The 57,671-nt window shown below is 37.8% G+C and carries 59 protein-coding genes (2 of these 59 cut by a window edge); 24 read left to right on the top strand and 35 right to left on the bottom strand.

Annotated elements, in window-relative coordinates; genetic code table 11:
• The 4 genes in view from ND855_RS03830 to ND855_RS03815 are tightly spaced (at most 39 nt apart) and all read left to right on the top strand, a layout consistent with a single transcriptional unit that may run on beyond the window.
• Positions 1-462, top strand: partial view of an LIC_11366 family protein gene (locus ND855_RS03830; protein ID WP_265357257.1) — the 3' portion only. It extends 363 nt beyond the left edge of the window; the window shows 462 of its 825 coding nt (coding positions 364-825); its start codon lies off the left edge, out of view; the stop codon is at positions 460-462.
• A 39-nt stretch (positions 463-501) separates the two neighbouring features.
• Positions 502-741 carry a hypothetical protein gene (locus ND855_RS03825; protein ID WP_108959296.1) on the top strand — a complete coding sequence of 80 codons (240 nt, stop codon included), beginning with the start codon at positions 502-504 and terminating at the stop codon, positions 739-741.
• Positions 738-1,085 carry an arsenate reductase family protein gene (locus ND855_RS03820; RefSeq protein ID WP_265357256.1) on the top strand — a complete coding sequence of 116 codons (348 nt, stop codon included), beginning with the start codon at positions 738-740 and terminating at the stop codon, positions 1,083-1,085. The genes ND855_RS03825 and ND855_RS03820 overlap by 4 nt, the downstream gene beginning before the upstream one ends.
• Positions 1,086-1,505, top strand: coding sequence for an SRPBCC family protein (locus tag ND855_RS03815; RefSeq protein WP_265357255.1), 420 nt, complete (start codon positions 1,086-1,088; stop codon positions 1,503-1,505). It abuts the gene before it with no gap.
• 7 nt (positions 1,506-1,512) lie between these two features.
• Here ND855_RS03815 and lpxD read toward each other — a convergent pair whose 3' ends face one another.
• Entirely contained in the window at positions 1,513-2,532 is a 1,020-nt protein-coding gene (lpxD, locus tag ND855_RS03810; RefSeq protein ID WP_265357254.1) for a UDP-3-O-(3-hydroxymyristoyl)glucosamine N-acyltransferase, read from the bottom strand.
• Positions 2,533-2,634: 102 nt separating this feature from the next.
• On the opposite strand from lpxD, the gene ND855_RS03805 reads away from it, so the two are divergent.
• Positions 2,635-3,114, top strand: coding sequence for an OmpA family protein (locus ND855_RS03805; RefSeq protein ID WP_265357253.1), 480 nt, complete (start codon positions 2,635-2,637; stop codon positions 3,112-3,114).
• Here the strand turns inward: ND855_RS03805 and ND855_RS03800 are convergent.
• The 5 genes from ND855_RS03800 to ND855_RS03780 are packed head-to-tail and all read right to left on the bottom strand — an operon-like array spanning position 3,104 to position 7,887.
• The gene (locus ND855_RS03800) at positions 3,104-3,655 is read right to left on the bottom strand and encodes a TIGR04282 family arsenosugar biosynthesis glycosyltransferase (RefSeq protein ID WP_322113519.1); all 552 of its coding nucleotides are present in this window, start codon (positions 3,653-3,655) and stop codon (positions 3,104-3,106) included. The two genes, ND855_RS03805 and ND855_RS03800, sit on opposite strands and share 11 nt — an antisense overlap.
• A complete protein-coding gene (locus tag ND855_RS03795; RefSeq protein ID WP_265357251.1) occupies positions 3,621-4,922 on the bottom strand; it encodes a hypothetical protein in 1,302 nt (433 codons plus the stop codon). Before ND855_RS03795 ends, ND855_RS03800 begins: the two co-directional genes overlap by 35 nt.
• 16 nt (positions 4,923-4,938) lie before the next feature.
• The gene (locus ND855_RS03790; RefSeq protein ID WP_265357250.1) at positions 4,939-5,664 is read right to left on the bottom strand and encodes a glycosyltransferase family 2 protein; all 726 of its coding nucleotides are present in this window, start codon (positions 5,662-5,664) and stop codon (positions 4,939-4,941) included.
• The gene (locus ND855_RS03785; RefSeq protein ID WP_265357249.1) at positions 5,642-6,964 is read right to left on the bottom strand and encodes a multiheme c-type cytochrome; all 1,323 of its coding nucleotides are present in this window, start codon (positions 6,962-6,964) and stop codon (positions 5,642-5,644) included. The genes ND855_RS03790 and ND855_RS03785 overlap by 23 nt, the downstream gene beginning before the upstream one ends.
• Before the next feature lie 2 nt (positions 6,965-6,966).
• Positions 6,967-7,887, bottom strand: coding sequence for a sulfurtransferase (locus ND855_RS03780; RefSeq protein ID WP_265357248.1), 921 nt, complete (start codon positions 7,885-7,887; stop codon positions 6,967-6,969).
• Between the two features lie 137 nt (positions 7,888-8,024).
• Between ND855_RS03780 and ND855_RS03775 the strand changes: the two genes are divergently transcribed.
• The 8 genes from ND855_RS03775 (at position 8,025) to ND855_RS03740 (ending at position 16,114) form a co-directional block, all read left to right on the top strand.
• On the top strand, positions 8,025-8,501 hold the full coding sequence (locus ND855_RS03775) for a DUF4395 domain-containing protein (protein ID WP_265357247.1): 477 nt from the start codon (positions 8,025-8,027) through the stop codon (positions 8,499-8,501).
• A 10-nt stretch (positions 8,502-8,511) separates the two neighbouring features.
• Positions 8,512-9,804: a hypothetical protein gene (locus tag ND855_RS03770; protein ID WP_265357246.1), complete on the top strand. Its 1,293-nt coding sequence runs from the start codon at positions 8,512-8,514 to the stop codon at positions 9,802-9,804.
• Between the two features lie 4 nt (positions 9,805-9,808).
• Positions 9,809-10,420 (top strand): XRE family transcriptional regulator, encoded by a 612-nt coding sequence (locus ND855_RS03765; protein ID WP_265357245.1) that lies wholly within the window; start codon positions 9,809-9,811, stop codon positions 10,418-10,420.
• Between the two features lie 222 nt (positions 10,421-10,642).
• Positions 10,643-11,998, top strand: coding sequence for a rhodanese-like domain-containing protein (locus ND855_RS03760; RefSeq protein WP_265357244.1), 1,356 nt, complete (start codon positions 10,643-10,645; stop codon positions 11,996-11,998).
• An 81-nt stretch (positions 11,999-12,079) separates the two neighbouring features.
• Entirely contained in the window at positions 12,080-12,445 is a 366-nt protein-coding gene (locus ND855_RS03755; RefSeq protein WP_265357243.1) for a hypothetical protein, read from the top strand.
• A complete protein-coding gene (locus ND855_RS03750; RefSeq protein ID WP_265357242.1) occupies positions 12,442-13,404 on the top strand; it encodes a hypothetical protein in 963 nt (320 codons plus the stop codon). The genes ND855_RS03755 and ND855_RS03750 overlap by 4 nt, the downstream gene beginning before the upstream one ends.
• A 9-nt stretch (positions 13,405-13,413) precedes the next feature.
• A complete protein-coding gene (locus ND855_RS03745; protein WP_265357241.1) occupies positions 13,414-14,862 on the top strand; it encodes a rhodanese in 1,449 nt (482 codons plus the stop codon).
• A 25-nt stretch (positions 14,863-14,887) separates the two neighbouring features.
• Positions 14,888-16,114 carry a multiheme c-type cytochrome gene (locus tag ND855_RS03740; protein ID WP_265357240.1) on the top strand — a complete coding sequence of 409 codons (1,227 nt, stop codon included), beginning with the start codon at positions 14,888-14,890 and terminating at the stop codon, positions 16,112-16,114.
• On the opposite strand, the gene ND855_RS03735 is transcribed toward ND855_RS03740, so the two are convergent.
• The 11 genes from ND855_RS03735 to ND855_RS03685 form a co-directional block, all read right to left on the bottom strand.
• Positions 16,074-17,246 (bottom strand): trans-sulfuration enzyme family protein, encoded by a 1,173-nt coding sequence (locus ND855_RS03735; protein WP_265357239.1) that lies wholly within the window; start codon positions 17,244-17,246, stop codon positions 16,074-16,076. The two genes, ND855_RS03740 and ND855_RS03735, sit on opposite strands and share 41 nt — an antisense overlap.
• A 96-nt stretch (positions 17,247-17,342) precedes the next feature.
• The gene (locus ND855_RS03730) at positions 17,343-18,014 is read right to left on the bottom strand and encodes an ABC transporter ATP-binding protein (protein ID WP_100718973.1); all 672 of its coding nucleotides are present in this window, start codon (positions 18,012-18,014) and stop codon (positions 17,343-17,345) included.
• Positions 18,011-19,264, bottom strand: coding sequence for an ABC transporter permease (locus ND855_RS03725; RefSeq protein WP_265357238.1), 1,254 nt, complete (start codon positions 19,262-19,264; stop codon positions 18,011-18,013). Before ND855_RS03725 ends, ND855_RS03730 begins: the two co-directional genes overlap by 4 nt.
• Positions 19,265-20,035 carry an efflux RND transporter periplasmic adaptor subunit gene (locus ND855_RS03720; protein WP_265357237.1) on the bottom strand — a complete coding sequence of 257 codons (771 nt, stop codon included), beginning with the start codon at positions 20,033-20,035 and terminating at the stop codon, positions 19,265-19,267. It lies immediately after the preceding gene.
• A 53-nt stretch (positions 20,036-20,088) separates the two neighbouring features.
• Entirely contained in the window at positions 20,089-21,378 is a 1,290-nt protein-coding gene (gene mtaB, locus ND855_RS03715; protein ID WP_265357236.1) for a tRNA (N(6)-L-threonylcarbamoyladenosine(37)-C(2))-methylthiotransferase MtaB, read from the bottom strand.
• Positions 21,375-22,154: a tetratricopeptide repeat protein gene (locus ND855_RS03710; protein ID WP_265357235.1), complete on the bottom strand. Its 780-nt coding sequence runs from the start codon at positions 22,152-22,154 to the stop codon at positions 21,375-21,377. The genes mtaB and ND855_RS03710 overlap by 4 nt, the downstream gene beginning before the upstream one ends.
• Positions 22,151-22,585, bottom strand: coding sequence for a hypothetical protein (locus tag ND855_RS03705; RefSeq protein WP_265357234.1), 435 nt, complete (start codon positions 22,583-22,585; stop codon positions 22,151-22,153). The genes ND855_RS03710 and ND855_RS03705 overlap by 4 nt, the downstream gene beginning before the upstream one ends.
• A gap of 25 nt (positions 22,586-22,610) precedes the next feature.
• Entirely contained in the window at positions 22,611-25,163 is a 2,553-nt protein-coding gene (locus ND855_RS03700) for an ATP-dependent Clp protease ATP-binding subunit (RefSeq protein WP_265357233.1), read from the bottom strand.
• A gap of 60 nt (positions 25,164-25,223) precedes the next feature.
• Positions 25,224-25,808: an ATP--guanido phosphotransferase gene (locus ND855_RS03695; RefSeq protein ID WP_265357232.1), complete on the bottom strand. Its 585-nt coding sequence runs from the start codon at positions 25,806-25,808 to the stop codon at positions 25,224-25,226.
• 209 nt (positions 25,809-26,017) lie between these two features.
• The gene (locus ND855_RS03690; protein ID WP_100718965.1) at positions 26,018-26,716 is read right to left on the bottom strand and encodes an ABC transporter ATP-binding protein; all 699 of its coding nucleotides are present in this window, start codon (positions 26,714-26,716) and stop codon (positions 26,018-26,020) included.
• A complete protein-coding gene (locus ND855_RS03685) occupies positions 26,709-28,061 on the bottom strand; it encodes an ABC transporter permease (protein WP_207762685.1) in 1,353 nt (450 codons plus the stop codon). The genes ND855_RS03690 and ND855_RS03685 overlap by 8 nt, the downstream gene beginning before the upstream one ends.
• Before the next feature lie 60 nt (positions 28,062-28,121).
• Between ND855_RS03685 and ND855_RS03680 the strand changes: the two genes are divergently transcribed.
• The gene (locus tag ND855_RS03680) at positions 28,122-29,108 is read left to right on the top strand and encodes a hypothetical protein (RefSeq protein WP_265357231.1); all 987 of its coding nucleotides are present in this window, start codon (positions 28,122-28,124) and stop codon (positions 29,106-29,108) included.
• Between the two features lie 6 nt (positions 29,109-29,114).
• Positions 29,115-30,134, top strand: coding sequence for an LIC_10230 family protein (locus ND855_RS03675; protein WP_265357230.1), 1,020 nt, complete (start codon positions 29,115-29,117; stop codon positions 30,132-30,134).
• A 2-nt stretch (positions 30,135-30,136) separates the two neighbouring features.
• Here the strand turns inward: ND855_RS03675 and ND855_RS03670 are convergent, their stop codons facing one another.
• The 6 genes from ND855_RS03670 to acpP are packed head-to-tail and all read right to left on the bottom strand — an operon-like array spanning position 30,137 to position 34,314.
• Positions 30,137-30,877 carry a toxin-antitoxin system YwqK family antitoxin gene (locus ND855_RS03670; RefSeq protein WP_265357229.1) on the bottom strand — a complete coding sequence of 247 codons (741 nt, stop codon included), beginning with the start codon at positions 30,875-30,877 and terminating at the stop codon, positions 30,137-30,139.
• On the bottom strand, positions 30,852-31,748 hold the full coding sequence (locus ND855_RS03665) for a mechanosensitive ion channel family protein (RefSeq protein ID WP_100718961.1): 897 nt from the start codon (positions 31,746-31,748) through the stop codon (positions 30,852-30,854). Before ND855_RS03665 ends, ND855_RS03670 begins: the two co-directional genes overlap by 26 nt.
• Positions 31,741-32,841 carry a 3-dehydroquinate synthase gene (aroB, locus tag ND855_RS03660; RefSeq protein ID WP_265357228.1) on the bottom strand — a complete coding sequence of 367 codons (1,101 nt, stop codon included), beginning with the start codon at positions 32,839-32,841 and terminating at the stop codon, positions 31,741-31,743. Before aroB ends, ND855_RS03665 begins: the two co-directional genes overlap by 8 nt.
• The gene (locus ND855_RS03655; RefSeq protein ID WP_407658733.1) at positions 32,838-33,299 is read right to left on the bottom strand and encodes an NUDIX hydrolase; all 462 of its coding nucleotides are present in this window, start codon (positions 33,297-33,299) and stop codon (positions 32,838-32,840) included. The genes aroB and ND855_RS03655 overlap by 4 nt, the downstream gene beginning before the upstream one ends.
• Entirely contained in the window at positions 33,299-34,027 is a 729-nt protein-coding gene (gene rnc, locus ND855_RS03650) for a ribonuclease III (protein WP_100718958.1), read from the bottom strand. The genes ND855_RS03655 and rnc overlap by 1 nt, the downstream gene beginning before the upstream one ends.
• 53 nt (positions 34,028-34,080) lie before the next feature.
• A complete protein-coding gene (acpP, locus tag ND855_RS03645; RefSeq protein WP_002974954.1) occupies positions 34,081-34,314 on the bottom strand; it encodes an acyl carrier protein in 234 nt (77 codons plus the stop codon).
• Between the two features lie 377 nt (positions 34,315-34,691).
• On the opposite strand from acpP, the gene ND855_RS03640 reads away from it, so the two are divergent.
• The 3 genes from ND855_RS03640 (at position 34,692) to ND855_RS03630 (ending at position 39,405) form a co-directional block, all read left to right on the top strand.
• Positions 34,692-36,272, top strand: a complete 1,581-nt coding sequence (locus tag ND855_RS03640; RefSeq protein WP_265357226.1) for a rhodanese-like domain-containing protein — start codon at positions 34,692-34,694, stop codon at positions 36,270-36,272.
• Positions 36,273-36,377: 105 nt separating this feature from the next.
• Entirely contained in the window at positions 36,378-38,282 is a 1,905-nt protein-coding gene (locus ND855_RS03635) for a DUF1538 domain-containing protein (protein ID WP_265357225.1), read from the top strand.
• A gap of 4 nt (positions 38,283-38,286) precedes the next feature.
• Positions 38,287-39,405 (top strand): hypothetical protein, encoded by a 1,119-nt coding sequence (locus tag ND855_RS03630; protein ID WP_265357224.1) that lies wholly within the window; start codon positions 38,287-38,289, stop codon positions 39,403-39,405.
• A gap of 96 nt (positions 39,406-39,501) precedes the next feature.
• Here the strand turns inward: ND855_RS03630 and fabG are convergent, their stop codons facing one another.
• The 7 genes from fabG to cmk all read right to left on the bottom strand — a co-directional run bounded on the left by fabG (position 39,502) and on the right by cmk (position 45,568).
• Positions 39,502-40,263, bottom strand: a complete 762-nt coding sequence (gene fabG / locus ND855_RS03625; protein ID WP_100727124.1) for a 3-oxoacyl-ACP reductase FabG — start codon at positions 40,261-40,263, stop codon at positions 39,502-39,504.
• 166 nt (positions 40,264-40,429) lie between these two features.
• Complete coding sequence (plsX, locus tag ND855_RS03620; protein ID WP_100718955.1) at positions 40,430-41,452, bottom strand: phosphate acyltransferase PlsX; 1,023 nt, start codon at positions 41,450-41,452, stop codon at positions 40,430-40,432.
• A gap of 5 nt (positions 41,453-41,457) precedes the next feature.
• Entirely contained in the window at positions 41,458-41,658 is a 201-nt protein-coding gene (gene rpmF / locus ND855_RS03615; protein ID WP_015679024.1) for a 50S ribosomal protein L32, read from the bottom strand.
• Between the two features lie 67 nt (positions 41,659-41,725).
• Positions 41,726-42,340, bottom strand: a complete 615-nt coding sequence (gene hisG, locus ND855_RS03610; RefSeq protein WP_100721702.1) for an ATP phosphoribosyltransferase — start codon at positions 42,338-42,340, stop codon at positions 41,726-41,728.
• A 3-nt stretch (positions 42,341-42,343) separates the two neighbouring features.
• Positions 42,344-43,090, bottom strand: a complete 747-nt coding sequence (locus tag ND855_RS03605) for a tetratricopeptide repeat protein (RefSeq protein ID WP_100726977.1) — start codon at positions 43,088-43,090, stop codon at positions 42,344-42,346.
• Between the two features lie 4 nt (positions 43,091-43,094).
• Entirely contained in the window at positions 43,095-44,795 is a 1,701-nt protein-coding gene (locus ND855_RS03600; protein WP_100726978.1) for a 30S ribosomal protein S1, read from the bottom strand.
• Between the two features lie 20 nt (positions 44,796-44,815).
• Positions 44,816-45,568 (bottom strand): (d)CMP kinase, encoded by a 753-nt coding sequence (gene cmk, locus ND855_RS03595; RefSeq protein WP_135640129.1) that lies wholly within the window; start codon positions 45,566-45,568, stop codon positions 44,816-44,818.
• Positions 45,569-45,712: 144 nt separating this feature from the next.
• On the opposite strand from cmk, the gene ND855_RS03590 reads away from it, so the two are divergent.
• A complete protein-coding gene (locus tag ND855_RS03590; RefSeq protein WP_265357223.1) occupies positions 45,713-47,248 on the top strand; it encodes a histidine kinase dimerization/phosphoacceptor domain -containing protein in 1,536 nt (511 codons plus the stop codon).
• On the opposite strand, the gene ND855_RS03585 is transcribed toward ND855_RS03590, so the two are convergent.
• The 3 genes from ND855_RS03585 to ND855_RS03575 form a co-directional block, all read right to left on the bottom strand.
• Complete coding sequence (locus ND855_RS03585) at positions 47,240-48,808, bottom strand: hypothetical protein (protein WP_265357222.1); 1,569 nt, start codon at positions 48,806-48,808, stop codon at positions 47,240-47,242. The two genes, ND855_RS03590 and ND855_RS03585, sit on opposite strands and share 9 nt — an antisense overlap.
• 109 nt (positions 48,809-48,917) lie before the next feature.
• On the bottom strand, positions 48,918-49,343 hold the full coding sequence (locus ND855_RS03580; RefSeq protein WP_265356235.1) for a hypothetical protein: 426 nt from the start codon (positions 49,341-49,343) through the stop codon (positions 48,918-48,920).
• A 122-nt stretch (positions 49,344-49,465) separates the two neighbouring features.
• Positions 49,466-50,599 carry a helix-turn-helix domain-containing protein gene (locus ND855_RS03575; RefSeq protein WP_265356234.1) on the bottom strand — a complete coding sequence of 378 codons (1,134 nt, stop codon included), beginning with the start codon at positions 50,597-50,599 and terminating at the stop codon, positions 49,466-49,468.
• A 258-nt stretch (positions 50,600-50,857) separates the two neighbouring features.
• On the opposite strand from ND855_RS03575, the gene ND855_RS03570 reads away from it, so the two are divergent.
• Positions 50,858-51,502, top strand: a complete 645-nt coding sequence (locus ND855_RS03570; RefSeq protein WP_265357221.1) for a slr1658 superfamily regulator — start codon at positions 50,858-50,860, stop codon at positions 51,500-51,502.
• Positions 51,503-51,561: 59 nt separating this feature from the next.
• On the opposite strand, the gene aroA is transcribed toward ND855_RS03570, so the two are convergent.
• Positions 51,562-52,848 carry a 3-phosphoshikimate 1-carboxyvinyltransferase gene (gene aroA, locus ND855_RS03565; RefSeq protein ID WP_265357220.1) on the bottom strand — a complete coding sequence of 429 codons (1,287 nt, stop codon included), beginning with the start codon at positions 52,846-52,848 and terminating at the stop codon, positions 51,562-51,564.
• An 87-nt stretch (positions 52,849-52,935) separates the two neighbouring features.
• Here aroA and ND855_RS03560 point away from each other — a divergent pair, with 87 nt between their 5' ends.
• Positions 52,936-55,473 carry a cyclic nucleotide-binding domain-containing protein gene (locus ND855_RS03560; RefSeq protein WP_265357219.1) on the top strand — a complete coding sequence of 846 codons (2,538 nt, stop codon included), beginning with the start codon at positions 52,936-52,938 and terminating at the stop codon, positions 55,471-55,473.
• Positions 55,474-55,511: 38 nt separating this feature from the next.
• Positions 55,512-56,414, top strand: coding sequence for an NAD(P)/FAD-dependent oxidoreductase (locus ND855_RS03555; RefSeq protein ID WP_265357218.1), 903 nt, complete (start codon positions 55,512-55,514; stop codon positions 56,412-56,414).
• On the opposite strand, the gene ND855_RS03550 is transcribed toward ND855_RS03555, so the two are convergent.
• Positions 56,415-57,101: a hypothetical protein gene (locus ND855_RS03550; RefSeq protein ID WP_100717704.1), complete on the bottom strand. Its 687-nt coding sequence runs from the start codon at positions 57,099-57,101 to the stop codon at positions 56,415-56,417. It abuts the gene before it with no gap.
• Between the two features lie 83 nt (positions 57,102-57,184).
• Here ND855_RS03550 and ND855_RS03545 point away from each other — a divergent pair, with 83 nt between their 5' ends.
• Together ND855_RS03545 and ND855_RS03540 are read left to right on the top strand one after the other, a co-directional pair.
• Positions 57,185-57,589: a hypothetical protein gene (locus tag ND855_RS03545; RefSeq protein ID WP_108959338.1), complete on the top strand. Its 405-nt coding sequence runs from the start codon at positions 57,185-57,187 to the stop codon at positions 57,587-57,589.
• A protein-coding gene (locus tag ND855_RS03540) for a hypothetical protein (RefSeq protein ID WP_265357217.1) crosses the window boundary here: on the top strand, positions 57,570-57,671 show its beginning. 414 nt of this gene lie beyond the right edge of the window; 102 of the gene's 516 nt are visible here — the first part of the coding sequence; the start codon lies at positions 57,570-57,572; its stop codon lies off the right edge, out of view. The genes ND855_RS03545 and ND855_RS03540 overlap by 20 nt, the downstream gene beginning before the upstream one ends.

The raw sequence follows: 57,671 nt of genomic DNA, 5'->3' as shown, positions 1-57,671 counted from the left end.
TCCTATCATGTCCTTGGGATGTATCATTTTTCTATGCCGATCATGCGAAATTGGGAGTGGGAAAATGGAGTGGGAATGGGCTTTACTTCTGCTGATTGGAATATTCGTGGGTATTCCATTGGAGAACCACTTCCCAATACACAATATTTTAACCAAAGAGGTAGGCTCAGAGGGAGTGGACTTGTTTATCGCGTTGAAACTGCCATCAATCGCAGGTTATACGAAAATACTTTTTTCCAGATTGGAATTGGATACCATCACATCGCAATTGATAAATTTAGTGGGAATTATAACGGAGAAACTTCAAGTTTTTACATTCGGGCAGATGGTCGAGTGGGAGTCATTGATGATACAAGAATTATTGATGCGACTGTGAGCACTGCACAAACATTTCGGCGGTTAGATATGAACACAGGTGCATGGACATTGTATTTTTCAGCCTTCCAAAGGTTTTTGGATTGACGATCCCAAAGAAAGGATGAAATTCTTTAAGAAAATTACATGAAATCCCCAAAAATCATTACCATCGGTATCAAAGAATTGGCCCACCAAAAGGTCATATTGGCTGCTTGGTATAACTTTCTAAAGGAAAACTTCGATGCAAAAAAAGTTTCCGCTGAAGAGTTTACATTGTTTTTACAAGCACATGTTATGTATGATTTGGATAAAGATCAAATTGAATTGATGTTATCTGGATCAGAACCATTACTAGAAGAATTCAAAAAGTCAATCTTTGGATGAACCTCCAGATCTTCGGCACAAAAAAATGCAAAGATTCTAAAAAGGCACAACTCTTCTTTCAGGAGAGACGTATTCCTTTTCAATTTATCAACTTACAAGAAAAAGAAATGAGCAAAGGGGAACTCAGATCCATTCTTGGAAGTGTCAGCTTGGATGATTTGATCGATACCGAATCTAAAGTTTACGAAGATAAAAACTTAAAATACATGTTATACGATAAGGAAGAGGCATTATTAACAAATCCCCTTCTGTTTAAAACCCCCATTGTTAGAGATGGTAAAAAAGCTACAATTGGATTTGTTCCTGATATTTGGAAACAGTGGATTATTGATTCCAAAAAATAAATGATAGAAACAAAAGTAGACACAATCATTCAGAAACCGGTTGCAGAAGTATTTGCATATGTTCGCAACATGGAAAATCAAATTTTTTATAACAAAAGCATACACGAAGCCAAAGCAACGAACCAAGACGCCACAGAATACAAAATCCAAATCGATTTGGGAATTTTTAAATTAAACGAAACTTATAAAATCAACGAAATAGTGGAAAACAAATTGATTGTTGCAAGTTGCACAGCAAATGGAATGAATTTCACTGATCGATATGAATTTTCTGAGAATGGTTCATTTTGTTCCATCAGCGTTTCTGACAAAATGGAACTGAAAGGCCTCTTCCAATTGAGTGAAGGCCTTGTGAAAATGAATCTTAAATCACAAATGATTGAGAATCTACAGTCTTTAAAAAAGATTTTAGAATCTTAATCCCTTTTTACTTTTCAGAGTTTTTTCGTTTAGCATAGTCTTTTACTAGTTCTGGTAATAAAGGCAATGAAGTATGGATTCTATGCATTTCAAGCGCAGGCCTTGCAGGGATTCCGAAATACGCAGTTTTTTCCTTTGAGTCTTCCGTTAGTCCAGATAAACCCAAAAGAATAGATCCTTTTTTCATCGTTAGGTGTTCTGCGACAGCAGATTGTCCTGCTAAAAAACATCCATCTTCGATCGTAACCGATCCTGCTAGAACTGTTGCACCCGCAATATAAACATAATTACCAACACGGCAATTATGACCAACGTGAACATGGTCATCAAATTTTGTAAAATTACCTATGGTTGTTGATTCTAAGGCAGCCCTATCTACCGTACAGTGTGCACCCATCTCCACATCATCACCAATAATCACATTTCCTATTTGAGGTACTTTGTAACGAACACCTGCATAATCATAAAACCCAAATCCATCGGCACCTATCACAGTATTCGAATGGATCAAATTTCTTTTTCCTATTTTACAATTATAATAAATGACAACACCAGATTTGATTACTGATTCATCTCCAACTTCTACATTTGGTTCTAATACAACATTCGGAAATAATACCACGTTATCTCCAACAACTACATTCTCTTGGATGACAACAAAATCCATGATAGTTACATTTTTACCGATCTTAGCAGTGGGATGGATACTTGCTTTACTAGAAACAGAAGATTGAATCATCGGCTTCTTTTCAAATAAAGAAATCACTTGAATGAATTTTACTTTGCTACCTTCTTCGGGAACAATGATAGCGTTGGGAAAGGATGATGCTAATGAATCAATTGTCAGAGCAATTTGAACATCACTTGCTTTTTGATGTTTATTTAAATACTTTTTTGAGGCCACATAATAGATGCTATTCGGATCAACTGCTGTATGATGCTCTAAGTCTTTTATGCCATTCACTTCCAAATCACCATTACCAGTGAATTTTGCATTTAAACGTTCTGCTAACTCTTTCAGTTTCATATTCAACCCTTAGATGAGAAAAATTACGAGAAGGGACATATTTCAATCATAATTTTTAATCCCTATCTTCTGAAAAATTAGAAACTTACCGAAATTAATTATATGCATCTTCTTAAAACCAACAAAGTACTAGTCTGCATTTTGTTAACTTACACTGTTCAATATTTATCTTTGCCATTCCCAGATTTGATAGCAGAAGAAGGTGTCATTTTCGAAAACCCATATAAAAAAACCGAAAAACAAACAGACGTTACTCAATTCACAATTTATTTTTCAAAAAAATCCAATTTAATTCCTAAACAAGACCAAGTTCGACTACAATCAGTCGCAGATTTTTTATTCAAAAATCGAAACTATGAGATTTTGATCAGTGCCCATGCAGTGGAAGGAAAAACAAACAAAGAGAATGTATTGATCAGTGAAAAACGATCATTAGAAGTGGAACGTTTTTTACTCATCCACTCTGTTGAACCTAACCAAATTAGGCGACTTTTCTATGGAAACTCCAAATCTCCAAACCAAACAAAAGAACATGAAGCTCTGAATCGAAGAGTTGAAATTTTACTACAACCTATTGGTTAATTTTCTCTTCCCATTCTAACCAATCTTTCTCAGTATCGATATCATTTAATTCGGGTAAAATTGAGACACTTAGGTTAAGTTCCTTACTTTTTTTAATGGTTAAAGCGAATACAAGTTCCGTACTCCATGGAATCTCCTCAAACAGAGAAGGATATAATTCATTCATACCTAATAAATAGTATCCTCCGTCTTTTGCTGGACCAATGACAATATCCGAATTTTCTAATGCAAGAAATGCATCCTGAAAAATTGCTTCCGTTAAATAGGGACAATCTGTTCCAATAATCAAAATTTTTTTAAAAGACTCACCAAATTCTTCCCGAAAAGCATCCTGCATTTTTTTACCCAGGTCACCTTGGGATTGTACTTTAAAAGAATACCCATTCTTAAAATAGGAATTTGTTTGATTTGGTATTTGGTCCCAATAAACAGTCTTCGAAATGTTTAGTTTCGTAGTGATGTCCTCTGTGATGTGTAATAATTTCTTATAGATATCTAAAGTAGTTTTATCGCCGAGTGTCTTTGCTAAACGAGTTTTCACTTGTCCCTGGATTGGTTGTTTTGCGAAAATAATCAATTTCTTTGATTCCATATAAACCTATAACTACAAAAGATAGAGCCCAATATAAGTAAAAATAATTCTCAGAAACGTAAATCAGATATGATAAGAAAGTAAGGAATACGAGTAATGACTGCCACAGTAGATGTATCCGATTTACCACTCCTAGTAGAATGAATAAAATCCAATACCAAGGGTGAATGACGGGCGACATTAACATAAAGCAAAAGTATAAAACAAACAATCGTTTTTCCACAGGGAAGTTACGAAAATTTTGATTAAAGATGAAACAGAAAAAAAGGAGACCACACAAAGACAACGAAATAAATCCTGATAAGTATGCATGCCCTATCTGCTTCAATATAAAATAAAGAAAAGGCTCCAAAAGGCCAGCAAAACGGAAGGAATGAAAAAACAACCCAATCCCCTTACTGCCTTGTGATTCTAAATTTGCAAATACAGTCAGTTTCCAGATGATAAAGGAAAATAGAATTCCAACTAATATATATATTTTTTTTCGTTTCTCTTTTAGATAACCAAATACAAATAATAACGTGTTAAACTTCAGCTGTGTTAGCAGTGTTAAAAAAATTCCTTGTTTCCAATTACTTTTGGTTTGAAGTAAGATTAATACCCAAGGAACAAGTAAAATCTCAGGATGCATCTGAGAGATTCCTTCAATGAGAATGATCGGATTTGCAAAATAAGCCCAATAAAACTCCATCGATTCTTTTGGAAAAAAACGCCTGATCAGTGACAAATTCACCAAATCAACCAAAACAAAAACGATCTGAACGCCTAAAAACATCGAATGTAAAAATGAATTAAGAACTGAACCAATCATAAAAAACAAAAGTAAAAACAAAGGATACACCGAGTAATAATGAGAACTATTCATATTCGAATATAATCTGTTTAAATCATCGTTGGTATTGGGATGAAGGTTCATCCACTCACTTGGAGTGAATTCATATGGAAATTGGCCATTTAAAAGTATTTTTGCATCAAATAAATACCGGTAAACATCGTCACTAAAATGAGGAGTGGATCCCATAACAATACAACGGAGTAAAACATTGTATAAAAATAATAAAATAAACTGATTTTTAAAAACGTGTAGTTTTTTCCCTAAAAAGAAAAAATACAAACTTAAGATAACTGCTGAAATGATAACAATTAAAAATGAATTTCGATCAAATCCATTTACCACAAAAAACAAAAGAAAAGGATAAATGTAAAAGAGTAACATTTTCCTCCCAAGTTTTTCATTTACCAAAAAAAAGTAATTTAAAAAATGTATAAAGAATTTTACTCCCAACTCGAAGTGACATAGAGAGAGTACCTGAAATTTTGGAAACTCCAGCAATCCTCTTTCGGTATTGAACAGGGATTTCAATCACATTCATATTTTTTTGTAATGCCTTAATATGCATCTCAATGTTCCATCCCCAGGTTGTATCTTTCATTCCAAGAATCAATAAAGATTGGTATCTGATGATCCTAAGAGGTCCCATATCTGTATAATGCCTCCAAAAAAAAATTCGGATAAGGAAACACGTTAAAGCATTACCAAAGATTTGAATGGGAGAAAGTGATCCCATTTCTGCATTTCCTAGTGTCCTAGAACCGATTACTAAATCAGAATTTGATTCGCGAATTGTCTTAATGAGTGTTTGGATGTCATTTGGATCATCTGATCCATCTGCATCACAAAAAAGGATATATTCAGGTTGGCATTTATTTTTGTGAATCCAATCTAATGCGAGAAGGCATGCATTTCCGTAACCTATTTGAGGACAGTCCAAAACTTTGATACCCATTCGATTGACAATGGAGAACGTCCCATCCTTTGAGGCATTGTTCACAACAAGAAAATTTTTCGATGATAAACCTGAATTTTGAAGTAGGCCACTTAATGCCTGTTCGATGCTTTCTTCTTCATCCCTTGCTGGAATGATACAAAGTATATTATTCTCCTCTTCGTTCTGCATTTCTTTTGAATAAAATTTCCAAAGGAGTATCTTTCCTCGATTTGCTTTTTACATCATAAATACTTTCGATCACGATGGAACTATGAGGGTAAATATCCTTAATTTGTTTTACTTTATTTCTATAAGTTTCAGGGACATCATTTGAAGACTGAACCATATAATCTGAAGTGATATCTTTCAGACGAACGTGGATTGCTTGGAAACGTAATTTGGTGATTAAAGTTGATTTTGGAATCGATGACAATTCCCATTTAAACGTCTCTCCGAAAGGGATACGTGAATCGCCGATTTTTTTTGCTTTTGGTGACCACTCCCATTCTTGACCAATTTTTGATTCATTCCTATAAATTACGGTTCCAAACTGATCGATACCCTCGATCACAAAACGATAAAAACGTTCTGGATCTCCGGAGGTAACATGATGGTTTGCATTTTGATTTTGCAATTGTAACTGAATGTTGCCATTTTCCCATTTAAAATGAGAAAGGACAAGCCCTGGTTTGTATCCCAGACGAATTTGTTCTTTGTACAAATCAAATCGTTTGGGAACTCCCCCGCCTATAAAACCATGTCTGTGAGCAACTCGCACAGGACGATGGAGGGAAGATTTTACGAATGATCGTTTCACCTCTGGTAAGTGACAAGAAACACATGATTTGTCCGTACTTGTTTTTTTTAATTCAGTCCCTGTTTGAAAAGAACAAACCAAACTTTGATTAAGCGTATAAGTTTCATTATGGCAATCATTACATCTATTTTTTAAAAACTCACGATTGATTTGAACTGGATGGGGAGGAGATGTCCCACCTGATCCTCCAATCACATAACTTTGATTTGATTCTTTATCAACTCGAACATGGCATGTTGCACAAGTAATGGCCTCCTCCTTCATCTCAGGATTAAAATTTGGATTACTGACTTCAATTGGATCAAAATAATTTCCTCCACGTAAGGCGATCGTAATCATTTCTCTTTGGTTTTGGACTGGAATATGGCAATTAAGACAAATCCATTTGGGTGAACTTGATTTAGCTAATTCAGATTGAAATTGGACATCACTCAGAGCATTTGCATGTGTGGAAAGTTTCCACTCTTCATAAATTTCTGTATGGCAATTCCCACAGTTTTTTGCAGTCGGTGCACCAACTCCTTTTAGATCGGGAAGTGAAGGAATTGGTTTTGCCCAATTTTTACCAGGAAACACTTCTTCTATTGGAACTTCCCTTTGATTTTCATAAAGATAATAACCCGTAACAATGGTAACAGAAATGAATAAGAATATGATAAAAAACTGTTTCAAAATTATTTTTCCAATGGTAAGTCTTTGTAGGAAGACCATTCCCACATTGAACCTGAATAATTAAAGGCGTTATATCCATAAGATCGTAAGATACCTACAACAAATGCAGATCTTACTCCTCCTGTACAATAGGCAATGATTGGTTTTGACTTCGTTATTCCTAACTGTGTGAGTGAGTTTTCCACTTCCTCTTTCGTTTTGATTTTGCCTTGGTCATCAAATAAATTTTGATAAAAAAATGATTTTGCACCTGGTATATGGCCTCCTCTGAATTCTCCATAAGGTGTGGAACCAGAAAATTCTCTTGGTTCTCTTGTGTCTAAAATTTGGTAAGACCCTTGGTTTAATTGTTTGGCGATTTCATCCTTTGTGATATCTGTATGCAGCTGAAATTCTTTTTGTGCTAATAATAAAGAGTGATTCGATTCCCCCTGGGAAACAATTTTACTTTTTCTTTGATTTAATATATCTTTGAAAGAGGACACATCTCCGTTAAACCAAAACGTCTTCGGATATCCAACTTCTCGCAAACTCCAAACAATACGACCTTCTTCTCCCCATCCATTTTTTCCATCACCTAACACGATTATCAGATCAGATGTTACAATTCCTAAACTCGAAAGTTTTTTTTGAAGGGATTTTGTTTCGAGTAATTTCCCGCGATTGGGAGTTTCTTTCTGTGATAAGTCTTCCCAACTAAGGACCAGTGAATTTGGAAGTTTTTCTTTGACTCGAGAAGGAAAAGACCTAGTGTCGATTGTTTTGAATTCGGGGAGTGTTAAGGTCTCATTCGCCGTTAAGAACCAAGTTTCCGTTTTGGTTTTGGGATGAGGTTTTGATGGACCTGCCGTCAATTGTAACCAAAGGGCCCAAAATAAAGAAATGGCAAACAGGTAAACTCCATAGGTTTTCTGGATTTTCATACATTTCCCCTCCCAATTCAAGAATAAGACTCTTCTAAGACGAATTTCCGTCAATAAAATAAACATTTCCTCCAAGAAAGCGAATTTTTCTTGCCATTTTGAGTCCAATCTGTAGAACCTTATGTAGGAGGATTCATATGAAACTCGGGTTTTATCCAGATGTCGTCAATGAAAATGTAACAAGGATTGTTGCGTCAACAGTTGTTGTTTTAGGGGTCATCGCCATCTTATTTCCGAATCTCGTTGTGTTAGGTTTACTTCTTTTGGGGTTTTTACTCCGGTTGAGTTACGGACCTAAATGGGAACCATTTGCTTTTTTTACTTCTAGGTATTTAGTTCCTTGGCTTGGGATCTCATTTGTTCCAAGTGCTGGACCACCAAAACGTTTTGCCCAACTCATTGGATTTTCGTTTAGCCTAACAGCGATTGTATTATTTTTAAATGGTTTCTTTTTATCGTACCAAATTGTCCTCGCAACACTTGTGTTTTTTGCATCCCTCGAATCATTTTTAGGATGGTGTGCAGGTTGTTTTATGTTTGGTTTACTAATGAAAGCAGGAATCATCCCAGAAGAAGTTTGTGAACGTTGTAACAATTTAAATTTCAATAAATAGTGACTGTCATTTGATTGATTGGTTTTTATTTTCCGCTACAATTTTGGTTACTGCTTTTTTTTTAAAAGTAGTAACCTTACCAAACCAATTTTTTAGAGTTCATTTTAAAACATTATTCTTCATTGGACTAGGATTCAGAATCCTTTGTCTTATTTTAGATCCAATTTGGGAAGATGATTGGGCACGTTACCTTTGGGAAGGACAACTCATCCGAAACTTAATTTCTCCCTACGAAGTTTCACCTTCTCAATTTTTTAACCTTGATTCCAATGATTCATTTTCATCGGAGATTCTTTCAAATATCAATCATCCCGATTGGACAACGATCTATAGTCCATTTGTTTTATTCTATTTTTCCTTATTTACCTATGGAAATTCAACGTTTCTTTTAAAAGCCAGTTATTTACTGTTTGAAACGATATCTTTATGGTATTTCAATCGATCGAATTGGAAAAAACCAATTCTTCTCTTTTGGATTTATCCAATTTATACCAAAGAAGTGTACGCAAACATGCATTTTGAAGTTTTGGTAATCGTATTCTTTTGGATGTATTGGTATTTCTTAAAAAATAAAAGATACCAACAGAGTGCGATTGTATTTGGACTTCTTTTACATACAAAATTCTTAGCAGTTATTTATGGAATTTTTTTATTCCCTTACTTTTATTTCCAAAAGAAAAAACAATTACTAAATCAATTTTTAAGATTCCTTTTCTTATTTTTAATTGGATTTTTTGGATTTTACATTCTTTACCTTCTTGTTTTTCCAAAAATCACCGACTTCGGAAATCTCAACTTACAAAGATTTGGTGATACATTTACTTTTAATCAAATTTATGAACCAATCTGGAGGTATTGTTTTTCAATAAACTTAAGAAGTGTTCCATTTTTCTTTCAATTTATTCTTTTGTATATTTATCTTTATTTACTCATCCCTCAAAATAATAGAAACCGAAGGTTCGTTTTGTTATGCAGGCAATACCATTTTGTTTTTTACTTGGGGTATTTTTTTCTTACTCTTCTTCCTGTTTATAACCCTTGGTATTTTTTAATTCTGATTCCACTCATTACCATTTCTCGTAACCAATCCGTACTCCCTTGGGTGTTAATCTCTGTCCTCCAATTTTCATACCTAACAAACATTCGATTACACTTACCGTTTCAATTTTTTTACGAAATTTCGGACCAAATCCTCCTCTTCCAAGCACTGATTTCCATTTTTTGCCTCTTCTACTATTTCTCCCAAATATTCATTTTACTTTACAATTTATCCAATATATCGAACATGACCAAGAAAGGATGATGTCATGGAAGGACAATACGAGGAAAAAACAGAACGAAACGAATCGGACCAGGCGGTTGAAGAGGTCTTAACAGTCGTACTTGGCGAAACTTTAAAACGGCGTAGGCTCGAACTTGGTCTTTCCATGGAAAAACTTTCACAATTATCAACTGTCAGCCGGGGAATGCTCGGACTCATTGAATCTGGAAAAACAACACCTAGTATTGGAATTTTATGGAAACTTTCTAAAACGCTTAGGATCCCCATTGGTGAAATGATTCCTGATTTATTTTCTCAATCACCACGTTTTATTGCATCCAATGAAGGGAAAGTATGGACATCGCAAAAAAACCCAATAAAATCAAGGGTATTATACCAAGAAGAAAGGGAACGATTCAACTTAGTGGAATGGATTTTGGAACAAGGAAAATTAACCCAATTCCAACACCTACCACAAGCCCACGATATTAAAATTTACCAAGTCAGTGGAACTTCAAAAATCAAACTGAAAAACAAATCCTTCCAATTAGAAGTTGGTGATAGTCTCTTTTTTCCCATATCAGAGCTTGATTCGATAGAGAATGGTTCTGAGATCCAAGCAAAGTTCTTATGGATCTCGACTAAGAAATTTCGATAAAACACTCGGATCGTTCCTTTTCCAACACCCTCCTCCGAAACTCTGTTCTAATCTTTGGAAATTTGTCCAAAATAGTATACGCTATTACAGAGTTTTCCTCCGTTAAAACAAATTCAAACTTTTTCCTTCAAACCCTGTTTTTAACTTAGGGTAACCAATCTCCTCATTCTTTGGTGCAAGCCCCTACAGAGAAAGGATTGGAATTCAAATGAAGGATTCAATATGAAAACAAGTCTTCAACATCAGTTGGTTGCACTTTTTACCGCGGGGTTTCTCGGAGCCTGCGGTGGAAACAATCAAAATGATGATCAAAAAAACCTACTCTTAGCGGCACTCGCGCTTTCGAACGGGATCAAAGTAAATACAGCAGTAGACCTTGCAAAAGAGTCAAACGATGATTATAACTTAAATGAATATGGACTTATCACTCCACAAACCTTAGGTAAGTGGGTTAATAATTGGTCATCTACAAAGCCGAGTGGAATTACAGGTAAACTTGTCATTTTACAAAATGGTCCAAGTGCCACTGTTGGGAAAGAATACATCGCAGGGAATGGAAACGATGTAGTTGTTTATTCCTTCACTTTTTCTGACGGTGCCAATGCGTTAGACGGTGGTGATGGGTTTAGCCAAAAACGAAATAGTGGTCTCAGTGATACTGTGTCCATCATTGCCAATGGACCAAAAATCGATGCTATCTTAAATCGTTTTGGAATCGATCCTGTTAATGATTTAGTAGTTTTTGTTTCCTCAGCAAACGCATCAAGCCATGTCCAAGGAACACTTCGTGGTTTTTATTCTTTTCGGTATTGGGGATTTGATCATAAAAATTTAGCCTTCCTGAACGGAACACTTCCTCGATTAGCTGTTACAGATGGAAATTTTGTACCGTTTAGTACGACGACAAACACTCCACCTAACTTGAACAACCGATACAGTGTCAAAAGTCTCAGGGTAGACAATACAATCCTAATGTTACCAGTAGAAGATGTGATCAAGGCAGTAAAAGATCCAAACAATGTCAATATTGCTGGGATCACTTCGAGTGTTTTTGTATCTGATGCAAGGTCTTCATCAGGAAGTAGCAACGAATACAATGGCGTGATTCGAAGTACAACTTCTGAAGTTTCAGGAAAATACGTAGGCTTTGAAGGTCATATCAAAGGAGCAAGGGACGTACCTTGGACAGGATTATTGGACACAGAATTTCGATTCAAACCAAAATCTGATCTAAAAGCATATTATGATGCGAGAGGATACCAAAAGGGACAAACAGCAATCCAACTTTGCAGAACCAATAATCGATCACAAGTCACAGGTTTTTCCTACGTTGCGATCTTAGGTTACCCTTCTACTTATTATGATGGTAGTTGGATTGAATGGGGTAGTTTAACGGGTGGTGGACCAGCTCCAAAACTTCCACCAGATTCACCTTATAGAACCGATGTTCCAGAATTATCGGATATTATCACTTATAATGTGGCCGGAGACGTTGATCCCAACTTACCAACTAACTTAAATTCGTTTGCTACGACATCTAGAAAAATCATCGAAGAAGATAAAGCTTACAAACGATAAACCAACATAACCACTAAGTTAATGGATTCGCTATTCTCTTAGTGGTTATACATATATCAATACAGAAACAGGGAAAGTTTTATGAAATATATAATTCAATTTTTAATCGGAAGCCTATTTTTTACAAATATCATCTTTGCTTCAGGAGGTATCGGTGGCGGAGGAATTGCCAATATACCCCAAGGCCAAGATCGTGAAAAATACCATTTAGGCAAAGCCATCTTCAACCAAGAGCTTACTCTTGAAAAACAATCAAATATTAACTCCAATGATCAAGACGAAAGATTGGAATACTTACAAGGTAGTTTGCCCAATACTGAAAAACGTAGAGTCAACTTACCAGATTTATCTGGTAAACTCACAGAGGAACAACTACAAGCATTGGAATACTTTGTCCAAGTTCGTTTCAATATAAAATTACCTGAAAAAAAGAAGGATAAAGAATGAAAAGACTCTTTCCTTTTTTCAAAATAATCTTACTTACATTTTCTCTTTCTATAACTAGTTTGAGTTTGTATTCCCAACAGGCATGGGCTCCTTATGAAAGGCAACTTTGGGTTCGTCCCGTATTCATCCATTCTGAATATGATAGTGCTTTTCTTGCAGGACAAAGGGCAAAATATGATGACAATGTGAGAATCTCAGTTGCGAATCTCGCATTGGAATATGGAATAACAGATCGCCTAACAGCTGACCTAACGATAGGATTTGGTAAACTAGGAAGGCATAGGATTTTTAACCGGTATTTAGGATTACAACAAACTCCCGAAGTCCCCGACAAATACGGTTTTATGGATTCACGGTTTGGATTAAGGTATAAACTAGTCGATGAGTTTGACTCTAAATACAGATGGATGCCAACTATATCTTTACGAGTTGGGGGAATCAAACGAGGTGATTATGACCGTAACCCTCAATCTTTGGGAGATGGGGCGAGTGGTGGTGAGGTCAATCTGTATCTAGCAAAAGACTTTGGAGTTTGGGGCATGGGTGGACTTGGAGAATTGTCTTACCGAAAAAGAGAAAACCCAGTACCAGATGATATCCTGTATTATTCTGCTCTTTACAAACGATTTTTTGAATCCCTTTTCCTAACGATTGGTATGCGAGGACAAATTGGCCAAGGCGGTTATGCGTATGCTGATCCTAGGCAGCAACCTCCCTGGAATTTAGTTCGTTACCCTCAACCTAGTGTTTATGGTATCAATCCTTACGATGTTTATGTACAAAATGAACGACCTGCATGGGGAAGGAAAGAAGTCTTTCACAATGCAGAAATAGGATTTAGTTACGTTGATAGTTTTGGTAACTTCTATACACTATTTTATTCAGAAACCATTGCTGGTTATAACACAGCAAGGTTAAAGACTGTCGGCTTTGCCATCACTCTACCCTATAACTTATAAGAGGAAACAATGCGATATCCAATTTATAAACTCCTTATTCTTTTTTTATTTTCTGTTCTAAGTTGCAAAGGTCAACCTGAGTATGCTTTTTTACCACAGAGCCTTAAAATTGACTTAACACCTTTTCTTTTTAGAAACTATACACCTTTGGAACTTGCAACTTTATCCAATTCGGATTACAACTTGAACCAAAGTGGGCTCATCACTGGAACAAAACTTTCAAGATTTTTGTCCAATTGGCAAACGAACAAACCCAATTATGTCATTGGTAATTTAATAGTGTTCCAAATCCAATCTTCAGGTTCGAGTGGAAGGTTTGTATTTTTTGATGGAAAACAAACATACGCATATCCTGTAACGAATCTAAATGATTTATTAACTGATACAAGAGATGATGGAGTTTTGTCTGTTGACGGAATTGTTGGCAAGGGTAAAAAAGTTTCTGATTTTTTTGCAATTTATGGAATTGATCCAGCGATTGATTACGTTGTTTTTGCACAAGACACTTCCAACCTTTCAAATTTATCTTCTGCTACCTTCGCCTATTATTCGTTACTGTATTGGGGTTTTCCAAAAGAAAGATTGGCTGTTCTCAATGGGTCAATTGCCGATTTAACAGCTTCCAATACTCTCTTTACGACACCTACTTACAATTATGCAAATAGTAATAGAGCTGGTCTTACTAAAACCTTGTTAAGAGATCATACATCGATACAACTTACGATTGGAGATCTAATTCACTCCATAAAAAATGGAAATTCCAACCTTGAAGAAGTTGATCCAGTTCCCGTTGAAGGTTATTACCTCATTGATGGCAGGTCAAATGCTGCATTCACTGGTACAACTAATTCAACAGCAGCAGGTTCAAAATACACAAATTGTACAACCAAAACAAATGCTAGTTTTGTTTCCAATTCCTGTGTAACAACGTATGAAGGGAGAGTTAAATCAGCATCAAATCTTGTTCCAACCGATTTGTATGACGGAACAAGTTTTCAATTCAAGTCCTATTCACAACTAGTGACTTATCTATCTAACACTGGTTACATAGACCAAAGGCAAATATATTTGTATGGTGAAGAAGGGATTCGAACTTCAGTTGTTTGGTTTGTCTTACACCAAATTCTAGGAAAACCAACACGATTTTATGAAGCAGGTTGGAAACAATTCGGTGCATTAGGTTTACGTTCGCCTAGTTCAGGTTCGAGTCCTAGTGCCATCACCCAACCGGCATCCTATTGGAGGACAGATATTTCTGCACTTGCAGACGCCATTACCGCAAATGCTGACGCCAATGTACCAAACTACCAGTTAGACTTTACCAGACAATTTACAAAATCTTCGAATAAAATCAGGTCAGAAGATAAATTATTTTTACGGGGAAGTAGTACAAGTGGTGGAACTAGTGGTGGAGGTGGTGCTCCCTCTGGTGGTGGAGGAAATGCTTGCGGTGGATAATCACTCCTAAATAACATTCAAAGAAATGAAGTTTCTTTCTTTACAACTGACGTTTTTGTTTTGTATTTCTCTCATTTTCTTCAGTTGTAAAGAGAATTCATTTCTTGCTGAACATTGGAATCATCCCTTACCTCTGTTAAATGGTTCGAACCAGGGAAAACAATCACTACTTTCCCCTTTAGAATCGAACTTGGATCCAAAACAATGTGCCACATGTCATGAAACCCAATGGAAATCTTGGAAGGATAGTTTCCATGCAAAATCCATTGGGAATGGACTGATCTGGCAAAAACAAATATTAGAATCAAAAGAATTTAAGAATTGTTTAAACTGCCATTCTCCCTTACAAGAAACCAAAGCAGAAATTTCCGAAACATTTCGAACAGATGAAATCATCCATTCTCAAAAAGTACATTTTCCGGAAGGAATTTCGAATCCATCGATTCAATGTGCTACTTGCCATATCCGAAATCAGATCTGGTATGGACCTCCAAGAAAAACGTTGAATCAAAATAAAACGGAAAATGATACCTTCCCACATAACGGATTTCAGGCGAAATCGGAATTTGAGTCTTCACTTTTCTGTAAATCCTGTCATGAAAGTCCGGAATATGGTGTGTTTTTGAATGGGAAACAACTGATGGAAGTGTACAAAGAATGGGAGAACTCTTCATTTGCCAAACAAGGTCTCCAATGCCAAAATTGTCATATGCCCGACCGGGAACATTCATGGAAAGGAATCCATGATCCAGAATTTGTGAGGATGTCAGTACAACCTTCCTGGAAACTGGAAAAGATATCCGATGGTGAAATTCGTATCCATGCAGAACTCAAATCAATCGCCGTTGGCCACAAATTCCCAACTTACTTGGTCCCAAAGATACTTTTGCGATTTTACACAATCGATACATTTGGAAAAAAAACGTTAATCGAAGAATCCATCATTGGAAGACTTGTTAACACAAAACTTTCAGAAGAATACTATGATACACGAATTGCACCAAACGATAAACATACGGTATATTTTACATACAAATTGAATGGTAAAAAAATTGTAAAAGTAGAATGGGAAACGATAGTAGAACCAGATGAACATTATGTTCGCAGTTTCGAAGAAAGTTTAAAAGAAAAAGGCAAATTACTATCAAATGAAACCAAAAAACAATTAACACTTTCTCTTTCCGAAAAAAGAGAAAGTGAATACAAATTATTTACTTTGAGTTTGCCAATGCCTGTTTTACTTCAGAAATGATATCATCTATGTGTTCCAGCCCCACTGACACACGGATGAGTCCAGGTTTAATTCCCACTGCCAATCTTTCTTCTTCCGTAAGTTTGGAATGCGTGGTTGTGGTAGGATGAGTTACTGTGGTTCTTGTATCTCCCAAATTTGCCGTTAATGAAAACCATTTGAGTGCATCCAAGAATTTTTTAGCCCTTTCGACTCCACCTTTGATCACAAAGGAAACAATTCCTCCTCCTGATCGCATTTGTTTTTTAGCGACCGCATAACCGGGGTCATTTGGCAAAAAAGGATACCTTACTAATTCCACATCAGGTGATTCTTGTAAAAAAGTAGCAAGTTTCATCGCATTTTCTGCATGGCGGTCCATTCGAACTGCCAAAGTTTCCAAACTTTTGGAAATGATCCAAGCATTCATCGGAGAGAGTGATGGACCAGTGTTTCTAGCCATATACCGGATAGGTTGGATGAGTTCCTTTTTACCTAAAATCACACCAGCAATCACTCGACCTTGACCATCTAAGTATTTTGTTGCCGAATGTATCACAATGTCTGCTCCGAAGTCTGCGGGTCTTTGCACATAAGGAGAACAAAAACAATTGTCAACAATGAGAATGACTTTTTTCTTTTTGCATAAAGCACCTACCCATTCCAAGTCAACGATATCAAGGCCTGGGTTAGAAGGTGTTTCAATGTAAAGGATTTTGGTATTATCTTTAATGGCGGATTCCCAGTCCTTTGGTTTATCCATGTCAACATAAGTTGTCGTTACACCAAACCGTGGTAAGATGTTCGCAAAAATTTGATGTGTAGATCCAAAAATTGCCCTTGCAGAAACGATGTGATCCCCTGACTTTACTAGCCCAAATATAGAGGTAAACACCGCAGACATTCCAGATGCTGTGGCGATTCCATCTTCTGTGTGCTCTAATGCACATAATTTTTCAATTAGCTCAGTGGTATTTGGATTGGAAAATCGTGTGTATTGGTTTCCTGTTACTTCTTCTGCAAAAAGTGCCCTCGCATGTTCGGCATCATCAAACACAAAGCTGGATGTTAAAAATAAGGGAGTTGAATGTTCTTTTTCCCCAGTACGTTTCGTTTGGATGCGGATGGCTTCGGTTTCAAAATGTTCAAACATGTCTTCTACCAAACTTGGTGAAGAGCATACGAATTCATCATTTTTTTTGGAAAATATCTGCTATAGAATCGAATTTAGACTATTATAGCAGAATTTCTATGAAATTTCGGCAATTTTTCCATCCACCATGTGGATCCGTTGCCTGGCGATTGCAGCATAATCAGGGTCATGCGTTACAAACAGAATCGTGGTTCCATCTTCTTTGTTAATCCGTTTGAAGATCTCCATCACCTTGTCTCCGTTAGCTGTATCTAAATTTCCAGTCGGTTCATCGGCAAACAAAAACTTCGGTTTTTGCACAAGAGCTCGTGCAATTGCAACCCTTTGCCCTTCACCACCTGACATCTGACTTGGGAACTTATCCTTACAATGCGAAACAGAAAAACTTTCCATCAAATGAAGGGCATACTCTTCTACTAGTTTTTGTTTCCCTGTTTTACGAGCGGGCATAGTAATATTTTCCAATCCAGTTAATTCTGGTAATAGATAATGGAATTGAAAAACAAAACCAATAGAAAGATTTCTAAGTTCATGAAGGGCTTTGCTATCCATCTGTAATAAAGATGTACCGCCAAGTTTCACATCACCACTTGTCGGAAAATCAAGTCCACTCACGATGTACAAAAGTGTGGACTTACCAGAACCAGACTTTCCTGTGAGAGCAACAAAATCACCTTCTTTGATCTGTAAAGATACATCTTGTAAAACAACTTGAGGGGGTTCTCCAAATGATTTATAAATTTGGTTGGCTTCTATTCCCAAACTCATGTAGCACCTCTGATGATGTCAACTGGAGACAAACGACTTGCCATACGAGCTGGAATGTAACTGGCAATAGATGCACTAAGAACCGCAATTGAAAATCCTTTTACATAAATCATCACATCCCAAGAAATCATCATTGTTTTCATGAGTGCTTTCGAATTCTGTTTTGGATCTCCAATAGGAATTCCATCTATATAATAACATCCAAGGATACCTACAAAAATTCCGATAATGGCTCCTAATGTTCCCAAAAATAGACCTTGGAAAATAAACAATTGAATTGTATCTTTTTCATCGAATCCAATGGAACGTAAAATCGCAACTTCCTTCTTTTTTTGGTTCACAACCATATTGAGTATATTATAAATTCCGAAAGCAACAACAAGGATGATCGTAAATGTCGTTGAGTTCCTAACAATATCTTGTGTGCGAAACACTTGTAAGATACTAGCATTCACTTCGTCCCAACTTTCCACCTTGTCTTTACTAAAGTATCTCCAGTCCTCAGCAATTTCTTTCGCCATTCGAATGTCTTTAATTTTGACAATGATCTGAGAAATTTCACCACTGGACTTTGTAATACTTTGAACAGAAGACAAGGAGGAATAAACTGTCACTTCATCTATCATACGATTTCCCGTACTTAATATACCGACGATTTTGATCGGGATGAGATTTGTTCCAGGGATATAAACAAAAATGGTATCATCTACTTTGGCACCGAGTTTATTCAAAACCCCTTCACCCGCAATGGCAAGGGAAGTTCCTCGCGATAGATCCGCCAATTTCCCCTCAACAATGTAATCGCTGAGATTGGTGACTTTTGGCTGGATATTCGGATCCACACCCACAAACCTAGCTGGAGCCGTTGATTTTCCGTTCACAAAAATGACTTCTTTTGTGAGTTGAGGAGCATAGGATATCACCCTATGGTCATTGGACAATTTGTCCATCCAACCAAGAACATTTGTTAATCGTGAGTTATCGGTTCTCCCTGAAGGAGGTGAAAGCCATCTAACTTCTTTCCCTTGGAAGAATACATCATCGAACGTACGTTCGGTGATTAGTTCATCTTTCGGGGAAATTTTGATTTGACCATCAGAATTCACAAGTTGGTCAGTAATGACTGCTTGGAAACCAAGCATAATTCCAGAAAATACAATATATCCAGCTGTCCCAAGTACAATTCCAATCAGCGTTAAAATCGATTGTTGGGGTCTCGATAAAATTTGGCGGATCGCAAGAAATAACATCTAATTTTTGACTAGGACCTCATCCCCTTCGATTAAATCCCCTTGAATGAGTTCACCAAACTCTGAATTAATGGCACCAATTCGAATTTCGATTTTTTCGCGTTTCCCATTTCGATAACGTGTGAGTTTCCCTCTTTCTACAGAGACTAAAGGTACAAGGATCACATTGTCTTTGGAAGAAACTTCAATGGCAACATCAGTTGTCATATCAGGTAAAATTCCTTGGGGTAATTCATGTGCTTTAATCCTCACGAGAAACTGGCCATTGGATGGATAAATTCGTTCTACTTCCCCTTTGTAAACATTCCCACGGATGGATTCGAAACTGAGTTGGGCATGTTGACCTGGTTTCACTCGTAATGCTGATTCTTGGTCGAGGGAAACAGAGATGTACACTTCTTTTAGGTTTTGGATTTCCAAAATGGGTAACCCAGGCATTGCCGTTTCATTTTTGGCAATGCTGAGTTTGGTAACAGTGCCTGTAAACGGGGAACGAAATGTGATCCCAGAATCATTCACTAAGAGTGGATCTCCATTTTTGACTGATTGTCCTTCTTCCACAAAAATCTCTCGGACTGATGCCGCGATTCCAAATTTTAAGATAAAACTATCCACTGGTTTCACAGTTCCCAGTGCATAGACAGCTTCCACTAACGAACCTTTTTGGATGACAAGTAGATTAGATTTCGAACCTCGAAAGAAAAAAACAAGGATCAAAATTAGAATGATACCAATTAAGGATACGAACCCGTAGAGTTTTTTACGATTCATGATGACCCCATCATGATCACTTCATTTGATTTGGAAATCTTTTTTCTTTTGAATTAACGTGCAAAGGTAAAGAGAAATTCACCTTCTTTGTCTTTGGCGGGGAAATATTCTTCACACCTAACATCAACAAACTGCCCTTTTTGTAAGGTATCAATCGGGAACGTTTCCGGAAGTCGTCCTTTTAAATAATGATCCGTCACAAGCCTTCCATCGTTTTCCAAAATTGCTTCAAAGGTTTTCCCGATGGCAGATTTTGCATAGACTTCATGTAATTGGGAGCTGAGCGCCATTAGATCAAGTACTCTACGCTTTTTTTCATCCCCAGGGATAGGATCACCCAAACTTTCAGCGGAGGTTCCTTTGCGAACAGAATATGGGAATACATGTAATTTGGCAAACCCAAGTTCAATTAACAATTGTTTGGTTTCTTGGAATTCTACTTCTGTTTCTGAAGGAAACCCTACAATCACATCTGTTCCTAAAAATAAATTGGGAAGTTTTGATTTTGCAAGTTCGATGCGTGTACGAAACGCATCTGGATGGTAGGTCCGTCTCATATCTTTTAAGATTTTCCGACTGCCACTTTGGATGGGGACATGTAAAAATTTACAAAATCTTGGATGTTGCATTAAATCAAGTAACCCAGATCCCACATCAGGAGGTTCAATGGAAGACAAACGAATCCTTGAGTATTCTAAAACTTTTAAAATATCTTCCACTAAATTGAGAAAACCTTTGTCTCCATTTTCCAAACGATACCAACCCAAATTAACGCCTGTTAATTGGATCTCACCTACTCCATTGTCTTGTAAGTATTTAACTTGGTCGATAATGTCCCCGTAGTTTCGACTAACACCTAGTCCCCTCGCTGCGGGGATTTTACAATAAGAACATTTACGGTTACAGCCATCTTGGATTTTTAAATACGCTCTGGTATGTCCTTCTGGTAATACGTCTGAGTATGAAAAACGATCTAAGTTAGCTGGTTGTGAGTAGGATTTGCCTTCCCAATCCGCTAAGATTTGGTAAGGCAAACTGCTTTTTTCGGTATTCCCAAAAACACCAAACACTCCGGGAATATTTTGTAACACTTCTTTGTCGGTTTCCGCATAACAGCCAGTGACATATACTTTTGCACCAGGATTTGTGCGAATGGCATTACGGATGATATTACGATTTTTGACATCAGCTTTGTTTGTTACCGTACATGTATTCACAACGATGTACTCTGCGTTTTCATCTGCTGTAGCAAGAGTAAATCCTTTGTCTTTTAAGACGGTGTACATTCCATCCGTCTCAAAAAAATTGAGACGACAACCGAGTGTATGGAACTTAATTTTCACAGGGCAACGAGAGAAGTAATCCTTTTTGAATTTTCTTTAATGGTATTACTTTCCCCATTGAGAGAGGATGCCTTTTCAATACATGTTTTGGCTTCTTCCAAATAAGTATTGGCCTGATTTTTTTTGCCTAATTTTTTATTGGTTCTGTATAAAGATTCTTGAACGAGTGCTAGGTTATTCCAAATTTCTGCGGAGTTTTGGTTGATGCTAGAGGCCCATCGTAAACTCATATCTGCCTTATCATAATTTTTTAGTTGGTAATAAATTTTACCTTCTAACTCTAGCATACGGACATCACTCGGGCTTCCTGCTTTTGCTTTTTCAATTTGGGACAGAGCAGTTTTGGAAGCACCCTTTTCAGAGAGCGCCAAAGCATAATAATATCGAATCTCTGGATTTTGTGGGTACATGGGAATCGCTTTCTCAGCGAGTTCAATAGCAGGTTTCCATTTTTTGTGTCGAGTTAAGATAGCAAGACTTCCCTGTAGCAAGTCTTCATCATCTGGTTTCCGTTTTCTTGCTTCCAACATGTTTTTGTAGGAATTATCAAAATCGTTTAACTTGTCATAGTTATAAGCAAGTAAGGCAAAAAATTCGTAAGATGATTTACCATCAGCAAGTAGACTTTTTACGAGTTCAATTGATTTAGAATAGTTTTTAGTTTTGTATTCATCCACAGCTTGGAAATAAGCAGAACCAACTTGTTCCTTTTCTTGTGCATACAATGAAGATACAAGTAGACAAATAACAGCAGTGATGTGAAAAAAATGTTTCATAGTAAATCCGAGGGAACCGTAATGGAGTTCAAATTGACCGTATCGATCCTGGAATGGTATGGTTCAATAGGGTCCAGGTATAGGAAAACGCTTCCCCCTTTGGAAAGCAAGTAATGTTCGATATGTTCTTCCGTAATGATTTCCAAATCCTCTACATAGAGGATTGGATTTTCCCCAGGGCCTAGGTGCAGATGGAATTCTTCGGTAGGTAAAAAATCTGATAAATTCAGATACCCAGATCCATAATACAATCCCGATTGGAAGTAATATTTGTAATGAACTTTAACTTCAGGTAGGATTAAATTGGGGCGGATGTAACCGAGTTCGATTCGTTCAATCGTTCCGACAGTGCGAATTTTACGGAGTTGGAACCAAATTTTACGAATGAAAAAGTAAGAAAACAGGAAGACGAGGGGAATGAGAATTGCCATTTCCGTTCGCCTTCCTTGTCACTCTCTAAACGAGAGCTAAGTCTTTTTCCTCAGTGCTTGGAGAAGAACCGTCATCTTTTTTCGGGACTTCTTTGTAGTCAGTCCAAGGAGTTTCGGAATACACAAGTTTTCCGTCTGCCAAATCTACCAAAATTTTGGTAGGGTTGTCATACACCCCTTTCAGTGACTGCACTGCCATATAATCTTCTAACTCTCTTTGGAACACACGTCTGAGAGGTCGTGCACCGTAGTTTTGGTCATATCCAATAGTAGCAAAATGTTCTTTTGCACCTTGTGATAGTTCCACTAAAACTTTTTTCTCCGTCAAACGTTTGTTAAAATCTTTTAACATGATATCCACAATGCTAACGATTTCTTCTTTTTTGAGAGGAGCAAAGTATACAACTTCATCCACACGGTTGAGAAACTCAGGATTGAAATGTTTTTTCAATTGTTCTCTAGCTTGTTCTGCTTTGTAAGTTTCTCTTTCTTCAGCAAAATCTTCAAAACCCAATCGTCCACCTTTGGAAATTTCCTTAGCAGCAATATTGGAAGTCATGATGATAATGGTATCTCGGAAATTGACCTTACGACCTTTGGTGTCCGTTAAATTTCCCTCTTCCATAATTTGGAGTAGGATATTAAACAAATCATGGTGTGCTTTTTCAATCTCATCGAGTAACACCAAACTATATGGTTTTCTCCTCACAAATTCAGTGAGCTGGCCACCATCATCATACCCAACATACCCTGGAGGGGCTCCGATGAGTCTGGAAACTGCATGTGGTTCCATATACTCGGACATATCAATACGAAGCATATTGTCCTCAGAACCAAACAACTGCTCTGCGAGAGCTTTTGCGAGTTCTGTTTTTCCCACACCAGTTGGTCCAAGGAAGATAAAAGAACCCGTAGGTCGTTTTTCACTTTTGAGACCAGTACGAGAACGTCTAACAGCACGTGCCACTTTTTCAATGGCTTCTGTTTGGCCGACAATACGAGATTTGATGTCCTCTTCCAAATTGAGAAGTTTCGTGTTTTCGGACTGTTCCATTTTTTTCAAAGGAATACCTGTCCATAAACTGACCACAGAAAGGATGTCTTCTTCTTCGATCGAAACAGCATATCCTTCCATACGTTCTTGCCATTGTTTTGTTTTTTCTTCCAATTGGCCTTTTTTACGATTCACTTCATCACGAACAGCTGCTGCTTTCTCATACTCTTGGCTACGAACCAAATCTTCTTTTTTGACAGAAAGAGCTTTGATCTCTTCTTCAATCTCTTTGATTTCATTAGGTCGTTGGCAATTCGCAAGGCGTGCTTTGGCTCCAGCTTCATCGATGATGTCAATTGCCTTGTCTGGTAAAAAACGATCATTGATATAACGATGAGATAATTTCACAGCTTGTTCGATGGCTTTTTCTGAATAACGCACCTTATGGTGGGCTTCGTAAGCTTTTTTCAAACCGTCTAAAATGAGAACTGCATCATCCACAGAAGGTTCGAGAACCTTCACCATTTGGAATCTTCTTTCCAACGCAGAATCTTTTTCGATGTATTTACGGTATTCATTATTGGTAGTCGCACCAATACATTGTAGTTCCCCACGAGCGAGTGCTGGTTTTAGAATGTTAGCAGCATCCACTGCCCCTTCTGCCGCACCTGCTCCAATGAGAGTGTGTAACTCATCGATGAAGATGATGATGTTTTGTGAAGTGACGATTTCTTTCATGATTTTTTTCAATCGTTCTTCGAACTCACCACGGTATTTGGTTCCTGCAATAAGGCTTGCCAAATCCAAAGATAACACTCGTTTGTCGAAAAGCAAATCTGGAACTAATTTTTCGACTACTGCTTGTGCAAGACCTTCTACAATTGCTGTTTTACCAACACCCGATTCTCCTACAAGAACTGGGTTATTTTTTGTCTTACGAGATAAAATCTGAATCACTCGTTCGATCTCTTTTGACCTTCCGATGACCGGATCCAATTTTTTCTCACGAGCGAGTTGTGTAAGGTCACGTGCAAATTCGTCTAGGATCGGAGTTTTACTTTTTTCTTGTCTAGGAGTTGCCGTTTGTGTTTGGCTTTGCCCAGTGGTTTGGGAACCCGTTGTCCCACCACCTACCGCACCCGAAGGTGGAGCTCCGAGAAGTCTTAAAATTTCCGATTTGATGACATTATAGTTCACACTGAAGGAAGATAATGATCCGCCAGCGATGTTATTATTATCACGAAGTAATGCGAGTAAAATGTGTTCAGTTCCAACATAATTATGTTTGAGGCGTTTTGCCTCTTCTTTGGAAACTTCGATCATTTTTTGGTACTTGTCTTGCCCTTGGCTGACATCGAGTAACAATGCACCTGAACCCTCACGGGTACGTTTCTCCACTTCTTTACGGAGTTCGTTTAAATTGATGTTTAGATTCGTTAGAATCTTAATCGCGACAGAGTCCTCCTCCCGGAGAAGCCCAAGTAGAATGTGTTCGGGACCGATAAAATCGGAGCCTAAACGTTTAGCCTCATCTTGGGCGATTTCGTTGATGACTCTTTTTGCTCTTTTTGTGAATTCCAACATGCCGCACCCTGCCTTTAGTAATTAGACGAACGTCCTTGTTCCCATCATGACCGTACTGGTTCAAAGGGAGCCTCGTAAACCAAGAATTTTGTAAAACTGACGTTTTTGGACCGCGAATGCGTTCTTCCACGAGATTTTTACGACAAGTCCACGGAAGTTTCCCAGGGACTCTCTTCTATGATCGGTGGAAGGAGCAATTTCTATACCAAATTCAGAGAGTTTCTCGAAAAGTGAAAAGAACCTGGGATCCACTCCTTCTCTTATCCCAAGGAGGAGAGAATCCCTCCTTCCTTTCCCCAAATTGGTAGGACAAGACGAAATAAACCCAAACCCAGGGCGATATGCCCAGTGTTTTCGTCTGTAGAACAAACGAAGGAGAGAACTATTTTCCCGAGAAACCCTTGTAGGTAACGTTTTGTTGGTGTTTCGAAATTGTTCGTAGCTTTGATCCAAATTTCTTAGAATTTCCAAACGTACATGGTCTTCTGAACCCAAGTACAAATGGTAAACTGGACCTACTCCTTCTTTTGATACGATAAAACTGTTTGAGCCCTCTTTCCAATTTTCCCAATATCCATTTGCATCTAACAATTGTTTTACTTCCATTTCCATTGGTTCATAGTATGGAAACAGTGAATGGGCCAAATTCCTTGTGAGCCGAGTTCTCAAAGACAGGATTTGGATCTTGGATTGGCTTCGAGAGAAAATCTCTTCCAATTCTGTTAAAAGTGAAATGGGTATCCACAATCGGCGAGATTGTTTGGGAAGACTAAACACTGTGACACAATGTTCGCACCCATATTTACCAGAGATCTGAAATTGAGTGTCCTTTGTGCCACAAATCCGGCAATACATTACAGGCTAACGGGCGATAGTTTACCAGAAACAATTCGATTCCGTTTGTGAGCCATGGAAGCAAGTTCTAAGTCATGAGTCACAAGGATGAGAGAAAACTTAAATTCGTTTTGTAAATCTTTGATGAGATCCATGAGATGCCTGGAGTTATCACGGTCGAGGTTTCCTGTTGGTTCATCAGCAAGGATGAGTTGCCTTCTCCCCACAAGGGCACGTGCCACACCCACACGAGCACTTTCTCCCCCTGAAAGTTGGGAAGGAAAACTTTCGGTTCGTTCACCGAGACCTACTTTTTTTAAGATCTCAATGGCTTCTGCTTTTGCTTGTGATGGATTCATTCTAGCAATGAGAAGGGGCATCATCACATTTTCTAAAGCAGTAAAATCAGGAAGCAGTAAGTGTTGTTGGAAGATAAAAGAAATTTTTTCCGCACGAAAACTCTCTCTTTGTTTTTCGCTTAGATTTTTCAGTGAAACTCCACAGACTTCCACCTCACCGTCGTCAAACGAATCCATGGCTCCGAGGATATTGAGGAGTGTGGATTTTCCAACACCAGAAGCTCCTTCCACAGAAACGATTTCACCGGGTAACACTTCAAAGTCGAGCCCAGAAATGATATGGTAACGTTTGTCCACAACTTGGTAGTATTTTTCTAATTTACGAACAGATACAGTTGGTTTGATTTCAGAATTAGTCATTGCGAATGGTATCCACTGGGTTTAGATTTGCAGCCATACGTGCAGGGAAATACCCAGCAAGGCCTGAGAGAATGGTAGCAGCAGTTGTCACCATAAAGATAAAGGAAATATCAATGTCCACAGGGATGTGATCAAAGTAATAGATATCTTTTGGAACTAGTTCCACAGGATCCCAATCCCCTGGATTTAAAAGACTCCCCACTCCATTGATGATTTCCGAAATCGCATTGATGATGACTTCTAACTTGGTAGCGATAAAAATCCCTGTCATCCCACCCACAAGTGAAGACAATATCCCAACGATCATGGCATTCAATGTGAAGATGAGTAGGATATCGTTCGATGCAAGGCCAAGTGCTTTTAAGGTTCCAATGGACCTACGTTTCGCACGAATGAGGGAGTGGACCGTTGCTACCATCCCAAGGGCAGCAAGTACGATGAAAAGAAACACAATGATGGAGATTATGGTTTTTTCCAATCGCAGGGCCGCAAGGAAATTCTCTTGTTCTTCTGCAATCGTTCGAACTGACCAAGACGTATCATCTTGGATTTTTTGGTTCCAATTTTCTTCGTTTAACCTAGATAAGATTCTATGTTTGGTGAGTTTTAAATCATCTAGAGAACGAACCTTGATGGCAATTTGGTTCACAGCACCCTTCATCTTAAAAAACTCTTGGGCTTGCGGGAGAGATAAAAAAACAAACTTCGAATCGTAATTATAATAGCCGGTTTTAAAAAGACCTACCAATCGAAAGGATTGTACGTTTACCTGCACACCTCGTTCAACTGTGAACCTGCCACCAGGAACAGCCATGGTGATCTCACGTCCAATCCCATACCCATAAATGGCACTCATTTCCTTTCCGACGACTACGAGTTTTTTTGTATTGATCGCAGGAATTTCATCACGGTTGTACTGCAAAATGCGAGGGAAATTTGGAAGTCCATTTTCTACCAATTTTTCAATCGAGTCAATGGGAACGGCACGGATCATGATCGGGTTAAAATTATTATTACTTTGGATGAGGCCGTGGCTTGTGATATTCCCTTCGACAGAAACAAAGGATTCTGCTAGTTTTGGATCGGATTTGAGATGATTGATGACAGTCTCATAATCATAAATGGCCCCTGAACCATAGGAATTTTCGATGGTGATGTGTGGACCACCTTGCCAAAGGGATTCCTTCACTTGTTTTTGGAATCCATTAAAAATGGAAAGAACCACAACAAGGAGCCCAACTCCCACTGCCATCACGATGAACGATAGTCTGGATTTAATGGAGAGGAATCCCAAAACGCGGGACCCTCGGATGTAACGAATAGTGATTAAAGAGACGATTCCCATGATGACCTAATCTTTTTGACAGCTTTCTTCGAAAGATGGATACTGTCAAAAAAGAACCTTATGCCTGAAACACCAAACTATTATTCTGTCAAAGTCAATCTTCGAGACGAAGCCAATATGGTGTACACCATGGTTTCTGCCATCATTGACCCGGTTGAAATCAAATCGGTGAAATTTGAGGGTGTTTCTTGTACAAGTCCCCTCTCACTTCTGCCCGTTCGGTCCACATTCCAAGACTTTTATAACCGAATGCAAAGGGTGATCTATAAGGGAGAACAACAAAAAAACATTACAAAGTCCTTACAGGAACTCATCAAAACCAAGTTTGGTTCTGAAAGTTTTTTAGAAGAGATCCTCCACTACATGGATCACAATCTTACGGACCGATTGGACTTTGTTTTCAGTGAAATTCACAAACGTACAGCGGGAAATTCAGAACCAAAAGTAGAAATCCATTTCGAACTGATTGATCCAAACGACATGACAAAAACCACTGTGGACGAAGAGGAGATTGCCAAAAAAGAAGCACCTCCTGTCACACCTGTCCCACAAGCGTCTGGATTTCTGATCCCTGCTGACAAACAAATTGTACAGTTCAAATTCCAACTCTCTCCAGTCAATGGTGTACCTCTCGTAGAACTGAAAGCAGGTGACAATGTATATGTACGATTGGTGCCTGGAGATTCAATCACTGATTCTATCATCAACACATTGGAGTTAAAGGAAGAATCTGGTGCGATCAAACAAATCCCTGCTAAAATAGTAAACATTTCGAATAACAAAAATTTTTCGGAAGTTGTGATCAAAATCAATGAACAAATCTATGGAAAAATCATTGAAGAAGAAAACTCAGTGAAAATCAAAACCACTGATAGCAATATGGGTGCTGCCAATATCATGAACTCTGTTGCCTCTCCAACAGCTAAAATTACGAAAGCAAAACAAAATCCTAATTTAACTGCTGATGAAAGTTTCCATTTGATGCCTTATATCATTATGCTTGTTGTACTTGCGATTGGTATGATGACAATTTTTGTAATTCTTTAAACTCTAATGACCCAATTCAGAAAAAAATTACCAATCCTATCCCCTCTCTTCATTGCACTGGTTGTCCTTCACTCACTTTTTGTGGACTACACAGTTCAATTTCCTGATTTTATCGCTTCTGAATCATCAGAAACAAATTTGGAAACGATAAAACCGAAGGTTATCACTGAAAATGGTGTCATCGGTAGAATCTCTTATCTTGAATCTTTTTTAGTCGAAATAGAATCAAAAGAATTGCCAATTGATACTGATTTAGAGGACACAAAAGACAACGTCAAACGAGTGCTAATCGGCCAAAAACTACTACTTGGACTTCTATTGTTTTATCTCTTTTTAACATTTTCAACTGCGATGACCTACATGTTCCGAGTTTGGTTTCATAAATCAATGGCACATGTTTTGTATCCAGTTTCACTTGTTGTCTTATTGCCAAAAATATTTTTCCAATTGAACTTAATGGTTCAAAAAGATATTTTTTCCTATTTTTATTTTCTCTTCCTCGTTTGTACATATATCTTTACGATTTTAGCGTATCGAACCATCATCAAAGACAAGGAACCATATGAAGGGTTTCAATCCTTACAATTTTCCTCTTCTTTGGAAGAAGAAGGAAGATCTCCTGGTCAAACCAAAACGGGCACCTATTTTGCGCCTATTTTCCATGTCCTTGTGATCATTCTGATTGGAATTTTAATTGGGAATCTAATTTATATCCCACTTTTTCTCTTACAAAAACATTATGTAAGCGAATTTAGTTACTTTATTTTCTTTTTAATTGGACTCTTGTCTGTGTTTTATATCTTCAATTACAACAAAGTGGGTGGTGAGTCCAAAAATAAAAATTGGCAAAACCTTTCTGTCAGTTTTGCCTACTTACAATATCGTTTTTTAAGAAACGGATTTTTTTCCATATTCAGCACGATACTTATCATTTTGTTTGTAACATTTTTATTTAGTTTATTACTCTTTAATATTGATCTCATCCAAAACAACTTGGGATTATTTGGGAAAACGACAGAGTTTTAAATTTAATTACATTCAGGTGTTTTGTTTTGTTTCACAATACACCATGGGTTTCCATTCGGATAATACGTGTTACGCGAAATCAATTCCCCTGATTCGGAATATAATTCTGATGCTTCTTTTACACCAGTAGGATAATAATAAAACCACTCACCAATTTTTTTGTCTTCTGAATAACTACCTTTTGCTTCTACTTTTGTATCTGGATAATATCTCACCCAATCACCTGTACGAAGCCCTCCGTCAAAGAACCCTTTTTCATTCAAACGTCCATTGCGGTAGTAACGGAAGTATGCTCCGTTTTCATTTCCAATTTCAGCTGATTGGATCCAAAGTTGTTTTTTTCGATAACCAACTTTGTAATTTTGTTCTATATAAATTTTGCCATCTGAAAAATAGAATTTCCAAAGTCCATCTCTCTCACCATTCACCATTTTTCCTTCCATAATGGTGGTTCCATTGATATAGTTTAATTTTTTTCCTATGCCATCAGGTCTACCAAGAGCATCGATGGGTACAATGGCGACTAAATTCCCGTTTTCATACCATTCACGAAAATAACCTTCTCCAATCATTTGGTAGTGATTTGTTTTTTTATCAAAACTTGCATCTTTAGGAACTGTATTTGGTCGTTCACTACTTCCTTTGCATGGTCCAAATAAGAACCCACCAAGGAAAATCACTAAGAGAAGGGAGATAAAAATCCAAACAGGACTGTCTTTAATGGGTGTAGATGTAGATGTCATTTTCTTCTCTAAATTTTGTTAAGATTTCTTTCGAGATTAAGATTCGATTCAATCGTTTGGAACGAATTGGTGTCAGATAACGCAAACACATTAAAATGGTTCCTTCTGGTTCCAAAGATGTATACACAATTGGTGTTGTTTTACCAAGTCTCACGAGATAGTTTTTTGACATCTCTCGTATTTTGGATTCCACAAGTTCTGGAGCTAATACCAATTCTTCGTGTAAAATTTGAGAACAAATTTTTTCTGCTTTTTCCCAGTTTGATCTCAGTTCTAAATAAACACGAAATTCATCCCAAACAAAATCCATAGTTTCGGATACGATAAAAAAACGGTGTAAAACAATATTATAATTTGGGAAATGAATCAGTCGATTTGTTGATTGTTCAAATCTTGGGTCTTGTGCAATCTCAAGTAAGGTAAACTTAAAAAATCCAATATTAACAACATCACCCTTGATCGAATCAATTTCGATCCGATCACCCACTTTAAATCCATTGGCACCCATGATCATAAACCATCCAACCATGTTGAGCCAAACTTCCTTCAGTGAGATCACAATCCCTGCTCCAGCAAGACCAAGCACGGTTGGAAGAAGTGATAAACTCGAAAAAATGATAGGTAAATAGGCGATCGCAAAAACGAGTAAAAAACCCATCCTTGCCACTTTCCTACGATTGTATTCATGTACTGGGTCGAGAGCCGGTTTAATTCTCTCCACAAGGAACATTGTGATTTTGTAACAAATCACAGCAAACACAACCATATACGCAAACAAAATGAGAGTTTCAGCAAACTCTCGATTATTGCTTCTCAATAAAGTTAATGGATTGAGATCTAAATAAAATTCCTTTATACTTCCACTACCCATGGAGTTTGATTCCTTTATGGCGTTTCAATATTTCTAGTATTTGTTTCCTTTCGACAGGAACACCAAACTTTGGTTTACCGAAGTCTTCCAAGAGAACAAACTTTAAAGTATTCCCATCCTTTTTTTTATCATGTTCCATGTGTTTCAAAACCAAATCCGGTTTTTCTTCCAATACTGTTGGTAATTCTAATTGAGACATGAGTGAAATGGCTTTTTGGAAGTTGGATTCAGAAAAACCAACTAATTCTTTTGATAATAACAATGCAGTCACAAGACCTACAGAAACTGCTTCTCCATGTGAATATTTTTTGTATAGAGTGAGTGATTCAATTGCATGGCCAGTTGTATGTCCTAAATTGAGAACAGCACGTAATCCAGATTCTTTTTCATCTTGGGAAACAATTGATGATTTCACTCGAACAGATTCTTCTATCGCATAACGCAAAGTATCTGACTTTTCAAAAAAATCAGAACGTTTTGATTTGGAAAGGTTTTCAAAAAAATTCCCACCATCCAAAAAGGAGTGTTTGACCACTTCTGCAAGACCACAACTCCATTCTTTTTTTGGTAATGTAGAAAGTGTAAAGAGTGGAGCAAAAACAAATTGTGGTTGGTAAAATGCACCCACCATGTTTTTACCTGAATCAACATTTACCGCAACCTTTCCACCAACAGAAGAATCCACGCATGCTAGTAAGGTTGTAGGTACTTGGATGAACCGAATCCCTCTTTGGTAAGTAGCTGCAATAAAACCCGCAAAATCACCTACCACTCCACCACCAAAGGCAATGATGACCGCATTTCGATCTGCATCAGCTTCTATGAGTTGGTGGTACACTTTTTTGACGCGGTCAATGTGTTTGTTTTTTTCACCCGACTTTAAGTAGATAAAAGAAAAAGGAAGAGAACTGTTTTTGAGTTCTTTGATTAAATATTTTTCATAAATGCCTGCGATTTCACGGCTAGTGAGAACAAAGACATGTGATATTTTTTTGAGATTCTTAAGTTTTTCAGAAAGACCAACAAAGTCTTCATGTAATTCAACAGGGTAAATAAATCCTGATCCGACGACTTCTCGTTCTGATAACTTCATGGTTCATTCACCCATGGGCTTGAAATATATCTAGGTTTATTTGTACTTTTAGTCCGAAAGAAATGTTTTATATCAGGTCGTAAATCCATGGACAAAATTTCTTTGGGAGTGAAATACCCAAAACCTGATATGGCTTTTTCTTTCGCATTGAGTACTGGCAAAAGTTCTTTTACCTTTGTTAAAAATACAATTTGTATCAGGTGTCTTTTTTTGTTGGGATCAATGGATTCATTTAATAATAAAAATTCAGTGTGACTTACTTCGAGAGACAATTCTTCTTTTAGTTCTCGTTTGAGAGCTTCTTCACCAGATTCACCAAATTCAATCCCCCCACCAGGAAGTAACCAATACCCAGATTGTTTTTTCTGCTGTTGTACGAGTAAAATTTTGCCTTTGGGATCTTGGATGAGTGCGGCTACCCGGACTCGCATGGATTTTGATTTGAGTAAAAAATCGATCATAATAAGTTCAAAACACGCAGAGCTGCTTTTGCGGCCATTTGTTCGGCTCTCCGTTTATTCTTTCCATCGCCCGTTGTTTGAAAATGATTTTCACACGAAACCGATACAGAAAATTCTTTATCGTGGTCAGGCCCTTCTTCTTTCAATAAAACATACTCTGGTAATTTTTTCCATTTTTTTTGGCAATATTCCTGTAAAATGGTTTTGTAATCTTTTGTTTCCTCTGCTGACTCTACTTTTTTTTCCATGGATTGGAAATGTGGAGTTAAAAAGATCCGACAACTGTTTAAGCCTTGGTCTAGATACAGTGCACCTAAGAAGGCTTCAAAACAATCTGCTTGTAAATTTAAATTCACTTCCCCCTTTTCCTTTTCACCCTTCCCCAATAACAAAAAATCAGGGAACCGGTACACACGTGCCAATTTTGCAATCGCAGGTGCAGATACCATTTTGCTTTTGAGTTTCGCTAGGATTCCTTCTTTGCCCTTAGGTAATGATTTATAAAGGTATTCAGCGGCAAGGATCCCAAGGACAGAGTCACCTAAAAATTCCAATCGTTCATTGTCAGATAAATACCGATCCGAATCCTCATTGGCAAAGGACCTATGAACAAAAGCTAGGTGGAGAAGAGAAACATCCTTAAAACTAGTATTCGTAAGGGATTGTAGTTCTTTTAGAGAGTTGATTCTTTCAGGAGAAAGTTTGATGCGAATGGAATGGGACAAGGGAAAAAGATCCGGGTTCCTCTATTCGGGGAACCCGGTTTTTGGATTGGGAATTACCCCTTAAGTTTATCGATGAATTTAATTACATCGCCTACGGTTTGGATTTTTTCTGCGTCTTCATCAGAAATTTCCACACCAAACTCTTCTTCAAGAGCCATCACTAGTTCAACTGTGTCAAGAGAGTCAGCACCAAGATCATTGATGAAGTGAGCTTCAGGTGTAACTTCTGATTCATCAACACCAAGTTGTTCTACGATGATTGACTTAATTTTTTCGAAATCTGCCATTTTATATCCTCCAGGCCACTGTGAACAGTGGGGCAAGTGTTAAATCGTTTTCCGCCAGGTATATATGTACGCCTAGCGTTTTTTTAAAATGAAATTGTCGGAATTTTTGGCAAGTCTAAATAGATTATTTTCCTCTTGAAACCTTTGACATCGTTCTAACATCACCTAACTTATATTAGCAGATCCTTCTGTCACGAGAACCGTGGAAAAAAGAACCATCCTGTCCTAGTTTCCAAGAGATGGCAATATCTTGCCCTGATTTCCAGCCGATTGCTCCATTTTAGCAGAATTATACTCCACTATAATGGAACTTACTTCCCGAACCAGGATGGAAATCCGAAATCAACCCTAAGAAATAACTTTTTTAGGAGACTTCCATGATTCGGAAATGGACAAAAACTCTCACATCTCTTTTCCTACTTTCCTCTTTCGTTTTTTGTACAGGAAAAAAAGAAGAGAATAACGATTCATTACTCGCCGGCCTACTCGTTTTGGCTGCCAATCAGATCCGAGTGAATACAGTATCTGATCTCACAAATGAATCTTCTGCTGATTATAATGAGAACAAATGGGGACTCATCACAGGTTCCACTTTAAATTCTTGGGTGAGCAACTGGCAAACAAATCGACCATCTGGGATTACAGGGAAACTTGTAGTCTTACAAACAGATGCCGCAAACCGTGTTTCGGGTGATGGCCATAATGCATACATCAAATCAGATCCGTCTGCAGGTGTTTATGTTTATTTGTTAAATGATTACACAACACCAGACCTTCCCTCTGGAGGATTTCGATTTAACCAAACTCGTGACTCAGGCTTATTCAATAATTCCATCCGTTACCAAGCCAATGGAACGTTTGTGGATGATTGGTTAAACACTTACAATATTGATCCAACAAAAGATTTAGTTGTGTTTGCTGCTGGTACGGGGAATGGAACTACTGTTAGCGCCGATCCAGGAGCAGCAACTGCCACAGTTGCGGGTGCCATCCAAGACATCACAAGAGGATTCTATTGGTTACGGTATTGGGGAGTGGATATAAAACATTTAGCCATATTGAATGGAAATTTACGGTACAATATCACCAACAATTTAGTTCAAACGGCACAAACCAGTACAACAAAATCGACACCAACTACCAAAGGAACATTCAGTGTGCGCCAATTGCGTGTTGACAACACTGCAATTACACTTGGTCTAGAAGATATTTATGAAATTGCAAAAAACAATCTAACAACTTCCAATGTATTTGGGATAACGAATACACAATTTCTGATTGATGCAAGGCCCTCTACACAATTTGGATCTAGTAGGTCTGCTGGAGTGAATGGTGATACCTCTCAATACATAACGACAGGTTATGATTCTGCCGGTGCTCCTGTTGTTTGGGGAGCAAGTGGGGATACAAATTCAGCAAACACTGCTGGAAAAACCTATGTGCCATTTGAAGGGAATATCAAAGGAGCAGTCACTTTTCCATGGCTTGCACTTTTTGAAGGGATCCCTGATTCAGGGAATACATCTGGTGTAACCGCAACAGCATTTAACAATGGTTATCGCTACAAATCAAAATCGGCATTGGCAAACATTTTTGCAAACAAAGGATATGTAACAGGGTCCACTGTAATCAGCCAATGTAGAACCAATTTTGAAGCACAAGTGAATGGTTTTGCATCACTCAATATCCTTGGATACCCAACTGCTTATTATGATGGATCCCTTGTGGAATGGACAGCTCTCGTCGCTTCTCATCCAGACAATAATACCAACCAAGTTCCAAGTGATTTTAAGTGGAGGACAGATTTAGCTTCAGTGAGTGTTTTTGGTTACAATCCACAAATTTCAAATTCTGGAAATGTTGGAAGTGCGATCAGTAGAGTCAAACCGGCTCCAGTGAATTTACAAGCAACCACCTCAAAAAAATTCATTCAAGAAGATAAAGCTTATAAGTATTAAAATCTTTCCCAGTTTACACTTTCGTCTCTTGGCGCACACCAAGAGACATTCTTTTCTCGCTTAAATTCCCTTTGCAAAAATGTTTTTGTCTGACAGTTTGTCTTTATGGCAAGGAATGAAAAAGAAGAAGCAATACATATTGGATTTCGAGAAGCACTCGCCTTAATACTACCTTACCTCCAAAAAAAAATTTGGAATCAATTTAAATCTGTTATTTGGATCGTTTTGTACCTTTCCGTTTTCCAATTATTGGTCTTAAGAATCCCAATCAAAGAAGCAGGGATCATCACCTTTGGAATTTGTGCAGTTATCTTAGGTCTTACTTTTTTTCTCGAAGGATTATTTTTAGGACTGATGCCTCTTGGAGAAGCCTTGGGATTAAAATTACCTCAAAAATTAGGTATGTTTAGCATTATGATTTTTTCTGTCCTTCTGGGAATGGGGGCAACATTAGCAGAACCAGCGATTGCCATTTTAAAAGCTTGTGGAAGTAAAGTTGCACCTTGGGATGCACCTTTACTCTATTATCTCCTCAATGGAGGTTCAGACACTTTATATTTTTCCATCGCCATTGGAGTTGGTATCTCTGTTGTGATTGGGATGTTTCGATTTTTATATGGTTTTTCACTTTCGAAAATCTTAGTTCCTTCCATTTTACTTTTGTTAGCTGTTAGTATTTACGCATATTTTGATGAAAACTTACAACATATTTCTGGCCTTGCTTGGGATTCAGGTGCTGTAACAACGGGTCCTGTTACTGTACCACTTGTTGTCGCATTGGGAATCGGAATCTCCAAGGTATCTGAAAAAAACGAACAAAGTAGTGCCTACGGTGTTGTGACCTTAGCATCCCTATTCCCAATTTTAGCTGTGTTTTTGGTTGGGATTTATTTTTCGAACAAAGTACCAAAACCGATGACCGAAATGGAATTTTTCAAACAAGGAATCCACTCAGAACAATCCAATTTTTTATTAGGAATTAAAGCGAATCAGTTCCAAAGACAAAAAACAGTAAATCAATCTCAATCCAAACAAAGTACAACAGCCAAAGAATTTCCAACTAAAATGGCTGATGCATTCCGATTGGCACTGCGCGCTATTTTACCATTATCCATTTTTATGATTTTGTTTTTATACTTTATCCTCAGAGAAAAAATTGCTTACCCAGAAGAATTACAACTTGGGATTGTGTTTTCGATTGTAGGACTTACAATTTTTAATTTTGGGATCATGTTTGGTTTGAATCAATTGGGAGACCAAGTTGGAGGAAAACTTCCATCCACATTTCGCTCAATTGAACTCACTGACTCCATCAAATTCATCAAAAACTTTAATCCAAAATCTGTATACACGGCAGTGAATGAAGAAGGGAAAGAGGAAAAATTCTTTTATTTAAAAGAGAGAAAATTATATTCCGGAATTCCATACCACGAAGAAAATTGGAATCCAACTAACAAGGTATATGAATACATCCCTATTCATGGTCCAATTTTCGGTAAAGAAGACAACCTTCTTGGTTATGTGATTGTATTAGCATTTGCTTTTGTATTGGGATATAGTGCAACCTTGGCCGAACCTGCTTTATCAGCGTTAGGGAATGCAGTGGAAGAAACAACCGTAGGAACGTTTCGAAAATCCTTACTCATCCAATCTGTGGCAATTGGTGTAGGTTTTGGCACATTAACAGGCATTTTAAAAATTGTATTGGAAATTCCGCTGATTTGGATTTTAGTTCCAATCTACATTCTTTTATTAATATTAAATACGATTAGTAAATCAGAATTTATTGAAATTGCCTGGGATAGTGCAGGAGTTACAACTGGCCCGATCACAGTCCCACTTATCATTGCAATGGGTCTTGGAATTGGAAATCAACTGGGAACAATTGATGGATTTGGTATTTTAGCATGTGCCTCAGCATTTCCGATCTTATCGGTACTCATTATGGGTATCATCGTAGAAAACTCACGTAAACTATCATTAAATGATTCAGAATCAAAACCAAAATAAGATCATGAAACGTAAAACTTCACGAATCACGACAATTGTTCATAGGGACCTAACAGAATTAGTTGTCACAACGCTAAAAAACCAAGGTGTCTTATACTATCAAATTGAACCTGGTAGATACCCTGTTCTTGCTAAACGAGGATTATGGTTTTTTGATTTTTACCAAAATCATGCCATCATCGATATGCCAGTTTCTATTTTGGAAATCATCTGCGAGGAAAGTGCTGAAAATTTTCTTATCTCAATGATACGAGATGCTGCTGAATTAAATATACCTGGTCATGGAAGTGTTTATTCCGAATCCATCGACCTCATTTCTGCCAACCATCATTTTTACATTCATACTTCAAAAGAAATTAGAAAACCAATTGGATTCACTGGGCTTACTGGAATCTTTTGTGTTTTACCAAGAGGATCTGCTGAACCTATCGCTAGATTGGTTTTACAAAATGGGATTGCTGTTCCTACCATCAGTTATGGTACAGGAACTGGGTTACGAGACCGATTGGGATTACTTCGGATTACAATCCCAAAAGAAAAGGAAATCCTTAAACTCATCGTACACTCATCCGATATCGAACATGTATTAGATTTTATGATCGAAGTCGGTCGTTTGGATTTACCTGGCAGGGGCTTCCTTTTTGAATTCCCTGTTGGTCATGGATTACTCAATACAAAGGTGAGTTTAGAAGGACCAAAACAAGCCGCGAGTATGGACCAAATTATATCCGCATTGGATCAGTTATACGGGAATATGGAGTGGAGAAAAAAATCGAATCAATTTAGAATTTCTCTTCGACATAGAAACTATTTTGAGGGAGTAAACCTTGTTTTGAATTGTAAAGAAGAATCGATGGAATTTGTAACAAGTGCTCTGCGAAAAGTGGGAGTCACAAGTTCTACAATTTCACTGAAACGTATGGCACATACAGGAAATTCAGAAAGTATTTTTACTCCAGCAAGAGAAGTTGCGAATTTGCTCATCCCTAAAAAAAACTTACCCGAAGTCATTGAAGTCTTAAATGAATTAGAATTTTTTGATGAAAAATTTGAAGGAATCGCGTATACAATGGAAATCCCAAGAGCCTTCTCATACCAATCGAAAAAGTCTAACAAAAAGTAAGAAATCAATCAATTGTGAAATTGGTCCGAGAGTTGATGAGAAATGACTCCACTTGAGATATAAGGTACCCCAAGTGGATGGAATGAATCCTTCTTTTTAGTGACCGCCACCTGGTAAAAATCCACCACCATTGATATCAAGGATGTGACCTGTGATAAAGGAAGATGCATCCGAAGCAAGGAAGGCAATTCCATTTGCGATGTCTTCAGGAAGACCAGCACGTTTTAATGGAATCGCTTGAACCATACCATGTCTGATGTTTTCTGGAATCGCTTCTGTCATTTCTGTTGCAATGAAACCTGGAGCAATTGCGTTACAACGAACTTTTCTAGATGCCATCTCAAGAGCCACAGCTTTTGTAAAACCAATCACACCAGCTTTTGATGCGGAGTAATTTGTTTGTCCAATGTTTCCGTTTTCACCAGAGATAGAAGATAAGTTAATGATAGATCCACCATTTTCTTGTTTCATCATCACTTTGATCGCTGCTTGCGTACAGAGATACGTTCCTGTGAGGTTCACAGCGATGACCGCGTCCCACTGCTCTTTTTTCATTCTCATAAGGAGTGTATCACGAGTGATACCAGCGTTGTTCACAAGGATGTCAACAGATCCAAATTCTTTTTTTGCTGTATCAATTAGTTTTTGAGCGTCTTCTTCCACAGATACGTTGGCAACGACAGCAATCGCCTTGTAACCTTTGGATTTGAGTTCTTCCGCAGTTGCATTGGTTGCTTCTGGGTTCATATCTGCGACAACGATGTTTGCACCTAGAGATGCAAGTTTCAAACAAGTTGCCTTTCCGATTCCTCTTGCACCACCTGTTACGATGGCTGTTTTCCCTGATAAACTGATCATTTTTTGTTCCTCTTTTTTTCTAATTCCTAAACAATTTACTAAACAAATCAAATAAATGAAAACAAATGCTTTCAAAACCTCATCGTCAATCCACCTAACGTTTGCTTCAAGGTGACACTACGTACGCATTCAAAACTCTCGATTCAATTAAATTTCTTCTATCGATTTAGTGAGAATCTCCTAAAATATTTTTGTATTCTCCCAATCGTTCACGTATCCTTTCGTTGATTCCATGTTTGGCGCACTCAGAGATCACTCTCACTGCATTTTTTACAGCAAGTGCATTGGAAGAACCATGTCCAATCATACAAATTCCTTCCACACCAAGTAAAAGTGCGCCTCCATATTCAGCATAATCTAAACGTTTTTTCACTGCTGTGAAAGTGGATTTTAAAAGAAGTGCACCTGTTTGGGCAAGACTTGATTGTCTGATCGAATTTCGTAAGACATTAAAAATCGATTTTGCAAGGCCTTCAGTGGCTTTTAGGACAATGTTTCCAATAAAACCATCACATACGACAACATCTACTTCTCTTCCACTGCCATACAAATCACGGCCTTCCACATTTCCGACAAAGTTAAAGGGAATTTTTTTTAGGAGATCAAAGGTTTTGACAGAAACAGTATTTCCTTTTTTATCTTCTTCCCCATTCGATAGGATTCCGACTTTGGGACTTTTGATACCAAAGAGTTCCTTTGCATAAATTTCACCCATGACGGCAAATTGTGCCAAGTATTCTGGTTTGCAGTCAACATTCGCACCAGCGTCTAACAGAAGTACGGGGGGACCTTCCTCTCTAGGAATATGTGCAGCAATGGGAGGTCGTAAAACACCAGGTAGGCGACCGAGGTGTAATAATGCAGCAGCCATAGTAGCGCCAGTGTTTCCCGGAGAAAACACACCGATACATTCTTTGTCTGCTACTAAACGAACTGCTTTTACTACGGAAGAATCCTCCATAGCGCGGACTGCTATGGATGGAGAATCATTCATACCGATGATCTCAGTAGAATGTATGACACGGATTTTTTCTGTGTCATAATCGAATTTTAACAGGATATCAAGTAACTCTTGTTCATCGCCAACGAGCGAAACAGACAGTCCGAATTCTCGTACTGCCAGTACCGCGCCCTCGACGATACCTTCAGGGCCGTAATCTCCGCTCATCGCGTCCACGGCGACCCACATGACGGTTAGTTATCTTCGGTCGTTTTTTTAACTTTTTGAGCGACTACGAGTTTACCCTTATAAAAACCGCAATAAGGGCATACACGGTGGGAAAGAACAAATGATCCACAATTGGAACACGGGTTTAAGTTAGGTTTGCCAATCGCGTGATGGGCTCTTTTTGTTCTAACTTTCGATTTTGATTTACGTCTCTTTGGGACTGCCATGGCTATCCTCTATGGAATTATAACTGGTTTTTACTATGTTTTGGAAATCCGATGTGAAAACAATATTTTAATTTTCTAGGCTCTCGATAAGAGACCGTAATTCGGCGTGTTTGTGATAAAAAGAGGAACGATTGCTGACCAAACGGGCTGTACTATACAAAATGGACTCAAATTCTTTCAGTCCGTTGGCTTTTAAGGTGCCCCCAGTTGATACTAGGTCGACGATACAATCGGAAAGTCCTACAATGGGAGCAAGTTCAATCGAACCATAAAGTTTGATGATTTCGCAAGAAATACCTTTGGAAAAAAAATATTCGCGAGTGAGGTTCGGGTATTTGGTTGCCACTCGCACTTTGGAACGTTTGGCAAAAAGATCAAAGTCAGGGAAAGAGGCAAGAGATAACCTACAGGCACCTAATTTGAGGTCCACAGGAGCAATTAAGTCAAAACCACCTTCTCTGAGTATGTCCCAACCAACAATCCCCGCATCCGCTGCGGCTTCTTCCACATATGTGCAGACATCCTGTGATCTAACAAATAATAAACGGATTCTTTTGTCTTCAGAGACGTAGGTGAGTTCTTTAGAACCCTCAGATGGCAGGTTTTTTAGCCATCCTTTGGATTTCAAAAGAAGAGCAGTTTCTTCGGCAAGCCTACCTTTCGGGAGAGCCAAAGTTAACATAGGTTAGTTTTTCCCGAGTTTAAGGAGTAAATAACTTGCAAGGAGTTTTACATCTTCGCCAGATTCTGCACCATCAAGTTTGAGTGCTTTTTCTAGGAATTGTTTTGCACCTTGCTTGTCTCCAGTAAGATACGACAATCGACCTGCTTGGTAATAAGACCATGCTTTAAACCCATTGAGTTCACGAGCAGGTTCTACTACAGTTGCAGCGATTTTATAATTTTCTAAAGACTTTGCGTTGTTTTTTTCCCGTTCCCGGTAGTTACCAGCAATATAGAAATATAGTGCTTTGATTTCTTTAGGAGTGTCGATTTTTTTTGCCGCATCTTCTAAGTAAGATGCTGCTTTCCCAAACTCACCTTTCTCAGCATACAATTTTGAGAGGTCTTTCCAAACTCGAAGTTCCATTCTACCGGTACTTTGGTTTTGTAAAAATACTTCTAAACTTTGGATTTGCGCATCCAAACTAACATTTGCTTTTTGGTGTGTGAGTTTAAGGTCTTCTAAGGTTACCGTTTCTTTTTCAAAAAGATATTGTCTGTATTCAAAAAAGCCAATCACACCAGCTAACACAATGATAGCAGATGCTAGGCTAATAAAAACAGACTTACGATTTTTAGATAAAAAATGAGTGAACTTTAAAAATACAAGTTCCGCTTTTGAACCTTCAAAATCAGCGAACTCATCCTTTTCGATGAGTTCGGCTTGTTTTTTTTGTTCGATGATGTTCTTCTTATGAAACTTATCCATGGACCTATCGGTTTTGGTTTAAATTCATAAAAGATCCGATGGATTCACGAGAAGGTTGGTTGTCTTCCTTCATGTATTTAGCCATCTCTTCTCTTTCTACAGCTTTATCAAAGTCTTTGATAGAGAGGGAAATCTTTTTGTTGTTAGGTTCAATTTTTACCACAACAGTGCGAACAGAATCACCTACTTTGTAAAGGTCTTCTAACTTGATGTTACGACCATCTGGGATTTCAGAAATGTGAACAAGGCCTTCATAACCAGGTTCTACTTCCACAAACACCCCAAAACTAACGATGGATTTCACACGACCTTCTACAAGAGTACCTGGTGGGTATTTTTTGCGAAGTGCTTCGTATGGGTGTTCAGAGAGTTGTTTTAATCCACAGCTAATGCGTTGTGCATCTAAGTTGACATCTAGGATTTTGTATTGAACCGATTGGCCTTTCTTAAGGAGGTTTAGTGGGTTCTTTTCTTTTTCATCCCAAGTGATATCAGAAATGTGAATGAGTCCTTCGATTCCACTTTCTACTTCTACGAAGGCACCGTATTTTGTGATCCCAGTGATTTTACCTTCGAGAACATTTCCTGCACGAACGTTCGCAGAAAGAGCTTCCCAAGGGTTAGGTAGGAGTTGTTTGAGTCCGAGAGACAAACGTCTTGCTTCGAAATCAATGTCTAAAATTTCAGAGTCAACTTCTTGGCCTTTTTTCAAAACATCTTTTGGATGTGGTGGTTTTTTAGCCCAAGAAAGTTCGGTTGTATGGATCAGACCTTCTAAACCTTCTTTGAGTTCTACGAAAGCTCCGAAGTTGGTAAGAGAAGTAACGATTCCTCGCACCACCATGCCTTTTTCGAGTTCTTTTTTCGCCCAAGCCCATGGATCTTCATACAACTGTTTGATGCCAAGGGAAAGTTTATTGTTTTCCTTATCAATTTCAAGGACAATCACTTCTACTTCTGCACCGATGTTGAAGTATTGTTTGAAAGGAGCAAATTTTTTATAAGAGATATCGTTCTGGCGTAGGAGTCCAACTACATCGTAAACAGAAAGGAAAACACCAAAGTTGGCAATTTTTACAACCTTTCCTGTTACCTTGTCTCCCACTTTCACTTTACCAAGGAGTTCTTCCCACTTTTCGCCGTTGATTTCGTCGAGAAGGGTTTTACGAGACACAACACCTGTTCTCGTTTTTTCATTGAGTTCGATGATTTTGAATGAAAACTCTTTTCCACCTTCAGTGGATTCTTTAAAACGAACCCCTACGTGAGAAGCTGGTAGGAATAATTGAATCCCTTCACTTTCTACGAGGTAACCTTTATTTTTCACTTCACCGACAATTTTGCCAGAAAGTGGGTATCCGTTTTGGCTTGCATCTTTGATGGTTTCCCAACCAACTCTTTGGTCCGCTTCTTTTTTGGAGAGGACACAATATCCATCGACCCGCTTTTTGATGATCGCACTGACTTTCTCACCACGTTTTGGCGTTTCAGAGAAGTCTTCACGAGAAACACGAGCTTCTAATTTTTCTCCAATATCAAGGAAAACAGTGTCACCGATGACATCGACTACAGTCCCTTCAATCAGGGTGCCTTTTCCTGCGGAGTTCTCTTGTTCTTGTGCTTGTGACTGCGATTCCCACTTCTCTAATAATTCGCCGAAGGAAGTGGTCTCATTTTTGGGGGAGGATGGGTTGGTTGAATTCAATGGTTACCGGGATACAAAACTTAGATTTGCCCAGAGGGTGAAACCTTGGACAGGATAGTATTTAGGACAGTTTCTGTGTCGAGGGTGCTCGTGTCAATCAGGATTGCGTCGGAAGCTTGTTTCAGCGGAGCGACAGTACGGGTAGTGTCACTTTCGTCCCTAGCCACAATTTCCTCTTTGATGTGGTTTAGGTCGGCTTTGAAGCCCTTAGCAACTAATTCATCGTATCGGCGTTTGGCCCTGACTTCCACAGAGGCAGTGAGAAAAAATTTAAATTTGGACTTCGGGAACACTTCGGTCCCTATGTCCCTACCATCCATCACGAGTTTGTGAGTCCTGGCAAATTCTCGGATATGGCGGTTTAAGATTTCCCGAAAGGCACGCCTTGGAGCAATGTAACGGATTTTTTTTGTGATCTCTGGGTCACGGATTTCGTGGCTTATGTCTCTTTCACCGAGGAACATGATGTTTTCGCCTTGGGAAGAGAGTTCACAATGTACGGGGATTTTGGAAACGGAGAATCCAAATTCTGCCTCGTCCTTTTCTAAAAGGGAAGCATCAGCAAGTTTTTCGGTGTAAAACGGAAATTTAGATTCATCTTCACCAGTCGTTTGGAATTTTTCCCAAATAGCAAAGGTTAACGCACGGTAAAATGCCCCTGAATCTAAGTAATGGTATCCCAATTTGGTGGCGATCATTCGGGCAAGAGTACTTTTTCCGGAACCTGCTGGCCCATCAATCGCGATTACATTTTCGATAGATTGTAAACTCATAAGTAGATAGGCAAATTCTAAGAATGGATTTGATTTCGTCTAGAGGAATTCTTCTGCCTGAACATAGGCTAACCAAGAGTATACGTATTAAGATTGACATGTTTTTTTTCGTCAGAAGGATCATGGGCAAAAGGTGGAGTTTTCGTGAAAGTTCGAAATCGTAATCTGGATCCAGAACGAATTGCTGACTTTGAAAGTTTCCGGAGTGGCGTATTGGAAAAAATCGTCAAAAATTCACCCTTACAAAAAATTCTAAACGAAATTGTCTCAGGGATTGAGACACTGAACCCTTCTCTCATTTGTACCATTGTTCTCATTGAAAATTCAAAAATTAAAATTGGAGCCGCCCCTTCCCTTCCCAAAATTTATAACGATGCCATTGAAGGGATTTTGATTGGGCCAGACGTTGGGTCTTGTGGTACAGCAGCTTACACTGGAAAACGAATCATAGTAGAAGATATCAGCAAAAGTCCTCTTTGGAAAAATTACAAGGACATTGCACTGAGTGTTGGACTTTACTCTTGTTGGTCGGAACCCATTCGATCTCACACAGATGAAGTTGTAGGAACATTTGCAATGTACCACCGAGAAGTTGTTAGCCCTACGGAGTTTGATATTTTTATCATTTCTGAAACTGCTGATTTAGTGAGTATCGCCATTGAAAAATCAATTACATCCACAAAACTATTGGAAAGTGAAAAACGATTCCGTGACTTCTTTGAAAAAAATTCTTCGGTGATCCTAATCATTGATCCAATCTCTGGTAAGATATTAAATGCTAATGAGTCTGCGACTACTTTTTATGGTTATCCTCACGAAACACTCATCAAAATGAATTTAGGTGACTTAAATTTCACAAACCATAATCATTCGCAAGAAGAAAGCTTCAATGCACTAGACCAAAACAAAAGTTCTTCTTCGTTCTCACACAGATTGTCATCTGGCAAAATCAAACAAGTAGAGATTTTTTCAACTCCGATTGAATCGGATCATCGCACTGTATTATTTTCTATCATACATGATGTAACAGAACGAAAAATTGCAGAAGAAAAAGTAAATGCATTACTTTCGGAAAAAGAAATGATACTACGTGAAGTTCATCACCGTATTAAAAACAATATGACTATTTTGAACAATTTATTGGAGTTACAAGCAAACACACATGAAAACGAAACTGTCAAAACATCACTGAAAGAAGCAACAAGCCGAATCAAAACAATGTCCGTTTTATATGATAAACTTTATACGGAAAAGGATAACAATGAATTACAATTGAAGGATTACCTAGAACCACTCACTAACGAAATCATTTCCTTATTCCCATATCCAGTTCAATTAAACCTAAGTATCGACAATCTCATATTAACTTCAGACCAACTTCGTGCGATAGGGATCATCACAAATGAATTATTAACCAATAGTTTGAAATATTCCAGGAATCCGGCAAACAAACTTGAAATTCAAATCAAAGTTTGGCAGGAAGGCGACTATTTTTATTTATTCATAGGCGATAATGGAAATGGATTTAATTTTCAATTGGCTAATTCTGAAAACCAAGGTTTTGGACTCAGTTTGGTCACCATGTTAACAAAACAAATCAATGGAGATCTAACATTTAATGGTGACAAACGTACTGAGTACAAATTCAAATTTCCATTCCAAAAACCAAAATCAGTTTGATTCAAATTGGTACTTAAATTTATTTTTGGCATTCCCTAAATAAGCAAATTCTAATACAAATTGCCTTTTCTCTAATGGATCAGATGGATCTTTCCATGACAATCGCATCTCTTTTTCCATTGTTTTCCAATAAAAATAATTTTCTTTTGCATAATTACATATTTGCATGTATAATTTTTCATCTATACCAACCCGTTTCACTTCCGGATTACAGGCATTAGGGCTTGCAAACTTCATTTTACCATTCAATGAATGTAAATCCTTCGATACCAAATAATTACGTGAATTTGTTTGGTCAAATTGGATCAGCATTGGTACTTTTACTTGGTCACATTTCCAATAAAAACGCAAAGTAGGATCATTCACATTCACTTCTTGCCAAAAAAATTCGAATTCGTTCTGATTCTGACAAAATTCAAATGTTTTAGTATCTGTATTTGTTAGGCGTAGATTCTTTTTTGGTAAAAGTGAAAACACGGATTTCTGAAAACCAAAATTCGTAAACACTCCTCTCGGAATCCATATTTCTGTTTCAACTTGGTTCACTAATTCTTTGGCTCTTACCTCACCAAATTGTTTTTTGGATTCTAAATACAAAGAGTTTGATAAGGTGTTCGTAAATTCAGGGAAAAATCGATCACCAACATTTGTTTTGGTAATCGCTTGGAAAATCGTAAGATCTGCCAATTCTTTGCCCACCACTGATCTATACTTCCACAATACCGAAGGTATGAATGTAAAATTCTTTTTAAAATCACTTTCCATATTGGAATCATAAAAACCAATTTCTCTGTCCAAACGAAAGGAGCTAACTAACAATTGTCGTTTCACACCTTCGCAGGTTTTATGAGAATATAACTCAGGATAATCAATCATAGAAGCAGCATAATAATCAGAAATCCCTTCCGCGAGAGAACGACCAATTGCATTGTTTCCTAAATATTTTCCAGTGATGAGGTGAGTATATTCATGGTATATAGCATCAGGACAAGCAGCAGTATCAATGATCCTGTCAAAAACAAATCGATCTACGATTGGAAAATCCCATTTAGGAGCAAACCACATTTCATTATTCCATTGCCCTTGTTTTTCCGAGGGAGGAATTGTGAGTGCAGTGTTCTTTAGTTTGACTTTGGGATCATAGTATAATAATGGAGAATACACAAAAGGAGCATCGACTCGGATGATGATTTTCTCTTTCGGAGTTGTTGAACCGTTTTTGAATCCAGCTTGTTTATAAATCTGATGGAATCTAGATTCAATTTTTTGGAGTTGGTAACCCAATGTGAGTAATTTACGATTCCCATATACTTGTTCTAAAAGAATTGGATCTTTTTCGAACTGGGAATGAATGGAAAAGTTTTCTAAAACATAATGTGATGTTGACTTAAGATTTAATTCGTCTCGAGTTATTTTTTTCGGAACAAATTGTTTCTGATTTTGATCCCAATCCAAAACCTGATCTTCCACTTGGGAAATACCAACGATGTTTGTTGTTAAAAACAATAAGAAGATTGAAGAGAAACCAAAAAATCGTTTCTTCATTTGATTCAAATTCATAGATTTCCTCCGTAAGATAAAAAACTGATTCAAAAAGAATCTCGCTTTTCCATTAGATTCATTTGGAAAAGCAAGATTTACTTGATTGGGGAAAGATAATTAGAATCGATTAGATTCCAAGTCCTACAGAGTCATACATTCCGCCAGTCACAACAGTTCCAAAACCACCAGCATGTACCAAGATTCCAACGATTGCTACAACAGTAACAGATGCTAAAACATTCTCCATAATTTTGAAGTTGTTTCCATGAAGGTAGTTACCAGTTGCTTCTTTCAATTGAATGGAAGAAACAATGTTATCCAAATCTTGGTCAAGTGTTCCTGCAAATTCAGCATTTTTAATTGCTGTTTTGATTCTTACAAATTCACTTGGAGTGATATGTGCTTTTAAGTATTCATGAGCTTCTTTGTTGGTCATACCATTGCTCACTAAAATTTTTGCTGCTTCTTTTGCATTCATTTGGTTTGCAGGTGTAGCAAACATCGCTTGGGAAGCAAATACGATCGCTATTAATAAACTAATTTTCTTTTTCATGGCTTTGTCCTCGTAACAAATTTGTTTTGAGAGAAAGTTTCACACTCACTCTCACAAACTTGACTCCATCATACAGCGTTTGGTTTTCCAAATCGTCTGAATGGATCGGATTGGGCGGAAAACTACGTCCGACTGGATCGAATAGGATGTTTTTTTAGAATTTTTTCTCTGTATTCTCTTGGAGTGGTGCCAGTTTCTTTTTTGAAAGCTTCGTTAAAGGTAGATTTGGATCCAAATCCAACATCATAAGCAATGGCAAGCAGTGATCTTTCGGGTTCTTTTTGAATTCTGTCTTTGGCTTCGTTGATTCTGTAAGAGTTAGTGAACTGATAAAAACTTTTTTTCATCTCTGAATTCAAAAACTCAGAAAGTTGGTGTGAACTTAGCTCCATTTTCTCTGCTAAATCACGAAGGCTTAATGTTTCATCACGGTAAATCATTTCCACTTCAAATAATTGTTTCAGATTCTCGCGTATGAGATTGTGATCTAATTTTGAAATTTGAGAGATCTTTGCTTTTTTTTCATCTTCGACAATCTTACGAACTTCCAAAAAGAAATCGGGGAAACTCTGGCGAATCACATATAAAATACATAAAAAAATACCAATGGCAAGACCTGAAATTTGGAAAGAAGTGTGATCCCCAGTAGCGATTGTATTGAGCCCATACAATGATAATGCAAAACAAAAACTAACGATTGTAGTTCCGATACGGAGCGTGTAGTTTTTGCGAAACGTACTCCAGCGAATTTTTTTAGAAATACGCCAAACAATACGAATCATACACCATAAATAAATCAAAATGGTAACAAGAACCAATGTGATTGGCCTTTCTAAATATGGGTTTTCTCCATGACTTTCCCTTACCAAATCATTGTTATGGTTCCAAACATTCCATCCAATGATCAAAAGAAAAGATAACAAAATGGGCACGAGGCGATACGACAATCTTCTGAAGGAACGAAATTTTCCTTCCAATACAATGAGAAAATATTCATCTAATAAAACACCTAAACACGCAATCATGGGTAAATTGGTGAGATACAATGGATAAAAAGAACGAATATGCCCAGAGGAAACTAGGTATAAATTGAATAAATGGTAACTGGTTCCTAAAAAGATAATCCCTAGTAGAATTTGTTTTCGATTTTTATGATAACTGAAAAATTCCCCTACTGCGTAAAGAAAGGCAAGTAAGGTTGAAAACAATAGAAAAAAGTTCAGTGATTCAAAATGTGTCTGAAAAAATAAATCCATTCAATTACCATCTGGTTCGGTTTCATTTCTGAAATTGTGACCTTTAGACTCAAGATGCAAGAGAGCCATGTGTTATGACTAACTCTTTTTTAGAAGAGTGAGATTGCTTTTCTCTAGAATTTGAAAAAAAGATAAGGCAAAGGTTCGACACAATTTGTCCGATTCGATCGAAACGGAGGAATATACAAGTATGAATTGATCCACTTTGACGACAGTTTGTTTGGATTGTTATATCCTTAGAGCATAAAGAGGTGCTCTATGTCATTTGTTTGTTTACCCAATCCTATGTTTCAAACTAACGTTGTTACCGATTTTTCACCCATCCATTTGAGTTCTCAATCGAATTCTAATCAGACAAATGATGAGAAAAATCTATTATTACAAGGAAACATTTATTACCATAGCCAACTTTCCATTTCAGTTTCTGTAGCTGATATGGCATTTTACTGGAAACGTTGTGACGTTTTGTCCAACTTCATTTCTCAATTTTACTTTCACTCTTTTGAATCTAAACAACTTGATAAAAATACGATTTCAACGGTGATCAATGAACTAGTTGAAAATGCTGCAAAATATTCGGACAAAGAAGAGAGTAAAATCCAAATTGAGATTAAAGATTTAGGAAACCAATTGAGAATCGAAGTGAAAAATAAAATCACTCCATGGATGAAGGCAATTTTTGAAAATAAAATTCAGACAATCCAAACCCATGATATCAATGATTTATACTTCGAAGCTCTCGAAGCACATCACAAAGGGATTCCCAATTTTGGTTTGGGATTATTACGTTTGCTTCAGGATTACCAACTCCCTCTCGCGTATGAGTTTACAAAACTAGAAGGAAATGAATTTGAAATCACAATGAGAGCTCATCTTTTCATTTCTGAAACTGAAACTCTCTAAGGATAATTTTTTGTTACGGTAACAACAAGATGATACAAGTTTCTTCCATGTGACTGATATCACATGGATTTTAAGATCTCAAAAAATCCAGGGAAACTTGTGTCGACCCAACTTGTATCATCAAAAGTGAGGTCTACACCAGTAAGTTTAGAAAGGATGGCAAAACTCATTGCAATACGGTGGTCCATAAAGGTTTCGATTTTTGTTTTTTGGATGGAACTTACTTCACCAAACTCATATCCATCCTTTACTTCTTTCACCTGAATTCCTAGTTTTTCCAAATTAGAAACCATAGAATGGATACGATCTGATTCTTTGGCTCTCAGTTCTTCTGCATGAGAAATTTGGAATCCACCTTCTGAAAAAAGCCCTGCAACGGTTAAAATGGGAATTTCATCAATGATGGAGGGAATCAAATCTTCGGTGATGACAGTCCGTTTGAGTTTAGATGGATACACTAATAAATCACCTATCTCCTCACCACATTCCACTCGTTTGGCGACAATTTCAATTTTACCACCCATGTTTTGCAAAACAGTGATGATTCCAATTCGAGATGGATTGAGTCCGATATTTTTGATGAGAAGAGGTTCACTCCCTCCCCCACATAAACCAAACACAATAAAAAATGCAGCACTTGAAATATCACCAGGGATCACATACTTGGCCCCTTCAAAAAAATAGGGAGGTTTTACGGTAAAGTGAATGGGAGAATGGTGGATGATGTTTCCTCCAAGGAAACGAATCATATTTTCAGTATGGTCTCTTGATACTTCTGATTCCTTGTAATCAATCGAGATATCAGATGACAAAGCTGCAAGGACAAGGGCACTTTTAATTTGTGCCGAAGCAATGGGACTTTGGTAGGAATAGTCTTTTAATTGTTTTCCTTGTACCAAAAGTGGTGCCCTGTCGTTTCCCTCAGCAGAACGAATGTCAGCTCCCATTTCTTTTAATGGGTTCATAATCCTCGCCATGGGCCGTTTGCAAAGAGAGGCATCTCCTGTGAGGGTCGCTTGGATTTGTGGGAGACCTGCCAATAAACCTGCTGAGAGTCGGATCCCAGTCCCTGCATTCCCGAAATCCAAAACCCCCTGGGGAGACTTGAGATTCTGTTTGCCTGGACTTTCGACTGAGTAACTTCCCTTTCCGAGGGATGAGACAGAAAGTCCCATTGATTCAAAACAATGTAAGGTATGAAGTGGGTCTTCTCCTTCTAAAAAGCCATGGATTTCGGATTTCCCTTGGGAGAGGGCGCAAAAAAGCACAGAACGATGAGAGATCGACTTATCACCTGGGACATAAATTTCTTTTTTCGCATTTAATTTGAATTGTGGCTGCAACATGTTGTATTTTTCTAAAAAGTATTTTGCAATTTGGCGCTTCTTTATTAGCGTTTGTCGGAAACCTAAGTTTCCTTTACGAACAACCAAATGCCTCTAGATACCAGTAAAAATAACCAAAAGATCCCAGTCAATCCAGGTGAAGTCCTTTTCATCGGAGGTAAGGCCTCAACTTCCATGAACATCCTCCATGAGGGTTCGGTACGAGTTGAGACCACACTCGGCGACACAAGCATTGTTTTGTACAGTTTGGAAGGAGCCAATTTAACACCAGGAATCTTTGCCTTACTCGAAGGAACACCTTATCCTTATACCATTCGTGCGAAAACTTCATGTGTTGTATCCACCTATGTCATGAACCAACCAAATGCCAAAAAAACGCTCACTACGAAAGTATCTGTTGGCGTTATGGCAGTTCGAACCCTTCTCAAAGAAATCGGCGAACTTTACAAACGGGTATTATCCATCAAAGGACTTTCTTCCAAGTTTGAACAAACGATGGATAACTTGGGTGCCGTGTATTATATTTTGAATCCATCTATCTTTTCTGATGTTACACCAGGAGCGATGATCACTCGAGATGAAAACATCATTGATCCTGTGATGAAACTCATCCGAAACAATTTAGCTGGTTTCCAAGAACACGGTGGGATGTTACCTGACAAACCAACAATTAACTTTTTAGAAGAAGACCACGGCGAATTTTTTGAAAAGGATTATAGTGAATCCATCGAATGGAATGATGCAGAATTCCATTTCATTCGTAAAATTTTATCTGTGAATCCTAAAATTTCACAGGCTTTGTTTGAAGCCGATCCAACTCTTTTACAAAGTGCTGCAGAAAGTTACGTAAAAACATACCGCGAGTTATTCGAACTCCTTAGCAAAGAAACCTATGATTTATCAGAAATGATGAATTCTATGTTTGTTGGAGAAAATGCACTACTTGAAAAATTTAATCTAACATTAGATTTATTTAATACTGGTTATTCTACAATTCCTTCTACTGTATTACTTCCCATTACCGAGTGGGCATTAAAAAAATCCAAATCACTTTTAGATGAATACAAACAAATTTTTGGAACTAATTACGCAAGTGTTGGGAATAGTTTAGACAAACTCGAATCAAAACAATCGGAACTTACTGCTAAGTATGGACATGAACTGAATGCACAGAAAAACAAAGAGGAAGCCATTGCACAAGGTGGAGATCCAATCCGAGCAGGAATTGATACCAAAGCTTTAAAAGTGGAACTTCTCAACTCTGCAAGCCAAATCCTAAACTACTCACAAGCAGATCCGGAAGCAGTCAAAGAGTTTTCAACCTTAATGGTAAAACTGAAGTCCTTCAAAAACCCACTCGATCCAGAACCGGACAATCGTAAAATCCGAAGGACAATTGCCAAAACATATTGGGATGTGTATAAAAAATCTTTCACAAAATGGTTACAATCAGGGAAACAGGCTCCCAAAGCCGTTGAACTCATGTTACGTTATGGATACTTTGACGAAACCTTACTCGATGATGGCCATATCGTAGAACTAGTAGGTAGATTGTACCAACCGGGTGGGAATCCAAGTGCCCCGATCCATCACGGTACTGATTGGTTAGAAAAGATCTATTCTAGAGAAGTTCCGACTTCCGTGGATGAACTAGGACAAACATTTTTCGAAAAATTAAAAATGGATCTCAAAGACTCTGGGATCAAATCCGAAAAAGACATCCCACCAGATTATGATACTGGGGATGCAAGACTTGGTTCTGAAATTTCTTCCATGTATGAACCTAACGTACGTTTGACATCAGGAAACATTGCAAGTCACTTCCCAATTCTCACAAAATACCACATCACCATTCCTTTGGAAAAATGTTTTGTTTCCAAAGATGATGTAGAAAAAGCACTACAATACATTTTAGGGATTGATTATACAGCCTTCAATCGTGAGGTCATTTACCGAAACGAAGACATTGGAATCAAAAACGAGTTTATCCAAAGGTCAATCATTCCTGATTTTATCCTCGTTCCTTCCATTGGTCCCAAAATCATGATGTGGCAAGACCTTTCTATTTTCCGTGGAGCAGGATCAAAGGAATCAAGAGGACGAATTTGTATCCCACATTTTGTAACAGGTGACCTCAAAACCTTTATGTTGGAAGCAATCGCTGCCTTCCGTTGGGAACTTTGTAAAAATATCCTTGGACCAGACTGGAATAACGTAGGGATTCCATCGATCACCGCAGATTACACCGATTATGTGCAGTTTTATAAAAAAAGTAAGGACCTTTCTCCAGAACTCAAAGAAAAAATTTCATCAGAGTTCAAACGGTTCCGTACTGACCGCGATAAATTTGCCTATGATTATTCTTTATGGATCCGGTATGAAGCAGAAGGGGTACAACGTGTCAACCGAGTGGTACGTTCTATTTTTTACCGTCATATCCCATTTCATAAAAATATACGGGAAAAAATATCATCACAACCTGCGTATGCAGAACTCCATAACCGTTTCAAAAATATCCGTACACGCCAACACAAAGAATTTGAAAACAAGTACAAAAAGTACATGGATGCCAGCGGTAACTTACCAAAAGAACTGTATGAAAATTTAACTTTCTACGAAGTTTAATCCTTGCCAGATTCCATAAATGCAACATGATTGCGTTTATGGAATCCATTCAAACCTTTGGCATAGCCATTATCGGGGGGAGTTTTTCTGGACTCTCAGCTGCTCTATCCCTTGTCCGCTCCTTAAGAAATATAGTGGTCATTGACTCTGGGAAACCTTGTAACCAAAATACACCTGCTTCGCATAACTTCATCACTCATGATGGAAGAAATCCAAAGTTAATACGCGAAAAAACCATTCTCGACTTATCGAAGTATCCCAATTTCCATTCTATATTTGGTGAAGTGCAATCTATTGGAAAATCGGAAAAAGGATTTTTAATAAAAGGTGACGGGATTCCAGAGATCCATACAGAAAAAATAATTTTTGCCACTGGACTCAAAGATGTATTACCCGAGATACCTGGTTTTGCAGAATCTTGGGGCAAATCAATTCTTCATTGTCCTTATTGTCATGGATATGAATTTGTAGGTAAAACAACAGGGTTATGGATGAATGAAAACGGAGTATTCGAACATTCTAAATTTCTAAAACATTGGACTAAAGAATTAACAGTTTATACTAATGGTCCGATTCAATTTTCGAAGGAAGAAGAAATCAAACTAGAAAAAGAAGGAATCAGTTTCATTACAGAAAAGGTCAAAACACTGATCCATAAGGAAGGCCAATTAACATCGATTCAGTTTGTATCAGGTAAGGAAATTCCTATCGATGCTCTTTATGCACGTGTCCAAATGGTACAACATTCTTCATTACCAGAATCCTTAGGTTGCAAAATGTTACCAAGTGGCCACTTGGAAGTTTCCAATTTTTATGAAACGAATGTTCCGGGAGTTTATGCAGTTGGTGATATGGCGTCTATATTCCGATCAGTGGCACATGCTGTCCATTCAGGAAACATTGCAGGTGCCATGTTAAATCGTGCTATGATTTTGTCTTAATTAGACTTCTTCGACAAAATATGGTCTTGTGTATTCGCGGACGATCTCTACCACAAATCTTCCCCATGATTTTGGGTCTTCTTGTGAGATGTTCACTTGTTTGATTTTGGGAAAATAAGCGGTTGGTTTGAAAACGGAATGGGTAAGTTCCAAGGCTCGAAGGTAATTGTCCAAACGTTTTACTTTCACAAAGTTGATGATTTCGGTTTGGATTTTTTCTTTTGGCAAATACCCAACGATGATCATACGAGGGAATAGGTTTTTTTTGAGAAGGCCAATGAAGTCTTCAAAACTATCCACTCGGTCAATAAAACCTTCATAAGCACCGCCACCCAAGTTCATGATTTGGGTAACAATGTCCATAGAAAAGGAAACTCCTTCCATGGTAGACATATCAGAAATGATCACAAGTCCCTCATCTGGTTGGAACACTTTGAACATATCAGCACCTTTGAAGTGCCTTCTGAGCAGTTTGGCTGCGGAAACATCAATTTCCTGTGCCTTAGCGAGTAACACCTTTCCCTGTGGGTCTAAAATGGGGTCTCGGGTGATGAGATACCGCTTTTTCACGGCATTTTGGTTCATAACTCGAAAGGCCTTTACTTTTTCCTCAATTTCATCTAAGGTAGAGTAACCAATTTTGAGTACGTTTTCCCGTTTGCGTTTCCCGATGTCTGTTTCTTCCATGAAAGCTTGGTGCCTAAATCTTTGTATTGCTTATCCTATGGCAATTCTACCAATGTATAGCATATTTTTGTCTAAGGTATAAAATGCGGTTCAATTTTTACCCAATCCTATTCCTAGTCGTGTTTTTTGGATGTTCTTCCGTGGATTTTATCCCAGAACCTGATTTTCGTCCAAATGATCATCGTTATAAGGTATCTTCCTGGCAAGATGTGGAAATCCTAAGAGAAAGGCCCAAAAAACTCTTTAAAATCGTGGGAGAGGTCATCATTCGCAATACAGAAGATTTAACTTGGGAAGAATATGAACCTAGGCTTAAAAAAGATATGTATGCGAGAAAAATTGATGGTGTGTGGATGACAGAAAAGAACCAAACCTCAATTGATACACTTTCCGTACAAACGATGGACCAAAAAGGAAGGACGACACACTCCTACCTCCAACAATCTAACTTACCATACTGGAAAGGATATGCCTTTCGGTATCGATAATCATATGCCAAGAAAATTTGATTCTGAAATCTATATCTCACCAGCCGACGAATGGATTTTTCGCGGAAACCCAATTGATAAA

This window comes from Leptospira paudalimensis (genome assembly GCF_026151345.1).
GTDB classification, from domain to species: Bacteria; Spirochaetota; Leptospiria; order Leptospirales; family Leptospiraceae; genus Leptospira_A; species Leptospira_A paudalimensis.
This window is presented reverse-complemented; position numbering and strand designations above follow the sequence as displayed.

Excerpts from the sequence above, each read along its gene's own strand:
- ND855_RS03825 (WP_108959296.1), top strand. The coding sequence starts at position 502 with ATGAAATCCCCAAAAATCATTACCATCGGTATCAAAGAATTGGCCCAC.
- ND855_RS03820 (WP_265357256.1), top strand. The coding sequence starts at position 738 with ATGAACCTCCAGATCTTCGGCACAAAAAAATGCAAAGATTCTAAAAAG.
- ND855_RS03815 (WP_265357255.1), top strand. The coding sequence starts at position 1,086 with ATGATAGAAACAAAAGTAGACACAATCATTCAGAAACCGGTTGCAGAA.
- lpxD (WP_265357254.1), bottom strand. The coding sequence starts at position 2,532 with ATGAAACTGAAAGAGTTAGCAGAACGTTTAAATGCAAAATTCACTGGT.
- ND855_RS03805 (WP_265357253.1), top strand. The coding sequence starts at position 2,635 with ATGCATCTTCTTAAAACCAACAAAGTACTAGTCTGCATTTTGTTAACT.
- ND855_RS03795 (WP_265357251.1), bottom strand. The coding sequence starts at position 4,922 with ATGTTACTCTTTTACATTTATCCTTTTCTTTTGTTTTTTGTGGTAAAT.
- ND855_RS03790 (WP_265357250.1), bottom strand. The coding sequence starts at position 5,664 with ATGCAGAACGAAGAGGAGAATAATATACTTTGTATCATTCCAGCAAGG.
- ND855_RS03780 (WP_265357248.1), bottom strand. The coding sequence starts at position 7,887 with ATGAAAATCCAGAAAACCTATGGAGTTTACCTGTTTGCCATTTCTTTA.
- ND855_RS03775 (WP_265357247.1), top strand. The coding sequence starts at position 8,025 with ATGAAACTCGGGTTTTATCCAGATGTCGTCAATGAAAATGTAACAAGG.
- ND855_RS03765 (WP_265357245.1), top strand. The coding sequence starts at position 9,809 with ATGGAAGGACAATACGAGGAAAAAACAGAACGAAACGAATCGGACCAG.
- ND855_RS03760 (WP_265357244.1), top strand. The coding sequence starts at position 10,643 with ATGAAAACAAGTCTTCAACATCAGTTGGTTGCACTTTTTACCGCGGGG.
- ND855_RS03755 (WP_265357243.1), top strand. The coding sequence starts at position 12,080 with ATGAAATATATAATTCAATTTTTAATCGGAAGCCTATTTTTTACAAAT.
- ND855_RS03750 (WP_265357242.1), top strand. The coding sequence starts at position 12,442 with ATGAAAAGACTCTTTCCTTTTTTCAAAATAATCTTACTTACATTTTCT.
- ND855_RS03745 (WP_265357241.1), top strand. The coding sequence starts at position 13,414 with ATGCGATATCCAATTTATAAACTCCTTATTCTTTTTTTATTTTCTGTT.
- ND855_RS03740 (WP_265357240.1), top strand. The coding sequence starts at position 14,888 with ATGAAGTTTCTTTCTTTACAACTGACGTTTTTGTTTTGTATTTCTCTC.
- ND855_RS03735 (WP_265357239.1), bottom strand. The coding sequence starts at position 17,246 with ATGTTTGAACATTTTGAAACCGAAGCCATCCGCATCCAAACGAAACGT.
- ND855_RS03730 (WP_100718973.1), bottom strand. The coding sequence starts at position 18,014 with ATGAGTTTGGGAATAGAAGCCAACCAAATTTATAAATCATTTGGAGAA.
- ND855_RS03725 (WP_265357238.1), bottom strand. The coding sequence starts at position 19,264 with ATGTTATTTCTTGCGATCCGCCAAATTTTATCGAGACCCCAACAATCG.
- ND855_RS03720 (WP_265357237.1), bottom strand. The coding sequence starts at position 20,035 with ATGAATCGTAAAAAACTCTACGGGTTCGTATCCTTAATTGGTATCATT.
- ND855_RS03710 (WP_265357235.1), bottom strand. The coding sequence starts at position 22,154 with ATGAAACATTTTTTTCACATCACTGCTGTTATTTGTCTACTTGTATCT.
- ND855_RS03705 (WP_265357234.1), bottom strand. The coding sequence starts at position 22,585 with ATGGCAATTCTCATTCCCCTCGTCTTCCTGTTTTCTTACTTTTTCATT.
- ND855_RS03700 (WP_265357233.1), bottom strand. The coding sequence starts at position 25,163 with ATGTTGGAATTCACAAAAAGAGCAAAAAGAGTCATCAACGAAATCGCC.
- ND855_RS03690 (WP_100718965.1), bottom strand. The coding sequence starts at position 26,716 with ATGACTAATTCTGAAATCAAACCAACTGTATCTGTTCGTAAATTAGAA.
- ND855_RS03685 (WP_207762685.1), bottom strand. The coding sequence starts at position 28,061 with ATGGGAATCGTCTCTTTAATCACTATTCGTTACATCCGAGGGTCCCGC.
- ND855_RS03680 (WP_265357231.1), top strand. The coding sequence starts at position 28,122 with ATGCCTGAAACACCAAACTATTATTCTGTCAAAGTCAATCTTCGAGAC.
- ND855_RS03675 (WP_265357230.1), top strand. The coding sequence starts at position 29,115 with ATGACCCAATTCAGAAAAAAATTACCAATCCTATCCCCTCTCTTCATT.
- ND855_RS03670 (WP_265357229.1), bottom strand. The coding sequence starts at position 30,877 with ATGACATCTACATCTACACCCATTAAAGACAGTCCTGTTTGGATTTTT.
- ND855_RS03665 (WP_100718961.1), bottom strand. The coding sequence starts at position 31,748 with ATGGGTAGTGGAAGTATAAAGGAATTTTATTTAGATCTCAATCCATTA.
- aroB (WP_265357228.1), bottom strand. The coding sequence starts at position 32,841 with ATGAAGTTATCAGAACGAGAAGTCGTCGGATCAGGATTTATTTACCCT.
- acpP (WP_002974954.1), bottom strand. The coding sequence starts at position 34,314 with ATGGCAGATTTCGAAAAAATTAAGTCAATCATCGTAGAACAACTTGGT.
- ND855_RS03640 (WP_265357226.1), top strand. The coding sequence starts at position 34,692 with ATGATTCGGAAATGGACAAAAACTCTCACATCTCTTTTCCTACTTTCC.
- ND855_RS03635 (WP_265357225.1), top strand. The coding sequence starts at position 36,378 with ATGGCAAGGAATGAAAAAGAAGAAGCAATACATATTGGATTTCGAGAA.
- ND855_RS03630 (WP_265357224.1), top strand. The coding sequence starts at position 38,287 with ATGAAACGTAAAACTTCACGAATCACGACAATTGTTCATAGGGACCTA.
- fabG (WP_100727124.1), bottom strand. The coding sequence starts at position 40,263 with ATGATCAGTTTATCAGGGAAAACAGCCATCGTAACAGGTGGTGCAAGA.
- plsX (WP_100718955.1), bottom strand. The coding sequence starts at position 41,452 with ATGTGGGTCGCCGTGGACGCGATGAGCGGAGATTACGGCCCTGAAGGT.
- rpmF (WP_015679024.1), bottom strand. The coding sequence starts at position 41,658 with ATGGCAGTCCCAAAGAGACGTAAATCAAAATCGAAAGTTAGAACAAAA.
- hisG (WP_100721702.1), bottom strand. The coding sequence starts at position 42,340 with ATGTTAACTTTGGCTCTCCCGAAAGGTAGGCTTGCCGAAGAAACTGCT.
- ND855_RS03605 (WP_100726977.1), bottom strand. The coding sequence starts at position 43,090 with ATGGATAAGTTTCATAAGAAGAACATCATCGAACAAAAAAAACAAGCC.
- cmk (WP_135640129.1), bottom strand. The coding sequence starts at position 45,568 with ATGAGTTTACAATCTATCGAAAATGTAATCGCGATTGATGGGCCAGCA.
- ND855_RS03585 (WP_265357222.1), bottom strand. The coding sequence starts at position 48,808 with ATGAATTTGAATCAAATGAAGAAACGATTTTTTGGTTTCTCTTCAATC.
- ND855_RS03580 (WP_265356235.1), bottom strand. The coding sequence starts at position 49,343 with ATGAAAAAGAAAATTAGTTTATTAATAGCGATCGTATTTGCTTCCCAA.
- ND855_RS03575 (WP_265356234.1), bottom strand. The coding sequence starts at position 50,599 with ATGGATTTATTTTTTCAGACACATTTTGAATCACTGAACTTTTTTCTA.
- ND855_RS03570 (WP_265357221.1), top strand. The coding sequence starts at position 50,858 with ATGTCATTTGTTTGTTTACCCAATCCTATGTTTCAAACTAACGTTGTT.
- aroA (WP_265357220.1), bottom strand. The coding sequence starts at position 52,848 with ATGTTGCAGCCACAATTCAAATTAAATGCGAAAAAAGAAATTTATGTC.
- ND855_RS03560 (WP_265357219.1), top strand. The coding sequence starts at position 52,936 with ATGCCTCTAGATACCAGTAAAAATAACCAAAAGATCCCAGTCAATCCA.
- ND855_RS03555 (WP_265357218.1), top strand. The coding sequence starts at position 55,512 with ATGGAATCCATTCAAACCTTTGGCATAGCCATTATCGGGGGGAGTTTT.
- ND855_RS03550 (WP_100717704.1), bottom strand. The coding sequence starts at position 57,101 with ATGGAAGAAACAGACATCGGGAAACGCAAACGGGAAAACGTACTCAAA.
- ND855_RS03545 (WP_108959338.1), top strand. The coding sequence starts at position 57,185 with ATGCGGTTCAATTTTTACCCAATCCTATTCCTAGTCGTGTTTTTTGGA.